The sequence below is a fragment of the Micromonospora trifolii genome (genome assembly GCF_022229005.1).
Classification (GTDB): domain Bacteria; phylum Actinomycetota; class Actinomycetes; order Mycobacteriales; family Micromonosporaceae; genus Micromonospora; species Micromonospora trifolii.
In genome coordinates this window covers 229,756-275,705 of record NZ_JAKKFD010000034.1, presented here as the reverse complement: position 1 = coordinate 275,705, position 45,950 = coordinate 229,756, and the positions used below count along the sequence as shown (strand labels likewise).

Annotated in this window: 38 protein-coding genes and 1 pseudogene (1 of these 39 running past the window's edge); 15 read left to right on the top strand and 24 right to left on the bottom strand. The window is 71.9% G+C overall.

What is annotated here, in order from left to right; translation table 11 throughout:
* Window positions 1-1,255: 1,255 nt before the first annotated feature.
* The 4 genes from uvrC to rsgA form a co-directional block, all read right to left on the bottom strand.
* Window positions 1,256-3,244, bottom strand: a complete 1,989-nt coding sequence (gene uvrC / locus NIE79_RS21515) for an excinuclease ABC subunit UvrC (protein WP_238680263.1) — start codon at window positions 3,242-3,244, stop codon at window positions 1,256-1,258.
* Window positions 3,245-3,425: 181 nt separating this feature from the next.
* Window positions 3,426-3,911 (bottom strand): Rieske (2Fe-2S) protein, encoded by a 486-nt coding sequence (locus NIE79_RS21510; RefSeq protein ID WP_238680262.1) that lies wholly within the window; start codon window positions 3,909-3,911, stop codon window positions 3,426-3,428.
* 163 nt (window positions 3,912-4,074) lie between these two features.
* Window positions 4,075-7,020, bottom strand: coding sequence for an excinuclease ABC subunit UvrA (gene uvrA / locus NIE79_RS21505; RefSeq protein ID WP_238680261.1), 2,946 nt, complete (start codon window positions 7,018-7,020; stop codon window positions 4,075-4,077).
* Window positions 7,021-7,225: 205 nt separating this feature from the next.
* Window positions 7,226-8,296, bottom strand: coding sequence for a ribosome small subunit-dependent GTPase A (gene rsgA, locus NIE79_RS21500; RefSeq protein WP_238680260.1), 1,071 nt, complete (start codon window positions 8,294-8,296; stop codon window positions 7,226-7,228).
* 178 nt (window positions 8,297-8,474) lie between these two features.
* Here rsgA and NIE79_RS21495 point away from each other — a divergent pair, with 178 nt between their 5' ends.
* Both NIE79_RS21495 and NIE79_RS21490 read left to right on the top strand, forming a co-directional pair.
* Window positions 8,475-9,191, top strand: a complete 717-nt coding sequence (locus NIE79_RS21495; RefSeq protein ID WP_238680259.1) for a maleylpyruvate isomerase family mycothiol-dependent enzyme — start codon at window positions 8,475-8,477, stop codon at window positions 9,189-9,191.
* A gap of 7 nt (window positions 9,192-9,198) precedes the next feature.
* Window positions 9,199-9,852 carry an MBL fold metallo-hydrolase gene (locus NIE79_RS21490; RefSeq protein WP_238680258.1) on the top strand — a complete coding sequence of 218 codons (654 nt, stop codon included), beginning with the start codon at window positions 9,199-9,201 and terminating at the stop codon, window positions 9,850-9,852.
* Window positions 9,853-10,072: 220 nt separating this feature from the next.
* Here the strand turns inward: NIE79_RS21490 and NIE79_RS21485 are convergent, their stop codons facing one another.
* On the bottom strand, window positions 10,073-10,681 hold the full coding sequence (locus NIE79_RS21485) for a DedA family protein (RefSeq protein WP_238680257.1): 609 nt from the start codon (window positions 10,679-10,681) through the stop codon (window positions 10,073-10,075).
* A gap of 100 nt (window positions 10,682-10,781) precedes the next feature.
* On the bottom strand, window positions 10,782-11,465 hold the full coding sequence (locus NIE79_RS21480; RefSeq protein WP_308193201.1) for a class I SAM-dependent methyltransferase: 684 nt from the start codon (window positions 11,463-11,465) through the stop codon (window positions 10,782-10,784).
* Window positions 11,466-11,658: 193 nt separating this feature from the next.
* Between NIE79_RS21480 and NIE79_RS21475 the strand changes: the two genes are divergently transcribed.
* Window positions 11,659-11,862: a cold-shock protein gene (locus tag NIE79_RS21475; protein ID WP_007462771.1), complete on the top strand. Its 204-nt coding sequence runs from the start codon at window positions 11,659-11,661 to the stop codon at window positions 11,860-11,862.
* A gap of 48 nt (window positions 11,863-11,910) precedes the next feature.
* Here NIE79_RS21475 and NIE79_RS21470 read toward each other — a convergent pair whose 3' ends face one another.
* The 5 genes from NIE79_RS21470 to NIE79_RS21450 form a co-directional block, all read right to left on the bottom strand.
* Window positions 11,911-13,191, bottom strand: coding sequence for an MFS transporter (locus NIE79_RS21470; protein WP_238680255.1), 1,281 nt, complete (start codon window positions 13,189-13,191; stop codon window positions 11,911-11,913).
* Window positions 13,188-13,763: an ArsR/SmtB family transcription factor gene (locus NIE79_RS21465; RefSeq protein ID WP_238680254.1), complete on the bottom strand. Its 576-nt coding sequence runs from the start codon at window positions 13,761-13,763 to the stop codon at window positions 13,188-13,190. Before NIE79_RS21465 ends, NIE79_RS21470 begins: the two co-directional genes overlap by 4 nt.
* 106 nt (window positions 13,764-13,869) lie before the next feature.
* A complete protein-coding gene (locus NIE79_RS21460) occupies window positions 13,870-14,745 on the bottom strand; it encodes a hypothetical protein (protein ID WP_238680253.1) in 876 nt (291 codons plus the stop codon).
* A 158-nt stretch (window positions 14,746-14,903) separates the two neighbouring features.
* Window positions 14,904-16,583, bottom strand: a complete 1,680-nt coding sequence (locus tag NIE79_RS21455; protein WP_238680252.1) for a CocE/NonD family hydrolase — start codon at window positions 16,581-16,583, stop codon at window positions 14,904-14,906.
* A gap of 3 nt (window positions 16,584-16,586) precedes the next feature.
* The gene (locus tag NIE79_RS21450; RefSeq protein ID WP_238680251.1) at window positions 16,587-17,102 is read right to left on the bottom strand and encodes a MarR family winged helix-turn-helix transcriptional regulator; all 516 of its coding nucleotides are present in this window, start codon (window positions 17,100-17,102) and stop codon (window positions 16,587-16,589) included.
* A 123-nt stretch (window positions 17,103-17,225) separates the two neighbouring features.
* On the opposite strand from NIE79_RS21450, the gene NIE79_RS21445 reads away from it, so the two are divergent.
* On the top strand, window positions 17,226-19,352 hold the full coding sequence (locus tag NIE79_RS21445; RefSeq protein ID WP_238680250.1) for an MMPL family transporter: 2,127 nt from the start codon (window positions 17,226-17,228) through the stop codon (window positions 19,350-19,352).
* A gap of 45 nt (window positions 19,353-19,397) precedes the next feature.
* Here the strand turns inward: NIE79_RS21445 and NIE79_RS21440 are convergent, their stop codons facing one another.
* Window positions 19,398-20,273, bottom strand: a complete 876-nt coding sequence (locus tag NIE79_RS21440; protein ID WP_238680249.1) for a lytic transglycosylase domain-containing protein — start codon at window positions 20,271-20,273, stop codon at window positions 19,398-19,400.
* Between the two features lie 34 nt (window positions 20,274-20,307).
* Window positions 20,308-21,729 carry a DedA family protein gene (locus tag NIE79_RS21435; RefSeq protein WP_238680248.1) on the bottom strand — a complete coding sequence of 474 codons (1,422 nt, stop codon included), beginning with the start codon at window positions 21,727-21,729 and terminating at the stop codon, window positions 20,308-20,310.
* Window positions 21,730-21,862: 133 nt separating this feature from the next.
* Between NIE79_RS21435 and typA the strand changes: the two genes are divergently transcribed.
* The 3 genes from typA to NIE79_RS21420 all read left to right on the top strand — a co-directional run bounded on the left by typA (window position 21,863) and on the right by NIE79_RS21420 (window position 25,459).
* Window positions 21,863-23,731 (top strand): translational GTPase TypA, encoded by a 1,869-nt coding sequence (gene typA, locus NIE79_RS21430; RefSeq protein WP_238680247.1) that lies wholly within the window; start codon window positions 21,863-21,865, stop codon window positions 23,729-23,731.
* Window positions 23,732-23,843: 112 nt separating this feature from the next.
* On the top strand, window positions 23,844-24,695 hold the full coding sequence (locus NIE79_RS21425; RefSeq protein WP_238680246.1) for a serine hydrolase: 852 nt from the start codon (window positions 23,844-23,846) through the stop codon (window positions 24,693-24,695).
* Between the two features lie 62 nt (window positions 24,696-24,757).
* A complete protein-coding gene (locus tag NIE79_RS21420) occupies window positions 24,758-25,459 on the top strand; it encodes a lysoplasmalogenase (RefSeq protein WP_238680245.1) in 702 nt (233 codons plus the stop codon).
* Here the strand turns inward: NIE79_RS21420 and NIE79_RS21415 are convergent.
* Window positions 25,428-26,225: a tyrosine-protein phosphatase gene (locus NIE79_RS21415; RefSeq protein WP_238680244.1), complete on the bottom strand. Its 798-nt coding sequence runs from the start codon at window positions 26,223-26,225 to the stop codon at window positions 25,428-25,430. The two genes, NIE79_RS21420 and NIE79_RS21415, sit on opposite strands and share 32 nt — an antisense overlap.
* Window positions 26,226-26,269: 44 nt before the next feature.
* Here NIE79_RS21415 and NIE79_RS21410 point away from each other — a divergent pair, with 44 nt between their 5' ends.
* On the top strand, window positions 26,270-27,367 hold the full coding sequence (locus NIE79_RS21410; protein ID WP_238680243.1) for a mandelate racemase/muconate lactonizing enzyme family protein: 1,098 nt from the start codon (window positions 26,270-26,272) through the stop codon (window positions 27,365-27,367).
* Complete coding sequence (locus tag NIE79_RS21405) at window positions 27,367-28,350, top strand: C40 family peptidase (RefSeq protein ID WP_238680242.1); 984 nt, start codon at window positions 27,367-27,369, stop codon at window positions 28,348-28,350. The genes NIE79_RS21410 and NIE79_RS21405 overlap by 1 nt, the downstream gene beginning before the upstream one ends.
* A 98-nt stretch (window positions 28,351-28,448) precedes the next feature.
* On the opposite strand, the gene NIE79_RS21400 is transcribed toward NIE79_RS21405, so the two are convergent.
* From NIE79_RS21400 to pnuC, 3 genes are all read right to left on the bottom strand, one after another.
* Window positions 28,449-29,447, bottom strand: coding sequence for a TerC family protein (locus NIE79_RS21400; protein WP_112622339.1), 999 nt, complete (start codon window positions 29,445-29,447; stop codon window positions 28,449-28,451).
* Window positions 29,448-29,758: 311 nt separating this feature from the next.
* Complete coding sequence (locus NIE79_RS21395) at window positions 29,759-30,883, bottom strand: AAA family ATPase (protein WP_238680241.1); 1,125 nt, start codon at window positions 30,881-30,883, stop codon at window positions 29,759-29,761.
* Complete coding sequence (gene pnuC / locus NIE79_RS21390; RefSeq protein ID WP_238680240.1) at window positions 30,880-31,536, bottom strand: nicotinamide riboside transporter PnuC; 657 nt, start codon at window positions 31,534-31,536, stop codon at window positions 30,880-30,882. Before pnuC ends, NIE79_RS21395 begins: the two co-directional genes overlap by 4 nt.
* A gap of 82 nt (window positions 31,537-31,618) precedes the next feature.
* Here pnuC and NIE79_RS21385 point away from each other — a divergent pair, with 82 nt between their 5' ends.
* A complete protein-coding gene (locus NIE79_RS21385) occupies window positions 31,619-31,912 on the top strand; it encodes an antibiotic biosynthesis monooxygenase family protein (protein ID WP_238680239.1) in 294 nt (97 codons plus the stop codon).
* Window positions 31,913-32,034: 122 nt separating this feature from the next.
* On the opposite strand, the gene NIE79_RS21380 is transcribed toward NIE79_RS21385, so the two are convergent.
* From NIE79_RS21380 to uvrB, 4 genes are all read right to left on the bottom strand, one after another.
* Window positions 32,035-32,892 (bottom strand): helix-turn-helix domain-containing protein, encoded by an 858-nt coding sequence (locus NIE79_RS21380; RefSeq protein ID WP_238680238.1) that lies wholly within the window; start codon window positions 32,890-32,892, stop codon window positions 32,035-32,037.
* Window positions 32,893-33,089: 197 nt separating this feature from the next.
* Window positions 33,090-33,458 carry a VOC family protein gene (locus tag NIE79_RS21375; RefSeq protein WP_238680237.1) on the bottom strand — a complete coding sequence of 123 codons (369 nt, stop codon included), beginning with the start codon at window positions 33,456-33,458 and terminating at the stop codon, window positions 33,090-33,092.
* Window positions 33,459-33,549: 91 nt separating this feature from the next.
* On the bottom strand, window positions 33,550-34,359 hold the full coding sequence (locus NIE79_RS21370) for a helix-turn-helix domain-containing protein (protein ID WP_238680277.1): 810 nt from the start codon (window positions 34,357-34,359) through the stop codon (window positions 33,550-33,552).
* 82 nt (window positions 34,360-34,441) lie between these two features.
* Window positions 34,442-36,550, bottom strand: a complete 2,109-nt coding sequence (gene uvrB / locus NIE79_RS21365) for an excinuclease ABC subunit UvrB (RefSeq protein WP_238680236.1) — start codon at window positions 36,548-36,550, stop codon at window positions 34,442-34,444.
* Between the two features lie 206 nt (window positions 36,551-36,756).
* Here uvrB and NIE79_RS21360 point away from each other — a divergent pair, with 206 nt between their 5' ends.
* A complete protein-coding gene (locus NIE79_RS21360) occupies window positions 36,757-38,610 on the top strand; it encodes a hypothetical protein (RefSeq protein ID WP_238680235.1) in 1,854 nt (617 codons plus the stop codon).
* Between the two features lie 9 nt (window positions 38,611-38,619).
* Here the strand turns inward: NIE79_RS21360 and coaE are convergent, their stop codons facing one another.
* Window positions 38,620-39,801, bottom strand: coding sequence for a dephospho-CoA kinase (coaE, locus tag NIE79_RS21355; RefSeq protein ID WP_238680234.1), 1,182 nt, complete (start codon window positions 39,799-39,801; stop codon window positions 38,620-38,622).
* A 432-nt stretch (window positions 39,802-40,233) separates the two neighbouring features.
* Entirely contained in the window at window positions 40,234-41,745 is a 1,512-nt protein-coding gene (rpsA, locus tag NIE79_RS21350; RefSeq protein WP_238680233.1) for a 30S ribosomal protein S1, read from the bottom strand.
* Window positions 41,746-42,128: 383 nt separating this feature from the next.
* Between rpsA and NIE79_RS21345 the strand changes: the two genes are divergently transcribed.
* The 4 genes and pseudogenes from NIE79_RS21345 to NIE79_RS21330 all read left to right on the top strand — a co-directional run.
* On the top strand, window positions 42,129-42,935 hold the full coding sequence (locus tag NIE79_RS21345) for a class I SAM-dependent methyltransferase (RefSeq protein WP_238680232.1): 807 nt from the start codon (window positions 42,129-42,131) through the stop codon (window positions 42,933-42,935).
* 54 nt (window positions 42,936-42,989) lie between these two features.
* Window positions 42,990-43,595, top strand: coding sequence for a Uma2 family endonuclease (locus NIE79_RS21340; protein ID WP_238680231.1), 606 nt, complete (start codon window positions 42,990-42,992; stop codon window positions 43,593-43,595).
* A 36-nt stretch (window positions 43,596-43,631) separates the two neighbouring features.
* Window positions 43,632-43,850, top strand: coding sequence for a hypervirulence associated TUDOR domain-containing protein (locus NIE79_RS21335; protein WP_238680230.1), 219 nt, complete (start codon window positions 43,632-43,634; stop codon window positions 43,848-43,850).
* A pseudogene (locus NIE79_RS21330) lies at window positions 43,837-44,181 on the top strand (DUF3140 domain-containing protein); the annotation flags it as partial. The gene NIE79_RS21335 and the pseudogene NIE79_RS21330, both read left to right, overlap by 14 nt.
* A gap of 261 nt (window positions 44,182-44,442) precedes the next feature.
* Here NIE79_RS21330 and polA read toward each other — a convergent pair.
* Window positions 44,443-45,950 carry the 3' portion of a DNA polymerase I gene (polA, locus tag NIE79_RS21325; protein ID WP_238680229.1) on the bottom strand. It continues 1,192 nt past the right edge of the window, so the window shows 1,508 of its 2,700 coding nt (coding positions 1,193-2,700); its start codon lies off the right edge, out of view; its stop codon occupies window positions 44,443-44,445.

Genomic DNA, 45,950 nt, shown 5'->3' with positions numbered 1-45,950 from the left:
CTGCATCGGGGGTGCCTGCCCACACAACCGCAGGGGGTTGTGGTTGTGCGGGGGAAGTTCGAGGGGTTCTGCCCGGTGACCCGCGCTGGGGGGTCGGCGTCGGGACAGGGTGCAACGGGTGCCGGTGGCGAGTCATTCCGCCTACCGCGGGGGCCGGCCTGTGGTGCTCGGCCGGGCGGGGGATGTAACCGGAGCGGCCTGCCGGATGTTCCCCGGCGGCTGCTTCCGGCGGGAGGGCCGGGCGGCTGTCCGGCGGGCCCGGCGGACCATGACCCGGGCTGTTGCGGTGGTCTGCCAGGTATAACGACCCGGCCCGGCCACCGATTCCGCCGTCGGGGTGGCCCCGACCACCCGACACCTGAGGCCAAAACCCGACAACCACCCACGCCGCCCATCTGGCGAACCCGACATGGCGTCCACGGCGTCGTGATCCACTCGGGTTCCTGAAAGTCGCGGTGTCCGAGCGCCGGGGACAACCCGACATCATGAAAGCCGAGTCGATCATGCGGGTCTGCGCCGTTTCGGGTGCCAGAGCGGTCTGGGCGGGGCGGTCCGGAGCGCGGGCGGGGCGGAGCGCGGGCGGGCGGGGCGCGGGCGGGCGGGGCGCGGGCGGGCGGGGCCCAAGATCTGGCGCGATTCGGCCCGACCTGAGGGCCACTGCGGGCTGCCGAGCGGCACGGAACTCGGGGCAGGGCCGGGATTGACCAGACGCCGGTCAGCGCCCACCCGCAAACCGTCATAGCGGACAAGCCGGCGTGATCGACTCGGGTTCACGGAAATCGCGGGGTCTGGGTGCCGGGGATACCCCGACATCATGAAAGCCGAGTCGATCATGCCGGTCTGCGCCATTCACGCGGCCTGACCGGGCCCACTCGGAGCCAGAGCGTGGGCGCGGATCAGGCCGACTCAGGGGCAGGGCATCGTGGTGGACTGGACCGACTCTTGGGGCAGAGATGTCCTGCGGACCGGCCCGGACCGGACCGGACCGGACCGGACCGGACCGGACCGGCCAGGGGGCAGTGCGTCCTGTGGCTGGCCAGGACAGCTGGCCGGGACAGGGGAAACCCGCCGTACGGAACCTCGCGCCTCGCATGATCGTGCTCAATCCAGGAAACAGGCCCCTCCCGACGCCTCGAGGCCACTACATCCAGGATCGAGCACGATCATGGGGGCACGACCGCCCATCAAGGGGCGAGCGAGGACAGCCAACGTGAGGTGGTCGGCCGCCTCCCGACCAGGCGAGCGAGGGCGGTGCTCAGGCGCTGGGCTTCGCCTCCGCGCCGTCGCCGGCCTTCGTGTCCTTGTCGAGGGCGGCCAGGATCGCCTCGGCGGTGCGCCGCCCCACCCCCGGCACCTCGGTGATCTCTTCGACAGTTGCGGCCGACAGCCGCTTGAGCGAGCCGAAGTGCCGCAGCAGCGCCTTGCGGCGCACCTCGCCCAGCCCGGGTACCTGGTCCAGCGCCGACTCGGTCATCCGCTTGGAGCGGCGCTGCCGATGGAAGGTGATAGCGAACCGGTGGGCCTCGTCGCGCACCCGTTGCAGCAGGTAGAGCCCCTCGGAGGTGCGCGGGAGGATGACCGGGAACTCGTCGTCCGGGAGCCATACCTCCTCCAGCCGCTTGGCCAGCCCGCACAGCGCCACATCGTCGATGCCCAGGTCGGCGAGGGCCTGCGCGGCGGCCGCGACCTGTGGGGCACCGCCGTCGACGACCACCAGCTGCGGCGGGTACGCGAATTTCCGGGGCCGGCCGGTGGTCGGATCGATCAGGACGCCGACCTGCGGCTCGACCGCGTCCTCGGGGGCGGCGGCGTCGTCGGCGGACTCCACGCCCACCTCGCCCGTCTCGGCCCGGGCGTCCAGGTAGCGGGCGAAGCGCCGACGGAGCACCTCGGACATCGCGGAGAGGTCGTCGGTGGCGCCCCGGACGATGAACCGCCGGTACTCGCTCTTGCGGGGCAACCCGTCCTCGAAGACCACCATGCTGGCGACCACGTCGGTGCCCTGGATCTGGGAGATGTCGAAACACTCGATGCGCAGCGGCGAGGTGCTCATGCCCAGCGCCTCGCTGATCTCGTCCAGTGCCTTGCCCCGGGTGGTCAGGTCACCGGAGCGCTTGAGCTTGTGCCGGGCCAGCGCGTCCTTGGCGTTGCGCTCCACCGTCTCCATCAATGAGCGTTTGTCGCCACGCTGCGGCACCCGCAGCGACACCCGACTGCCCCGGTGGTTGGAGAGCCATTCGGCCAGCGCGTCGGCGTCCGCGGGCAGCTCGGGGACCAGCAGTTCGCGAGGCACGTCGGCCTCGCCGTGCTCGCCGCCGTACACCTGGGTGCAGAAGTGGTGCACCAGGTCCCCGGTGGTCAGGTCCTCGGTCTTCTCCACCACCCAGCCGCGCTGGCCGCGGACCCGGCCGTCGCGGACGTGGAAGACCTGCACGGCCGCCTCGAGCGGGTCGTCGGCGAACGCGACGACGTCGGCGTCGGTGCCGTCGCCGAGCACCACTGTCTGCTTCTCCATGGCCCGGCGCAGCGCGGCCACGTCGTCGCGCAGCCGGGCGGCCCGCTCGAACTCCAGCTGCTCGCTCGCCTCGGTCATCTCGCGTTCGATCTTGCGGACCATGGTGTCGGTGCGCCCGGCCATGAAGTCGCAGAACCCGTCGACGATCGCCCGGTGTTCGTCGGCGGAGACGGTGCCCACGCATGGCGCCGAGCACTTGCCGATGTAGCCCAGCAGGCAGGGGCGACCGACCTGGCCGGCCCGCTTGAACACCCCGGCGGAGCACGTCCGCGCGGGGAACACCCGCAGCAGCAGGTCGAGGGTCTCCCGGATGGCCCAGGCATGCGAGTAGGGGCCGAAGTACCGCACGCCCTTGCGCTTGGCGCCGCGCATCACCTGGAGCCGCGGGTACTCCTCGTCGAGGGTGACGGCGAGATAGGGGTACGACTTGTCGTCGCGGTAGCGGACGTTGAACCGCGGATCGTACTGCTTGATCCAGGTGAACTCCTGCTGGAGCGCCTCGACCTCGGTGCCGACGGTGATCCAGTCCACCGACTCGGCGGTGGTGACCATCTGCCGGGTGCGCTCGTGCAGGTTCCAGACGTCGCCGAAGTAGGAGTTGAGTCGGCTGCGCAGATTTCGCGCCTTGCCGACGTAGATCACCCGGCCGGTGCCGTCGCGAAAGCGGTAGACCCCCGGTAGCTCCGGGATGGTGCCGGGTGCGGGGCGGTAGGTCGAGGGGTCAGCCACACCAACAAGCCTAGTCCGCAGCACCGACACCCCACCGCAGGCGTGATCCACTCGGCCTTACGGGAAGTCGGGGTGTCGGCACACCGCTGACACCCCGACTTCCCGAAACGCGAGTCGATCCTGCGACACCGGGCCGACCGGCCGGCGTGCGGCCGGGGCAGCCCGCCGGCCGCGCGTCGGATCAGGCCAGCGAGATCTGGTCGCCGGTGACCTTGATTTCCTTGGGCGGCAGCGGCTTGGTGGCCGGGCCCGCCTTCACCGAGCCGTCCTCGATCGAGAACTTGCTGCCGTGGCAGGTGCAGTTGATGGTGCCGCCGTCGACGTTCGTCACCGGGCAGTTCTGGTGCGTACAGATCGGGCTGAAGCCCTTGAACTGGCCCGCTGCGGGCTGGGTGATGACCACACCTTCGGCGGCGAGGACCTTGCCGCCTCCGACCGGGATGTCGGCGGTGGTGGCCAGCGACTGGGCATTCTGCCGGTCGCCGCCGCCGGCGTCACCGGTGCTGGGCACGGCGGGACCACCACTGGTGGGTGCGCCACTGCCGCTGCCGCCGTCGTCGCTGCCGCAGGCAGCCAGCACGACGGCCGCGCCGACCGCCCCGACGCCGGTGAGCAGGGTACGACGTGTCTGCGTACCCGGACCGGTCAGCGCCTGATCGTCACTCATGCCTCGCCTCTCTCTAGCCCGCTGCGCCGGTCGAAAGCCGGCCACACTTCTCCACACGGGCAACTGTGCCGGATGGTTCATCGCGGCACTCGTCCGACCCGGCAAATGCGGCGGGGCGGGTCGTCGACCGACCCGCCCCGCCCCTCGAACACGCACAGATTGGTCAGCGCGCGGCGGCCGGCACCTTACGGCTGGCCCGCGCCTTGGTCACGCCGTTGGCCTTGGCGGCCCGGGTGGTGGCGGCAGCCGCACCCTTGGCCTTGCCGTCGAGCTTGAGCACCTGGCGCAGGAACTCGCCGGTGTGGCTCTCGGCCACCTCGGCGACCTCCTCGGGGGTGCCGGTGGCGAGCACGGTGCCGCCCCGGTGGCCACCCTCGGGACCCATGTCGATCAGCCAGTCCGCGGTCTTGATCACGTCGAGGTTGTGCTCGATGGTGATCACCGTGTTGCCCTTGTCGACAAGCCCTTCCAGCACCATCAGCAGCTTGCGGATGTCCTCGAAGTGCAGACCGGTGGTCGGCTCGTCGAGCACGTAGACCGTCCGACCGGTGGAGCGCTTCTGCAGCTCGGAGGCGAGCTTGACCCGCTGCGCCTCACCACCGGAGAGGGTCGGCGCGGGCTGACCGAGGCGGACGTAGCCCAGGCCGACGTCGACAAGGGTCTTCAGGTGCCGGTGGATGGCCGGGATGGCGGAGAAGAACTCGGCGGCCTCCTCGATCGGCATCTCCAGGACGTCCGAGACGGTCTTGCCCTTGTAGTGCACCTCCAGGGTCTCCCGGTTGTACCGGGCGCCCTTGCAGACCTCGCAGGGGACGTACACGTCGGGCAGGAAGTTCATCTCGATCTTGATGGTGCCGTCACCCGAGCACGCCTCGCAGCGCCCGCCCTTGACGTTGAACGAGAACCGACCCGGGCCGTACCCGCGCACCTTCGCCTCGGTGGTCTCGGCGAAGAGCTTGCGGACGTGGTCCCAGACGCCGGTGTAGGTGGCCGGGTTAGAGCGCGGCGTCCGGCCGATCGGCGACTGGTCCACGCCGACGACCTTGTCCACGTGCTCCAGCCCGGAGACCCGGGTGTGCCGGCCGGGCACCAGCCGGGCGCCGTTGATCTGGTTGGCCAGCACCGCGTACAGGATGTCGTTGACCAGCGTGGACTTGCCCGAGCCACTGACGCCGGTGACCGCGATCAGCTGGCCCAGCGGGAACCCGACGGTCAGGTTGCGCAGGTTGTGCTCCCGCGCCCCGTGCACCACCAGCTCGCGGGCCGGGTCCTGCGGGCGGCGGCCCGTCGGCGTCGGGATCGACCGCCGACCGGACAGGTACGCCCCGGTGATCGACTCCTTGTTCTTCAGCAGGGCCGGCACCGAGCCGCTGTGCACGATCTTGCCGCCGTGCTCACCCGCGCCGGGCCCGATGTCGACGATCCAGTCGGCGGTGCGGATGGTGTCCTCGTCGTGCTCCACCACGATCAGCGTGTTGCCGAGCCCGCGCAGCCGGATCAGGGTCTCGATGAGCCGGTGGTTGTCGCGCTGGTGCAGCCCGATCGACGGCTCGTCGAGCACGTAGAGCACGCCCACCAGGCCGGAGCCGATCTGGGTGGCCAGCCGGATGCGCTGTGCCTCACCGCCGGAGAGCGTGCCGGCCGGGCGGTCCAGGGAGAGGTAGTCCAGGCCGACGTCGAGCAGGAACCGCAGCCGGGCGTTGATCTCCTTGAGGACCCGCTCGGCGATCATCTTCTGCCGGTCGGTCAGCTCGATGCCGGCGAGCAGGTCGGCGCACTCGCCCACCGACAGGTTGCAGACCTCGGCGATGCTCTTGCCGGCCAACGTGACCGCGAGCACCTCGGGCTTGAGCCGGGCACCACCGCATGCCGCGCACGGCACGTCGCGCATGTAGCCCTCGTACTTGTCGCGGGACCACTCGGACTCGGTGTCGGAGTGCCGGCGCTCGATCCACTGCACCACGCCCTCGAAGCCGGTGTAGTAGGAGCGCTCACGGCCGTACTTGTTGCGGTAACGCACGTGCACCTGATCGTCGGAGCCGTGCAGGATCGTCTTCTGCGCCCGCGCCGGCAACGCCCGCCACGGGGTGTCGATGTCGAAGTGCTGGGCCTCGCCGAGGGCCTCCAGCAGGCGCAGGAAGTATTCCAGGTTGTGCCCGGTGGACCAGGGCTGGATGGCGCCCTCACGCAGGCTGCGCTCCGGGTCGGGGACCAGCAGCTCCGGGTCGACCTCCTTCTTGGTGCCCAGGCCGGTGCACTCCGGGCAGGCGCCGTAGGGCGCGTTGAAGGAGAAGACCCGGGGCTCGAGATCCTCGATGGCGAGCGGGTGGTCATTGGGGCAGGCCAGGTGCTCGGAGTAGCGGCGCTCGCGGTCCGGGTCGTCCTCGGGAACGTCGACGAAGTCGAGCAGGACCAGGCCGCTGGACAGGCCCAGGGCGGCCTCGACCGAGTCGGTGAGGCGTTGCTTGGCGCTCGGCTTGACGGTGAGTCGGTCGATCACCACCTCGATGGTGTGCTTCTCCTGCTTCTTGAGCTTCGGCGGCTCGGTCAGCGGGTGCACCACGCCGTCGACCCGGGCCCGGGCGTAGCCCTTGGCCTGGAGCTCGGCGAAGAGGTCGACATATTCGCCCTTGCGGCCACGGATCACCGGGGCGAGCACCATGAACTTGGTGCCCTCGGCCATGGCGAGGACCCGGTCGACGATCTGCTGCGGGCTCTGCCGGGAGATGCGCTCACCGCAGACCGGGCAGTGCGGCTCACCGATGCGGGCGTAGAGCAGACGCAGGTAGTCGTAGACCTCGGTGATGGTGCCGACGGTCGAGCGCGGGTTGCGTGAGGTGGATTTCTGGTCGATCGAGACGGCCGGGCTCAGACCCTCGATGAAGTCGACGTCTGGCTTGTCCATCTGACCGAGGAACTGCCGGGCGTACGACGAGAGCGACTCGACGTAGCGGCGCTGCCCCTCAGCGAAGATCGTGTCGAAGGCCAGGCTCGACTTGCCCGACCCGGACAGCCCGGTGAACACGATGAGTGCGTCCCGGGGCAGGTCGAGACTGACGTCACGCAGGTTGTGCTCGCGCGCGCCACGGATGATCAGACGGTCGGCCACGGTGCGTGTACTCCCGGGAGAAGACGAAGCGAAGGATCTGTCCCGCTCTGGGTGGTCTTGAGCGGTCGTGCGGGCGCGGAAAACACGCCTCGGCAACTCTAGCCCCGAGGTATGACAGTTTCCCTCGCCCGCACATTCCCCCAGCTCAGCCCGGTCGGCCGCGCCGCCCGCAAGCCCGGGCGCCCGCGCGTCGACGGGCGCCCGGTCAGTAGCCGCCGGGCGTCGGCGGACGCGCGGCCCGACGCCGCGCCGAACGCCACCCGCCGCGCCGTTCCGCCGCCACCCGGGCCTCCCGGCGTCGGCTCTCGTGGGCCACCTCACCCTGCAGCCGCCGCCAGCTCTCCCATCGACGGGTGGAGAGCTCGCCGGCGTGCAGCGCCTCCCGGACCGCGCAGGCCGGCTCGCCGTCGTGGCCGCAGTCGGCGTACCGGCAGCCCTCGGCCAGCCCGGCGATGTCAGCGAACGCCCGGTCGAGGCCGGTTGCGCCGTCCAGCAGGCCGACCGCCCGGACACCGGGCGTGTCGATCACCGCACCGCCACCGGGGACGGGTACGAGGGCCCGCCAGGTGGTGGTGTGTCGACCCTTGCCGTCGACGCGCCGGATCGCCTGGGTGGGCATCATCACCGCCCCGACGAGGGCGTTGACCAGGCTCGACTTGCCCGCACCGGACGGGCCGAGCAGGCCGAGCGTGCGGCCGGGCGTCACCTCGGCGCGCAACGGCTCCAGCCCGAGGCCTCGTTCGGCGCTGACCGGCAGCACCGGCACCCCGGGGGCGATGTCGGCCAGCTGGCGGGCCAGCGCGGCCGGGTCGGCCGCGAGGTCCGCCTTGGTCAGTACGACGAGTGGCCGGGCGCCGGACTCGTGGGCCAGGGAGAGCAGCCGCTCGATCCGGCCCACGTCCGGCTCGGGGTGCACCGGCTCCACCACGGCGGCGGCGTCGAGGTTGGCGGCCAGCACCTGGCCGCTGGCGTCCTTGCCTGCGGTGCGCCGGATCAGCGCCCCTCGCCGGGGCAGCACCGCCTCGACGGTGAGGCGGCGGTCCGGCCAGTGAATGAGCAGCACCCAGTCCCCGGCGCAGGGCAGCGCGGACGGGTCCCGCGCGGCGGCGGTCAGCACCGCCCCACCCAGGCTGGCCCGGACCGGGCCGACTGCGGTCAGCACCGTGCAGACCCCCCGGTCCACCCGGGCCACCCGACCCGGCTGGTGCTCGCCGCGTCGCGCGGCGTACGCCGCCCGCTCGGCGTCCCAGCCGAGGGCGGTCAGATCGATCGTCATGGCATCCTCATCGGTGTCGAAGCTGGTGATGGCGGAACACGCGTGCCACGTCCGGCATGATCACCACCTCCGTCCGATGTCCCGGTGCCGCGTCTGCCGCTGACGGTAGGTCGCGCGCCGACGCGCCGAAAGCGATTTCCCCGGCGACGGCGCGACGGCGGACCGCTAGGGTCGACGGGTGACCACGGATCCGCTGCTGCTGATGGGCGAGGTGGACGCGGCCACCAGCCGACTACTGCGTACCGCCGCTTCTTTCGACGCCGCGGACCTGGCCGCCGCGTCGCTGCTGCCGGGCTGGACGCGCGGCCACGTGCTGGCGCATGTGGCGCGCAACGCCGACGGCTTCGTCAACCTGCTCACCGCGGCCCGCACCGGGGAGGCGCTGCCGATGTACGCCTCACTGGACGCCCGCACCGCGGACATCGAATCCGGTTCGGGCCGGCCAGCGGCCGCACACCTGGACGACCTGCGACGCACAGCGGACCTGTTCTCCGAGGCGGTCGCGGCGATGCCGGCCGATGCCTGGGCGGCGACGGTGCAGGCGCGTAAGGGCCCGTGGCCGGCGGCGCTGCTCGTCTGGGGCCGGCTGCGGGAGATCGAGGTGCACCACCTTGATCTGGCCGCCGACTACCGGGCCGCTGACTGGTCCGAGACGTTCGCCCACCGTCTGCTGCGGGAGGCGGCCAGTCATCACGCCACGGGGCCGACACCGCCGTCGATGGTGCTGCGTCTCGACGGCAGCGAGCACGAGGTGGTGATCGGGCATGGTGTGGACGCCCCGGTCGTCGCCGGTCCCGCGCCCGACCTCGCCGCCTGGCTGATCGGCCGCGCCGACGGCGCCCTGCTCTCCGTCACCCCTGACGGTCCCCTGCCTACTCCACCGGAATGGATATAGAAACGTCATGACATACAGCGGAGACGTCACGCACGGCGGCGCACCGGCGGTTCGGGAGCTGGACGGGCTGACCATCAGCAAGCTGTCGGTGGGTCCGATGGACAACAACGCCTACCTGCTGCGCTGCACGGGCACCGGTGACCAGGTGCTGATCGACGCCGCCAACGAGGCACCCCGGCTGCTCGAGCTGATCGGTGCCGGTGGGCTCACCGCCGTGGTGACGACCCACCAGCACATGGATCACTGGGTGGCGCTGGAGGAGGTCGTCGCCAAGACCGGCGCCCGGGCACTGGTGCACGCCGACGACGCGGCGGGGCTGCCGATCGAGGCGGAGCGGCTGGCCGACGGCGACACAGTGGCGGTCGGCGACTGCGCGCTGGAGGTCATCCACATCAAGGGGCACACCCCGGGTTCGATCGCGCTGCTCTACCGCGACCCGGCCGGCACCCCGCACCTCTTCACCGGCGACAGTCTCTTCCCGGGTGGGGTGGGCAACACCGACAAGGACCCGGAGCGCTTCGCGGCGCTGATCGGTGACGTCGAACACAAGCTGTTCGACAGGCTCCCGGACGACACCTGGTTCTACCCGGGCCACGGCAAGGACAGCACCCTGGGCACCGAGCGCCCCGCCCTCCCCCAGTGGAAAGCCAGAGGCTGGTAACCCACCACCAACCAAAAGACCCAACGTCGACCAAGAACCACCAAGATCAAAACCCACTGACGGTGGCGGCACCTCCGTGCGCGAGCCGAAACCACGACGGGGGCGGGGGCCCGCCGTGCCCGGCGCAGGGATCAAGCCTGACCGCCCGGAGCCGGGCACGGCGGGCCCCCGCCCCCACCCACCGCACCCGGCTCCAGAGCCCCCCAGAACAAAGACAAGCTCAGGCCACGACGGAGAACAACCGCCGCCGCGCCCCCAGCAACGCGACGGAAGCCAGCACCAGCCCGACCCCCATGGTGACCAGCAGTGGGCTGGGGTCGCCCGGCAGCAGCCCGGCCACCGACCGTGACGCGGTGCCCAGGGCGAGGTAGAGACCGGCCCAGGCGGCCGCGCCGAGCGTCGCGCAGCCGAGAAATCGACGGTACGACATCCGCAGCCCGCCGGCGGCCAGTGGCAGCAGCGCGTTGAAGACCGGCAGGAACGGCGCGACCACCATCATCCGGCCGCCGCCGCGGCGCAGGATTCCTTCGGCCGCTGTCCAACGGCTCTCGCCGATCCAGCCGCCGATGCGGCTGTCGCGCAGTCGGTCGGAGTAGTGACGGCCGACCAGGAAGCTCAGCGACCAGCCGGCCAGGCAACCGATCAGCACCGCGGTGAAGGTGGCCAGCCCGGTGCTCGGGCGGCCGACGCCGACGGCGGCGAGGATCGCCACGTCGCCGGGGACGAGGACACCCAGCAGCGGTACGGCGTCGAAGAGCATGACGAGCCCGAGCGCACCCATCAGCAGCAGAATCGGTAGTTCTCCGATCTGGGCCAGCCATTGCGTCATGCGTTGACGCTATGGCCGCGGCACCACTTCGGACATCGGGTCGTAGCCCCGAGTGACCCCTGGTATCCGCCTCGGGGTCGCCCCTGAGTCGGGGTCCGCCTCAGGCGGGGCGTAGCACCTGCACGTGGCGGAGCGACGAGTCGACTGACGGTTCGGTGGTGGGCACCGGGTAGTCGGCCAGCACGGTCAGGCGGTCCGCCGGTAGGTGTCCGCGGCCGGGGTCGCCGACCAGCACGTCGGCCCCTGCGGCGGCGGCCCGCTGAAGGAAGGGCAGCATCCGGTCGGCCATCGCGCGGTCGTAGAAGACGTCCCCGGCGACGACCAGATCGACCTTCGCTTCGGTGCTGTCGAGCAGGTCGTCCCCGGTGGCGTCGACGGTGACGTGGTTGGCCCGCGCGTTGAGGGTGACGGCGGCGACGGCGTACGGGTCGATGTCGTTGGCGATCACCTCCGCGGCGCCGGCCAGCGCGGCGGCGATGGCCACCAGCCCGGACCCGGCGGCGAGGTCGAGCACCCGGCGGCCGGCGGCCAGTTCCGGGTGGTCGAGGAGGTGGCGGGCGAGGGCCTGCCCGCCGGCCCAGGCGGACGCCCAGTACGGCGCCGGCAGCGTGTGTCCGGCGTTGGCCTCCATCCGGGCCCACCAGACGATCGCGTCCTCGGCCAGGTGAAGCCGCACCTCGGGGACGAACGGGGTGGGCATCAACCGGAGCCGGTCCAGACCGGCGCCGGGCGCGTGGATCTCGCGTTCCAGTTCGGTCAGCGCGTCGGCTGCGGCATCGCTCATCGGCGCAAGCATGCCCCAGCGGCGGTTGGTCGGGGCGGGTTTCACATGCCGCCGCGCAGAGTTCACCCGAGTTCAGTCAAATACCTACGGCACTTCGGCCAGCGGATCGGGGTTTTGCCCGTTACTGTCGAACAGGTACGGGCGATCATCGGCCAGAGGCCGAGGGTCAGCCGCTTTGAACAGGGAGAGATGCATGGCAACCGGCACGGTTAAGTGGTTCAACTCGGAAAAGGGCTTCGGCTTCATCGAGCAGGACGGTGGAGGGCCGGACGTGTTCGTCCACTACTCCGCCATCGCTTCGAGCGGCTACCGGGAGCTCAACGAGGGCCAGAAGGTCGAGTTCGAGGTGACCCAGGGGCAGAAGGGTCCGCAGGCGGACAACGTCCGCCCGATGTAGCTCCGTGCCGGTGACGGCGGCCGGTCTCCGGCCGCCGTCGCAGCGCACTCAAGACGCCGCCGGGGCGGCGGGCATGTCCCGCCGCCTCCGGATTGGCCCAACCAACAGAATCAACGGGGTGAGCGCCAGCCAGGCGGTCATCACGACAATTGCCGTCCCGACGCCGTAACGTGCGCCGATCGCGCCGGCCAGCACGGCCGCCAGCGGGATCGTGCCGTAGTTGAGCAGGTGCATGCTCACCGTCACCCTGCCCAGCAGGTGGTGCGGCGTGTAGGTCTGCCGGAAGGCGCCCTTGACCACGTTGCCGATGGCCACCCCGAGGCCGATCAGCAGACCGCCGACGGCTGGCCAGGCCAGCCCGACGCCGGGTGCGGCGAGCGGGATGAGCAGCGCGGGCGGGCCGGTGAGTGCCGCCGCGATCAGCAGTGCCCGCGCGGTGCCGCAGCGCCGGGCCAGCGTGGTGGCGAGCAGCGCGCCGATGATCCCGCCGGCGCTCATCACGCCGACGAGCCCTCCCACCAGCCCCGGCTGGAGACGTAGTTCGCGGATCAGGAACACCACCAGAACGGCCTGGTAGCCGGTCAGCCCGATGTTGCTGGCCGCGCCGAAGACCGTCAGCACCCGTAGGTACGGGTCCCGGATGACGAAACGCAGCCCCTCGGTGATGTCCCGGCGCAGCGATCGGGACCGTTGCGCAGGGCGTACGCGTGGTTCGCGGGTGCGGATGCGCAGCAGGAACACCGCGGAGAGCAGGAACGTGAGCGCGTCCAGCAGCAGTGCGGCGACGGCGCCGGTGAGCTGGGCGATCAGTCCGGCGAGGCCGGGTCCGATGACGTAGCTCACGGTCTGGGTCGCCTGGAGCTTGGCGTTGCCCTCCGGTAGTTGCCCGGGTCGCAGCAGCACCGGCAGGTAGACCTGGTCGGCGGTTTCGAAGAAGACCCGCGCGGCGCCGGCGCTGAGAGCGACCACCAGCAGCTGCACGACGGTGAGCCGGTCCAGCAGGGCGGCCAGCGGCACGCTGAGGAAGGCCACCGCGCAGAGCAGGTCACAGATCACCATCACCGGTCGACGGGGCAGCCGGTCGACCCACGCGCCGGCCGGCAGCCCGATCAGCAGCCAGGGCAGCCAGGCCGCGGCGGTGAGCACCGCCACCTGGAAGGTGCCGGCGTCGAGGACGGCGACCGCTACCAGGGGCAGCGCGACAGTGGTGACGTTGCTGCCGACGCTGCTGACCGCCTGGCCGGCCCAGAGAAGCCGGAAGTCGCGGTGCCGCAGCAGCCCTCCGGTCGGTCGGACGTCGGTGGTGTCGCCGCGGGTGGCGGTGGTCACGGTCGGGCCGGCACACCGTGGACGAACACGAAGACCGGCCTGCGGTCGGCGTCGTCGTCGGGTAGCTCCCGGTCGGCCCAGCGCGCGAGGACGTCGATCATCTCGCGGCTCAGCTCGGCCAGTTCCTCGGGTGTGAGGCGTAGCCAGTGGTCGGTGGAGAACGGCGCGTCGTTCCAGGTGGCCTGGGTGCTCTCGTCGGCGGCGTGCCAGGCCCGGGCCAGGGCGACGTGCCGGTCCAGGTTGAGCGAGGTGGCGGCGTCGGCGACCGCTCGGGCGGCCGGGTCGGCGTCGAAGTCGGCGTTGGACCAGCGCAGCTTCCGGGTGACCAGGCGCCACCACCGCTCGCGCCGGTCCCGGGCCAACTCGGGCGCCTCGGTGACCAGGTCGGCCGCGGCGAGGACCTTGAGGTGGTGGCTGACGTTCGCGGGTGCCTGGTCGGTGCGCTCGGCCAGCAGCCCGACGGTGGAGGGCCCGTGGACCTTGAACACGTCCATCAGCCGGCGGCGTAGCGGGTGGGACATGGCGGCCAGCACCCGGGAGTCGGTGACCTGGCGTACGTCGGAGCTGTCCATGACGACACAATGGCATCCGCAACAGCTCTTGCGCAATATTTGTTGCCCAAGAGCTGTTGCGGATGCGTCAAGAGGGGCGACCCGGCGGCCTCGGGCCGCCCCCCGCTCAGGCGACCAGCCGTCGGGCCAGCTCGTCGGCGACCTGCTTGGCCATGGTGGGCGGGATGGCTGCGGCGATCTTCTCCGGCGTCAGCGAGGCCAACACACCCTGGACGATCGCCGGCTCGTCGGTGAAGTCCTGGTTGGACAACGCGGTCAGCGCCGTCTGCAATGCGCTGATCTGGGCGCCGAGCGACTTCAACGTCGGGTGCGCCGAGACGAAGTTCGGGACTGTGACATCCTCACCCATCGACATCCGGGTGTAGATCTGCCCGATCGGGTTGCGGCCGTCCAGCACTGTGAGGTTCTTGTGGACGGTGGCCAGCCAGTTGTGTTCTTCGGGGGTCATGTCGTCGTCCTCCAGAAGTCCGATGGAGCTGAGGTAGCGGCGGAACAGGGGTCGCTGGTCGCGGCCCGCCTTGATGGCGTCGCGAAAGAAGCTGAAGTGGGTGTGCCAGCGGTGTGAGCTGTCGCCGCTGGTGCGCTTGCCCAGGCGATCCCACCGCTTCACAGTGGTGCCGTCGGGGCTGTAGATGATCTCCCGGATGTCCCGGGCGTCGGCCGCGTTCGCGGCGCACTGCGCGACGCACCAGACCGAGAAGCTGGGCAGGGTGTTCGTACGACCACCGGAGCGGACATTGAACTGGCCGACGTCCAGCGCCGCCGCGTCGAGGGTCAACCCGGCCCGGTCGCGGGGCGACTCGACCACCGAGTAGTCGTTCGTGACCACCCGGTCCGATCCGCAGTGGTAGCCACCCCGGTGAGCCGAGTCGCCGACGATGCCGACCTCGCCCGGGTCCAGGTCGTCTGGCCCAGGGGCGTTGTCGAGGTGAGTGAGGAGCAGGCTTCGGACGGCCAGAAGATTAGCCGGGGCCCGGGTCATGGGGTCCCCCTTTCCGAGAGGTGGGGACCGGGCACGACGTCACACCGCGTACGCGGTGCTGGGCTTCGGGCGAGCCCGGCCTACTGGTGCACGGCGCCGGGCGTTGACTCAACCATAGCCCGCGTTTTCGGCAAATGCCCAGCTCAGGACGGGTCTGTTCAGATTGGAGGTTGCGGCGGGGCAGAGTGGACGATCGGCAGCAGTAGCGCCGAGGGGTGCGCCGGGTCGTGCAGGACCTGCCGCCAACCAGCACGCAGCGTCACCGCCGTGCCGAGCGGCTCCCCGGTGCCGGGATTGCGGGCCCACCGTGGATGGGCGCCACCGGAGACCTGCACCCGCAGCCGGTGCCCGGCGGCGAACCGGTACGCGGTCGGCCAGAGCGGCACCGGAATCCGCAACGCCCCGCAGGGGTCGGCCGGGAAGCGCTCGGGTGTGACCCGCACCAGGCCGTCGCACACGTTCCACGAGCGACCCCGGCGGTCCACGTCGCACAGACGAACGAAGACGTCCAGGTACGGCAGGTCACTGCGGACGTGGATCTCGGCGCGGACCGGGCCGATCACCTCGACGGGCCCGGTCAGCGGGGCGCTGGTGTAGGTCAGCACGTCGGGGCGGACCTCGACGCGCCGGTTGTCCACCGGGCCGGCGCGTTGGGCGACGAGCAGTGGACCACCCAGCGACGGGGTGGGGTCGGCGGGGTCGTAGCGGAGCGCGTCCGGTGCCGACGCGACCGGTGGGCGTGCCGCCAGCTCGCCACCGGGTTGCAGGTGCCAGGCGGTCTCGGTCGCCGGGGGCGGCCAGTCCGGCAGGTCCCGCCAGCCGCCGCCGGCACCGCCGACGTGAATGCGCACGGGCGGCCGGGCCGGCCGCGCCGGACCGGGCGATCGCGGCACGGCCGGCAGGTGCTCGTCGAGCCAGGCCAGCCCCTCGCGCAGCGCGGCCACGAACAGTCCGGGACTGCCGTGCGTCCACGGGCCGATCACCAGGCGCGGCGGCGTGCCGGCGGCGCGCAGCACGGCGTGGTCGTCGAGCTGGGCGGGCAGGAAGATGTCGTGCCAACCGCTGACCATGACCACCGGCGCCCGCACCTTCGCGACCTGGTCGGCGAAGACCCGGGTCCGCCAGTACGCGGCCTGCGGGGTGTGGTGGCGCAGCCACTCCTGGAAGAACGGGATGGTCACGCCGGTGGCCACCCGGTCGGCGTCGGCGAGGGGGAGGTGATCCAGCGCGGCGGCCAGCCGGGGCTGCCCGCGCTTGAGTTCCCACTGCCGGGCCAGCCACGGCACGGTCTGCGCGTGCAGCAGCTCCGCCCAGGTCAGCACGGTGTCCAGGGCGAAGGACTCCCCCGCGTACGTCGAGTCGCGGGTGGCCGAGGCGGTCACCACGGCGACCATCGCGCGCAGCTCCTCGCCGGCGTCGGCGGCCAGGGCCCACTGGGCGAAGCCCTGATAGCTGACCCCGAACATGCCGAGCTGCCCGGACCACCAGGGTTGGCGACGCAGCCAGTCCAGGGTGTCGGCGCCGTCGTCGCGCTCGTGCACCAGCGGGGCGAACGTTCCACCGGAGCCGCCGGTGCCCCGGCACGACTGGATCACCGCGTGTCGACCCCGGGCGGCGAGCAGCCGACCGAGCAGCCGCAGCGGTCCACCCCGCCCGTAGGGGGTGCGGATCAGCACGGTCGGCGTGCCGCGGACGGCCGGAGCGTAGTGGTCGGTGCGCAGCACCACACCGTCGCGGGCCCGCACCGGGAGGTCGCGGCTGACCCGCACCGGGCCGGGGCGGGTCGGCGGCAGGCGCAGCGCGGCGCTGGCGAGGCGGGTGACGAGCCGGTCGGGCACCGGTCAGCCCGTCGGGCGGCGGGGTGACTCCGGCCGGGCGGCGCGCACCGCGTCGCGGTGCCCCCGCAGCGACTCGCTCATCTCCGCCATGAACCGGTGCACCACCTCCAGCTCGTCCTCGCTGAAGCGGGCCATCACCGTGTCGGTGCGGGCGCCCAGCGGCTGGAAGAACTGCATGGCCAGGGCGGCGCCCTGGTCGGCGTAGTGCAGCAGCACCTTGCGCCGGTCGACGGTGTCCCGGTCGCGGCGGATGTGCCCGGCCCGCTCCAGCCGGTCGATCAGGGCCGTGACCGAGCCGGAGGAGAGGTTCAGCTGCTCGCCGAGTCGGCCGGGGGTGATCGGGTCACCGAGCAGCTCGGCGTCCATCACCGCGATCAACGCTTGCAGGTCGGTCGGGTTGAGGCCGTGCAGGTTGGCGAAGGCGTGGCCGACCTGCTGGGCGTCCACCGCGTACCGCCGGAGGTTGTTGGTGATCTCCGCGACCAGCTGCTCACGGCGCGTGTCGCGCCGTCGGTACATGCCGTGAGTCGCCACCTCGCGCCGCTCTTCCCGTCGTCGGTCCCCCGGGTTGCAGCATAGAACAGCCCCGGATAATCTCGGCCATCAAGATACTCGACTTTCGAAGGACCTTGAGGTCACCTGATGTCTGTGTTCACCAGAGTCGCTCGGGGCCGGCTGGCCGCGTGGCTCACCGTGGCCGCCGCGATCGTCGTGGGCGCTGCCGTCTTCGGAACACCCCAGCCGGACAACCCGGCGCCGGTCTCCGCCACCGGCCTGTCCGTGCAGTGGCAGTCCACCCAGGTGCAACGTCTCCAGGATCAGCTGCCGTCGCGCGACGTGCAGCCGGCCATCGCGGTGATCAGTCGTGGTGACGGCGGGGCGCTGAGCGAGACCGACCGGACGACAGTCGGCGCTCGCGCCGACGACCTGCGCCGCTTCGCTGTGGGTGGGCAGGTCAGCCCCGCCCAGATCTCCCCGGACGGCGCGGTGGCCCTGGTCGCCGTGCCGCTGGACACCGCCGGCGGGCAGGAGGTCGTCACCGACACGGTGACCCAGCTGCGCGCCACCCTCGCGGACCTGCCCGACGGGCTGACCGCCGAGGTGACCGGCGCCCCGGCGTTCACCGCCGACCTCTCCTCGGTGTTCGACGGCGCCGACGTCACGCTGCTCGTGGTGACCGCCGCCGTGGTCGCGCTGCTCCTGCTGATCACCTACCGCAGCCCGTTCCTGTGGATCGTGCCGCTGGCAGTGGTCGCCGCGACCGAGCAGCTCACCCTGCGCGCGGTGGACGTCATCGTGCCGGGCGTCGGCATCAACCTCCAGCAGGGTCAGGTCACCGGCATCGCCAGCGTGCTGGTCTTCGGCGCCGCCACCGACTACGCGCTGCTGCTCATCGCCCGCTACCGGGAGGAACTGCGCCGCGAGGAGGACCGGTTCGCGGCGATGCGGGCCGCGCTGCGCCGCACCGCGGAGCCCATCCTCGCCAGTGGCGGCACCGTCGTGCTCGGCGTGCTCACCCTGCTGCTCAGTGAGCAGGAGACCAACCGGGCACTCGCCGTGGCGTGCGCCACCGGTGTGGTCTTCGCCATGCTCTCGGCCCTGTTCGTGCTCCCCGCCGTGCTGGTGCTCTTCGGCCGCGGCCTGTTCTGGCCGTTCGTACCCCGGGTCGGCGGCCCGGTCCGCGAGGGCCGGCTCTGGGGTCGACTCGGCGCCGCCGTGCAGCGCCGCCCGGTGGTGGTCGCGACGCTGGCCACAGTGCTGCTCGGCGGCCTGGCACTGGGTGGGCTCGGCATCCGCACCGGCCTGTCCGAGACCGAACAGTTCCGGGCCGAGCCCGAGGCGGTGACCGGGGCGCAGACCCTGGCCCGCGCCTTCCCCGCCGGCAGCACCCAACCCGTCGCCGTGATCACCACCCCGGCGGCGGTGAAGGCGGTCACCGACGCCGCCACCGCCGTACCCGGTGTCGCCTCGGCTCGCCCCGGCGACGCCGGTGCGGCCGTCGCCCAGGTCGACGTGGTCCTCGACGCCGAACCCGGCACGACCGCCTCGGACCGCGCGATCGAGGCGCTGCGGGCGGCGGTCGCCGCCGTTCCCGACTCCGCGCCGCCGGCCGCCGCCGGCGCCGACGCCCCGTCCGGGGCGATCGTCGGTGGCTCCGTGGCCGCCACGTACGACTCTGACGAGGCCAACGACCGGGATCTGCGCCTCATCCTGCCGATCATCCTGCTGCTCGTCGGCGCCGTGCTCGTGCTGCTGCTCCGCGGCCTGCTCGCGCCGCTGCTGTTGGTGCTCACCGTGATCGCGTCGTACTTCGCCAGCCTCGGCGCGGCCTGGCTGCTCTTCGACCACGTGCTGGGCTTCCCGGCCCTGGACAGCGGAGTGCTGCTGCTCGCCTTCGTGTTCCTGGTGGCGCTCGGGGTGGACTACAACATCTTCCTGGTCACCCGGGCCCGGGAGGACGCCCGCAGCGCCGGCACCCGCGCCGGGATGCTCTCCGCCCTGCGGGTCACCGGCGGTGTGATCACCAGCGCCGGCGTGCTGCTCGCCGCTGTCTTCGCCGTGCTCGGCGTGCTGCCGCTGATCACCCTGACCCAGATCGGCATCATCGTCTGCATCGGTGTCCTGCTGGACACCCTGCTGGTCCGCACGGTCCTGGTGCCGGCGCTGACGTTCCTGCTCGGCGACCGCTTCTGGTGGCCCGGCCGCATCACGCGCGACCCGGTGCGGGAAACCCCGCGCTCGCCCGAGCCGGTCGCCGCACACGACTGACCGACACGTCGGGGCCGTGGCGAATCCGCCACGGCCCCGACGGGGTCAGTACGACAGGCAGACGCACTCGCTCATCAGCGCCCGCACGTTGCGCACGTACGACGGGTTGGGGATGGCAAGCGGCTTCCCCTCCTGCGCCACCGCACCGTGCCCGAAGTTGTACGCGGCGATGACCGCGTTGAGCAGGCAGGAATTCAGCTCACTGGTGCACAGTGCCGGGTCGAGTCGGAAGTCGGACTCGAAGTACATGTCGCCGATGTACTTCGTCGCCCAGGCCAGGTAGGTGGCGCCGAGGTAGGCGTTGTCCTGGTAGGTGTCGATCTTGTAGCTCTGCTCGAACCGCTGGTTCATCCAGGTCGCGGTGGCCGGCATCACCTGCAACAGCCCGACCCCGCCGTCGCAGGCGTAGATGTTGGACTGCCAGCCGCTCTCCTGCCACGCGGTGGCCTTGAGCAGGGTGAGTGGGATCTTGATGTCCGGCGCCGAGACCGGCCAGTAGGTGCGGCCGGCCGCATCGGTCAGCGCCGCCTTCACCTCGGCCCGGGTCGCCTGGCTGCCCTTGTAGGTCGGCTTGCAGGAGCTCGGCGCGGGCTTCGGGGGCGCCGGCGGAACCTCGGTCTCGGTGGGCGGCTTCGGCACCGGGCGCGGCTTCGGTGCCGCCCGGGTCGGCTTCTTCGTCGGCTTCGGCTTCGGGGTCGCGCTACGACTCGGCGCGGAACCCATCGATTCGACGGCGCTCACCGACGGGCTCGGCTCCCCACTGGCCTCGTCGGACGGGGCGTCGGTCGGCCCGTCGGTGACGGCGGCCGGCGCGGCCAGGCCCGAGGGGCTCTCCCCCTTGGCGGCGCAGCCGGTCAGTGCGCTCGCCAGCAGGAGCCCGGCGAGCACCACGGCGCCCAGCCGATCGGTGCGTCGCACCATGGCGTTGCCTCCCCCGTGTGATTGTCGCCGCACCCTAACAAGGTTCGACTGGGCGGCGGTGCCCCTGCGACGGCCGTCGGGGGGTCTGGTCCACCGGGGGCTGACCGTTGCCCACCGCCCGGTCCCGGGTCGCCCAGGCGACCATGAACACCACAGTCCAGAGCACCCCGAGCAGCACCGCCGCGGCCGTTCCGCTCGCCGTCTCCAGCCCGAGGTAGAGCCGCGCGCCGCCGATCCCGAGCACCCCCGCCGCCGCGGCGGTCCAGGCGGCCACCGCCACCGGCCAGTGGGCGCTGCGCGACACCAGCCACGCCAGGGTGCAGAAGCTCGCCGCGACCACGGCGTTCTGGGTCGAGAGCGGGGCCACCTCGCCGCCGCCCGGGGCGGTCCCGTTCGGGCCGGTCAGCTCGGCCACCACGGCCAGGACCACCAGCGGCACGAACGCGCCGACTGTTCCGACCACGCTGAGCAGGTCCGTCCGCCAGGGTCGGTTGCGCCACGCCAGCACCGCCGCCACCAGCGCCACCAACAGGATCAGCACCGACCCGCGTACCACCGACACCACGACCAGCGTGACGTCGGCGGCGTCCGGGGTACGCCGAGCGGCGAACCACCCCGCGATGGCGCCGTCCAGCGCGGCCAGCCCACTGTTGCGGACCGCCACCGCCAGCAGACCGGCGATGGCGAGCCCGGCGGCGAACAGCAGCAGCAGCCCGGCGGCCAGATTGAGCAGCAGTGTCCAGGCCGGGCCGATCCGCATGGCCACCAGGAAGAACAGCACCCCGTAGCGGGCGGTGAGCCAGCGCACCGGGGGCAGCGCGCCGGCCCGGGACAGCAGCGCGCGCACCGGGTCGGGGTTACGACCCAGCCACCGACCCACGAGCACCACGCCCACCAGGCCGGCCAGCAGCAGGAGCGCCACCCCGGTGGCCCGGCCGAGCAGCCCGGAGACCGTGTCGTACGACTCACCGGCGAGGTGACCGAGCAGCACCGAACCGCTCACCCAGGTCACCACCCCGGCCAGGTTCCAGAGGGCGAACCGCCGGTACGGCATGCCGGCCGCACCGGCCAACCGGGGCACCAGGGTCCGGGCGAAAGCCACCCATCGGGCGGCGAACACCCCCCGCCCACCGAGGCGGGCCAGCATGGCGTCGGCCCGGGCCCACCGCTGCGGCCCGACCCGGTGCCCCAGCCCCGCGCGCAACCGGGAGCCATACCGCCGTCCGGCGCGAAAGGCCAGCCCATCGCCGAGGACCGCCGCGACGATCATCGCGAGCAACGCCGGCCCGAGCCGCAAGGTACCGTTGTAGGTGAGGAAGCCGACGAGCAGCAGGGTAGCCTCACCCGGCACGAGCAGGCCGAAGATCACCGCGGTCTCGCCCGCCACGATCAGCGCGGCGACCAGGTAGATCCACAGGGTGGGCAGACCCTGCACCCAGGTCAGCAGGTCGTGCACTCAGGCCCCCGGGACACGGGTGCCAGCATGCCAGCCGGGAGAACCACCGGCACAGCGGTTTCACCATAGATCAGGGGCACCTGGGGGTGACCCCGACGCAGCCTGCGCGAGCGCAGGCGGAAGGATAGAGGGTATGCAGCTTCGCACCGACCTCCGCAACGTCGCCATTATCGCTCACGTCGACCACGGCAAGACCACCCTGGTCGACGCCATGTTGCGGCAGGCCGGCGCGTACGGCGCACGCGGCGAGAACACCGAGCGGGTGATGGACTCCGGTGACCTGGAGCGGGAAAAGGGCATCACGATCCTGGCCAAGAACACCGGCGTGCGGTACCTGCCGGCGGACGGCTCCGACCCGGTCACCATCAACATCATCGACACCCCTGGCCACGCCGACTTCGGTGGCGAGGTGGAGCGCGGCCTGACCATGGTCGACGGAGTGGTGCTGCTCGTCGACGCCAGCGAGGGCCCGCTGCCGCAGACCCGCTTCGTGCTGCGTAAGGCGCTGCGGGCCCGGATGCCGATCATCCTGGTGATCAACAAGGTGGACCGTCCGGACGCCCGGATCAAGGAGGTCGTGGACGACACCTACGAACTCTTCCTCGACCTGGACGCCGACGAGGAGCAGATCGACTTCCCGATCGTCTACGCCTGCGCCCGCGACGGCATCGCCTCGCTGACCCAGCCCGCCGACGGCTCGGTGCCCGACGACAGCACCTCCCTGGAGCCGCTGTTCCGCACCCTGCTGGACACCATCCCGGCACCCTCGTACGAGGACGGCGCGCCGTTGCAGGCGCACGTCACCAACCTGGACGCCTCGCCGTTCCTCGGCCGGCTGGCGCTGTGCCGGGTCCGCCAGGGCACCATCAACAAGGGTCAGACGGTGGCCTGGTGCCGCACCGACGGCAGCACCCAGCGGGTCCGCATCTCCGAGATGCTGATGACCGAGGGCCTGGAGCGCACGTCGGCCGAGACCGCCGGCCCGGGCGACATCATCGCCGTCGCCGGCATCCCGGAGATCATGATCGGTGAGACCCTCGCCGACGTCGAGAACCCTGTCGCGCTTCCGCTGATCACCGTCGACGAGCCGGCCATCTCGATGACCATCGGCACCAACACCTCGCCGCTGGTCGGCCGGGTCAAGGGCGCCAAGGTCACCGCGCGGATGGTCAAGGACCGGCTCGACAAGGAGCTGATCGGCAACGTCTCGCTGCGGGTCCTGCCGACCGAGCGGCCGGACGCCTGGGAGGTGCAGGGCCGCGGCGAGCTGGCGCTGGCCATCCTGGTCGAGCAGATGCGTCGGGAAAGCTACGAGCTGACCGTCGGCAAGCCGCAGGTGGTCACCCGGGTGATCGACGGCAAGACCTGCGAGCCGGTCGAGCGGCTGACCATCGACGCCCCGGAGGAATACCTGGGCGCTATCACCCAGCTCCTCGCCACCCGCAAGGGCCGGATGGAGCAGCTGGTCAACCACGGCACCGGCTGGATCCGGATGGAGTGGCTGGTGCCGGCGCGCGGCCTGATCGGCTTCCGCACCGAGTTCCTCACCGACACCCGGGGCACCGGCATCCTGCACCACGTCTTCGAGTCGTACGAGCCGTGGTTCGGTGAGCTGCGCACCCGTAACAACGGCTCGCTGGTCGCCGACCGGGCCGGCGCGGTCACCGCCTTCGCGATGACCAACCTGCAGGAGCGCGGTCAGCTCTTCGTCGAGCCGACCACCGAGGTGTACGAGGGCATGATCGTCGGGGAGAACTCCCGCTCCGACGACATGGACGTCAACATCACCAAGGAGAAGAAGCTCACCAACATGCGGCAGTCGACCTCCGACGAGACCGAGAAGCTGGTCCCGCCGCGCAAGCTCACCCTGGAGCAGGCGCTGGAGTTCTGCCGCGAGGACGAGTGCGTCGAGGTCACCCCGGCCACGGTGCGCATCCGCAAGGTGGTGCTCGACCAGCAGCTGCGGGGCCGGGCCACCGCCCGCCGCAAGCACGCCGGCTGACCCACCAGCACCCGACACCGGGCGCGCCGGCCGCTTGCGGCCGGCGCGCCCGTCGTCTTTCCCCCGACGGGTACGCGGACCCGCCCACACCTGATCCGCTACGGTCACCGACATGACCTGGGATGATCTCGACGCCCACCTGGACCGGGTGCCCGGCACCGTCTCCGCGTACGTGGGACGACTCGACGCCCCGCCGACCTGGACCCGCCACGCGGACGCCGGCCACTACGCCGCGAGCACCATGAAGGTGGCGGTGCTCGCCGCGCTGCACCGCGCCGCCGAGGCCGGCACCCTGGACCTGGACGCCCCGGTCCCGGTCGTCAACGACTTCGACTCCGCCCAACCCGGCGCACCCCGCTTCGCCAACGCGCAGCCCTACGACAACGACGACGCGGTCTGGGACCGCGTCGGCGGCACCGCGTCGCTGCGCTGGCTGGCCGACCGGATGATCGTGCGCTCCAGCAACCTCGCCACCAACCTCGTCCTCGGCCACGTCGGGCTGCCAGCGGTCGCCGAAATCTGGGCGCTCGCCGGTGCCCGCAACAGCGTCACCGGCCGCGGCATCGAGGACTTCGCCGCCCGCGAGGCCGGCATCACCAACACGGTCACCGCCGCCGACCTGGCCGCGCTGCTCGGCGCCCTGGCCACCGGGGCCGAGACCCCCGGCCCACTCGCCTCACCGGCCGCCTGCACCACCATGCTGGACGTCCTGCTCGCCCAGGAACACCGCGAGGACCTCGCCGCCGGCCTGCCCGCGGGCACCCGCATCGCGCACAAGAACGGTTGGGTCCGCGGCGTCCGCCACGGCGCCGGCGTGGTGCTGCCCGACGACGCCCCGCCCTACCTGATCGCCGTCTGCACCACCACCGACCTGGCCGACAGCGAAGACCAGGTGGAGGACGACGCCTGCCTGCTGATCGCGCACATCTCGGCGCAGGTCTGGGCGGCCCGCCACCAGCTCTGACCCGACCGACTCCAGCGGTACGTGCGGGCTAGGCTGCTCGCACCCCCACCCCGGAGCCGCAGATGCCCCGCAGTCGCACCGTGCTGATCGCCTTCCTCGTCGTGACGGCGGCGAACCTGCTGGCCAACGCCACCGGCGGCGGCCTGGCCTTCCTGCTCACCAAGCCGCTGCTGATGCCGCTGCTGGCCGCGTACCTGTGGCAGGTCAGCGCCGAACGCGCCACCCGACCCGACCGGCTGCTACTGGCCGCGCTGGCCTTCGCCACCGGCGGCGACGTCGCCCTCATGATCGACGGCACCGGCTGGTTCCTCGCCGGCATGGCCTGCTTCCTCGGCACGCACCTCTGCTACCTCGCGGCCTTCACCCGGCACGGCGCCGCGACCGCGCTGCGCCGTGCGCCGCTGGTCGCCGTCCCCCTGGGGTACGCGGTGCTGACCGTCGTCGCCCTGACCTGGATGTGGGCCGGGCTCAGCGACGCCGGGCTGGCCGTGCCGGTGGCCGGCTACGCGCTCGCGTTGGCCGCCATGGCCAGCACCGCCGCCACCCAGGGTTGGCGCGTCGGTCTCGGCGCCGCGCTGTTCCTCGGCTCCGACCTGCTGATCGCCGCCGGGGTGGCCGAGGTGGCCCGACCACCCGGCGCGCCGGTGCTGGTCATGGCGACCTACGCCGCCGGCCAGGCACTGATCGTCACCGGCCGCGCCGCCCGCACCGGCACACCCACCGACGCGCCGGTCACTCCAGCAACTGCGCCCGCAACGCCCTGAGGTCGGAGTCGGTGAGCCCCAGCCCGTCGCGCAGGTACGCCTCGAACGAGCCGTGCACCCGACGCACCTCGGCGTAAGCGGCGTCGAGATACTCGGCGCGGACCTCCAGCACCGGCACCACCGCGTCGACGTCCAGCTCGGGGTTGCGCCGGCGCATCGCCTCGACGATCACCGCCCGCAGACTGCCGGTCAGCTCGTTGTTGCGCAGGTAGTCGGCGCGAATGGCCGCCTCGTCCACCCCGAGCGCCGTCAACAGGATGACTGTCAGCCAACCGGTGCGGTCCTTGCCGGCGGAGCAGTGGTAGAGCAGCGGCAGGTTCTCCGGCCGGGTCGCCAGCCGCACCGCCTCGGCGAAACCCACCCGGGCCGACTCCCCGGTGACGAACCAGCGGTAGATCGCCGCCATCGCCCCCGCCGTGCCCTGCCGGGCCAGCTCCGCGTACGCGTCCAGGTCGTGACCGAGCAGCACCGCCGAGACGTACGTGAAGACCGGGTGCTCCGCGTCGTGCACGGGCAGGCGCACCACCCGTGGCTCACCGCCGAACCGGTCCTCCGGGGCGACAGCGATCTCCGAGGCGTCGCGCAGATCCACCACGCACGCCGGCCCCAGCTTCGCCAGCACCGGTAGGTCCTCGTCGGTCAGCCGACCCAGCGCCGGAGTGCGAATCAACTGCCCGACGCGGACCCGCCGCCCGTCCGCGCCGACGAGCCCACCCAGGTCACGCGCGTTCGGTGCACCCACCAGCTCCCAGCCCTGCCCGGTCATCCGGTCTCCCCTCCCACCGTGAACCTCCGTATAGGGTGCCCTACATGACGATCTCGGCGGTACGCACCCACCGGGTTTCCGCCCCCTTACACACCCCATTCGTCACCGCGTTGCGCCGTACCACCACTGTGGACACCCTGATCGTCGAACTCGTCGACAGCGACGGCCGGTCCGGCTTCGGCGAGGCGCCGCAGGTCTGGCAGGTCACCGGCGCGTCGGTCGCCGGTGCGCAGGCGTGCGTGCGCGAGATGCTCGGCCCACAGCTGATCGGCCGTGACCCGGACGACCTGGTGACCCGTTGCGCCGAGGTGCAGCGCGCGGTGGTCGGCAACGAGGCCGCGAAGGCGGCGGTGGACGTCGCCCTGCACGACCTCGCCGCGCGGCGGCTCGGCGTACCCCTGGTGCGGTTGCTCGGGGGCACCACGCTGCGGGTCCCGACGGACGTCACCCTCGCCGCGGGCGACGCGGTGGACCTGGCGGCCGCGGCACGGCAGCGGCAGGCCGACGGCTTCGACGTGCTCAAGTTGAAGGTCGGCACCGACGCGGCCAGCGACCTGGACCGGGTACGCGCGGTACGGGCGGCCGTGGGCCCGGGCACCCGGATCCGGCTGGACGCCAACCAGGGCTGGACGCCCCGGGAGGCGGTCCGGGTGATCCGCGGCATCGAGGACGCCGGGCTCGACGTGGAGTTGGTCGAGCAGCCGGTGGCCCGCTGGGACCTGGACGGGCTGGCCTGGGTCAGCGACCGGGTGTCAGTGCCGATCCTGGCCGACGAGGCGGTGTTCGGGGTCCGTGACCTGGTGGAGGTGATCCGCCGCCGGGCCGCCGACCTGGTAAACGTCAAGCTGGCCAAGTGCGGTGGGCTGCATCCGGCCCGTACCCTCCTCGACCTGGCCACCGCGCACGGGCTCGGCACCGTTGTCGGCTCGATGATGGAGAGCCAGGTCGGCATCGGGGCTGCCGCGAGCCTGGTCGCCGCGTACGGCACCACAGCGGTCCCCGACCTGGACGCCGCCTGGTGGCTGGCGTGGTCACCGGTGCAGGGGGGCATCCGCTACGAAGGGGCGAGCGTGGTGCTGCCGGACGCACCTGGCCTGGGCATTTCCGGCCTCGCTGAAGCAAAAGTGCAGGCTCGTGGTTGATGACCGTCGGTTTCTTTCATAGGGTTCCCCTGGACAGCCGACACGATCTGGGGGTTGACGTGGAGCTGCAACCGGGCCGCGAGGCCGTCGTCCGGGTCGCCGTGGCGACGCTGTGGACCTCCCCCGAGGCAGTCCGCCCGGTCGACCGTCCGGCGCTGACCGCCGGCGCCGACATCCCGACCTGGGTCTCCGGAATGGACACCGACCAGCAGGTCGGCGACTGCGTGCTGAGCCAACTTCTGCTCGGCGAGCGGGTCCTCGTCAGCGAGCTGCGCCCGGACGGCTGGGCCCGGGTCGTCGCCGTCGAACAACCAGCCGCCAAGCTGGACCCCCGCGGCTACCCGGGCTGGCTCCCCGCCGAGCAGTTGGCCGTTCTCGACCCGGCCCACACCAGCACCGACCACCCACTGGTGGTGGACGCCACTGTCACCGGGCTGCACGCCGCCCCCAACGGGCCAGTGGTGCTCCCCGGTGTCGTCGTCGGCACCCGGCTCGTCCCGGCCGGCCCCTCGCTCGACGACTGGCAGCCGGTGCACGTCCCCGGCCGGGCCACCCCGCTCTGGTTGCCCGAGCGCCACCTGGTCGCGTCCTCGGCCGCGTCGCCGACCGCCGCGCAGGCGCTCGCTGTGGCACAGCGCCTGCTGGACGTGGTCTACATCTGGGGCGGTCTCTCCGCGCACGGCATCGACTGCTCGGGCCTGGTGCATCTGGCCTGGCGGAGGTTCGGGGTGCTGCTGCCCCGCGACGCCGACGACCAGGCCGTGGCCACCACCCCGCTGCCGTTGGGCGCGGAACGCCCTGGCGATCTCTACTTCTTCGCCCGACCCGGCCGCAAGATCCACCACATCGGCATCGTCACCGTCACCCCCGGCGACGGCGGCCAACGCCGGATGCTGCACGCCTGCTACCGGCGGCGGCGGGTCATCGAGGAGGAACTGCCGGCCGACCGCACCGCCACACTGGTGGGCGCGCACCGGGTCTAGGGCGCGTTTCGGACGTGTCGGTCGGCGCAGGCCGGCCAGCAGGTGCAGGACAAGCCCTTCACCGGCCGGGCGCGTGTCCGCACCCGGCCGGCGACCGGTCAGTGTCGGGCGTCGGCCAACTCGCGGCGCCGGTCCCGGGAGGACTTGATCAGGCTGGCGGCGGTGGCGATGCCCAGGGTGCCGATGATGACCAGCAACGACAGCCAGATCGGGATGTGCGGCGCCCAGCCGACGTGCTCGCCGCCGTTGATGAACGGCAGGTTGTTGTCGGCCAGTGCCTCCAGCACCAGCTTGACCCCGATGAAGCCGAGCACGACGGCCAGGCCGTAGCTCAGGTAGATCAGCCGGTCGAGCAGGCCACCGAGCAGGAAGTAGAGCTGCCGAAGGCCCATCAGCGCGAAGACGTTGGCGGTGAAGACCAGGTACGGCTCCTGGGTGATGCCGAAGATCGCCGGGATCGAGTCCAACGCGAAGATCAGGTCAGTGGTGCCGATCGCGATCATCACGATCAGCATCGGCGTGAACAGCCGCTTGCCGGCCACGTGGGTGGTCAGCTTCGCGCCGTCGTAGTCCTTCGAGATCGGCAGCGCCTTGCGGCTCCACCGGATCAGCACGTTCTCGGAGAACTCGTCCTCGTCCGGCTCACCCTGCCGGGCCAGGTTCACCGCGGTGTAGATCAGGAACGCGCCGAAGATGTAGAAGACCCAGGAGAACTGCGTGATCAGCGCCGCACCGGCCGCGATGAACCCGCCGCGCATCACCAGCGCCAGCACGATGCCGACGAGCAGCACCTTCTGCTGGTACTGCCGAGGCACCCCGAAGCGGGCCATGATGATCACGAAGACGAAGAGGTTGTCCACCGAGAGGCTGTACTCGGTGAGCCAGCCGGTGTAGAACTGGCCGGCCGCGCTGGCCCCGGAGGTCAGCCAGACACCCGCACCGAAGAGCAGGGCGAGGCCGACGTAGAAGCCGACCCAGAGGCTCGACTCCCGCACACTCGGCTCGTGCGGGCGCCGACCGATGATCAACAGGTCGACGAGCAGGACCGCAGTCAGTGCGACAAGCGTTCCCGCCCACACCAATCCGGACACGTCCAACGTTCATTCCTCCGGCAGACACGCGGCGTCGGGCACACCGTACGCCCCTGCGGGAGCCGGCGTGCCGCTGACGCTCACTCTGGTGACTGTCGGAGGTCTCTTCCGCCGTCGCCCCAAGGGGCGGCGACCTACGGGGCCGGGTCGGGACGCCGTGGTTCCGGCGATCGACCGTGCTGACGACTCCGTTGCGGGGGAATACTCCCCTCCTCGGTGACCATTGTTGCCCACCACGCCCCGTGATCACACCCCGGGCACCCGGTGGCGCCGGACACCCGCTCGACGCGTCACACCGGCTACGGCTTCCTAGGAGGCTAGTGCACGTCTGGTGCGGCGATCGGGTCGGCGAGCAACCAGCCGGCGGAAAGCAGGTCGTCGCAGGCCCGCACCGCCCGGGCCAACCGATCGGCGTGCGACCCGGTCAACTCCACCACCGGCACCCCGCACCCGGCCAGCTCGGCCCGGAACCGTTCGGTCATCCAGGCCCGCAGGTGCTCACCGTCGCGCAGCCCGTCATCGGTGAACGGCACCCCCCGGTGATCCGTCAGCAGATACAGCGCCGGCCGACGCGCCGCCGCCCGCACCTCCTCCGACGCGCTGCCCAGGTAGCGCTCCTCCCACACCGCCGTCGCCCGCGCGTCGGTGTCGCAGACCAGCAGCGGCCCGCTCGTCCGGGCCGCCGCGTCCTCGGCCGCCTGCTGCTCGCGGACCACAGCGCGGAAGTCGTCACGGTCCCAGACGACGTCGAACACTGTCGCCTCCGGCGTTCGTTCCCGCAACCGGGCCAGCTTGCGAGCCGTCAACTCCCGGCCGTACTCCGGCACCCAGGACGTGCCGTAGTGCTCGGCGAGCGCCGCCGCCATCGTCGTGGTCCCGGTCGACTCGGCCCCGACCACCACCACCCGCCGGACGAACCACGCCCGCACCGGCGGGCTGAGCCACCGCCAGTGACCCGCGGGGTCCGCGCGCACCGCCGTCCCGGACACCGGCACGGTCCGCCGATCCGGATCCACCGACACGGGTACGGCGTGGAAGCGGCGCGCCAGCTCGGCGCCGTACGCCTCGGAGGAGAAGACCGCGTCCACCGAATCCGACCCGACCGCCTCCCGGAACACTGCGCAGTGCGCGTCCCAGACGGCCGGATCGGCGTAGTCCACCGGGTGGTCGTCGTACCGGCCGACGACACGGACCCACGGCGTGTCCGCGTGCGCCTCCCGCAGCCAGTCGAGGCGCAGCGCAAGCGCAATGGACTCCCGACGCGAGGGTGCCACGACGACTGTCACCTCGGCGCAGCGGGCGGCGGCGGCCCGGATCAGCGCGTGGTGCCCGGCGTGCGGTGGATAGAACTTGCCCACCACCATTCCGTGCCCGAACTCCGCGGCGGCCGAGTGCGCCGGCACGCGTGGCGCCGGCGTACGGCCGGATGTCTCGGCGTTCACGCGGTGGCCGGGGCCGGGCCCTGCGGGACCGCGCTCGGCCGGTCGGCCCGACGCAGGTCGGCCCGCCAGGCGCGCAACCCGAGCACGCACAGGGCGAGGAAGACCAGATAGAGGACGGCCGTCAGGTGCAGCCCCTTGTACGCGTACAACGGGATGTAGATCAGGTCGGCGGCGATCCAGAGCCACCAACTCTCCACCCGCTTGCGGGTCTGCCCGTACGTGGCCAGCAGCGACAGCGCCGTGGTCAACGCGTCCGGCAGCGGCACTGTCGAGTCGGTGCCCCGGTCCAGCAGCACCCAGAGCGCCCCGGTGAGCAGCACCCCGGCGGCGGCCAGCGCCAGCCACTCCCGCCGCCCCGTCCGGCTCACAGTGAGCCGGGTGCGCCGCTCGCCCCCGAACAGCCAGTGCCACCAGCCGTAGCAGCCGAGCGCCACGTAGACGACCTGGAGGCCGGCGTCGGCGTACAGCCCGGCGGTCCAGAACAGCACCATGAGCAGCAGCACGTTGGCGATGCCGATCGGCCAGTTGGCGATCTTCTGCCGGGCCACCAACCACACGTTGAGCACACCGGTCGCGAACCCCAGCAGCTCCGCCCAGGTGGTGCCCGTACCGGCCACCCGAAACGCGGTGCCGGTGAGCCAATCGATGATCACGAGGCCACCCTAGGGGCGTCGGCCACGTCGGAACAGACCCCGCGACACCGACCGCCCCGAACGCCGTGGGAGGCTGTCCGACATGGTGCTTGAGGTCGCGTTGATCGACGTACTACCCGGACACGAGGACGCGTTCGCCGCCGCGTACGCCGAGGGTCACCCGGTGCTCGCCGGGGCGACCGGTTGCCGGTCCGTGCGGATGACCCGAGGGATCGAGTCACCGACCCGCTTCGTGCTGCTCGTCGAATGGGACTCGGTCGAGGCGCACGAGAAGAACTTCCGGGCCACCGAACGGTTCGACACGTGGCGGGCGCTGATCGGGCCGCACTTCGCGGGACCGCCAGTCGTCGAACACTTCCTCGACGTACCGGCCTGAGCCGGGCTGTCGTACCCCACGGTTATCGTGCCGGGCGCACGCGCCGGCCGCCGGTCCCGACGGACTCGGGGGCGCCGGGCCCGGTGGCCGCGCGGCGCGTCACCGTCGACACCCCTGAGCCGTTACTCGCCGACGCGGCGGGCCAGCGCTGTGACCGTCTCCTCCGGTGACAGCGCCGCGGCCAGCAGCGCCGCGGTCATCCGCTCGTAGCGGTCGACGTCGAGCACGGTGGCCAACCGGACGTCGGTGGTCAACGCCTCGAGCATCACAGTGCGCGGGTCCGCCGGGTCGGGAAAGGCGTAGCAGGAATACGGTGTGAGCGGATGCAGCCCGCCACCGGCCGCCCCGCGCGGCAACAGCCGCACAGTGACGTGGGACAGGCCGGTCACGGCGACCAGATGACGTAGCTGTTCACGCCAGACCGCCACCGGCAGGTCACCCGGGTCGCAGACGGCCTCGGCGAGCACCGCCGTGTAGCGCGGCGGGTAGGCCCGCCGCAGCACCTCCTGCCGCAGGGCCCGGGCGCGCACCTCGGCCTCCACATCGACCTCCGGCGTGAGCTGGACGCCGGCCGTGACCAACACCCGGGCGTACGCGGGCGTCTGGAGCAGCCCCGGCACCACCGACGGCTGGTACTCGACGATGTCGGCGGCGCCCGCCTCCAACTCGGCGTAGGTGCGCTGCCGTTCGCTCATCTCGCCCAGCGTCTTCCACCAGCCCCGGCTGGTGGCCGCGTCCCGGGCGATGACGATCAGCGCCTCCCGGGCGGGCGTCGGCACCTTGTAGACATCCAGCAGATCGAGCACGTCGGCGAGGTCCGGACGGCTCTGACCCAGCTCGATGCGGGACAGCTTCGACGTCGAGGCCCAGCCCAGCCGGTCGCAGACCTGCTCCAGGGTCAGCGACTCGCGCCGACGGAGTTGGCGCAGCTCTGCGCCGAGACGTGCACGTCGAATGACAGGACTTGTTGGCAGCGGCATCCCGGCCTCCCCACCGAGGGAGACTACGCAGGACGATCACCCAGTGCAATAGCTCGCTCGCGCACCGCAATCAGGGCATTCAGCGCCGCAGACCGACCCGGCCGGCCCGCACACACCGTTTCCGCAGCTCAGGAGCGGTTGAAGGCGGCGAAGGCTGGTTCCGGCGGGCCGCGAGTCCCCGCTCGGCGCGGCTGGGCTCAGGGTCGGTAGGTGCCGAAGGACCAGACGTTGCCGGCCAGATCGCGGGCGGCGTAGTCACGGGAGCCGTAGTCGGTGTCGAACGGCTCGCGGACGATCTCGGCGCCGGCCGCGCGGGCCTGGGCGCAGTGCGCGTCGACGTCCGGTACGGCCACGTAGACCGACCAGGCGTCGTCGGCCGGCCGAGGCGCCGCGTCGGCCCGACCACCCAACATGATCATGCCGGTGTCGAGGACCAGCTCGGCGTGCGCGACGGTGCCGTCCGGCGCCTCGTGCACGGCATGCGCCCGGAAACCGAAGGCGACGCCGAGCCAGTCGATCGCGGCCCGGGGATCGGGATAACGGAAGATCGGATAGATGGTTCGCATGAACCGATTCTGCGGCCGGCGACACTAATCCGGATTGGACGAATGTGACCTCGGCGGAGCCCCGACCCGCCCGCGGGTCAGCCGGCCGTCGTCACCGGCCGGCGAGCAGCGCGGCCGGCGTGGCGCCCGCGAACTGGTGGAAGTCCCGGATCAGGTGGGACTGGTCGTAGTAGCCGCAGCCCGCCGCGACGGCGGCCCAGTCGACTGCTCGCCCGTCCACCCCGACCTGGGTCGACGCGGCGGAAGCCCGCTGAAAACGCAGCAGCCGGGCGGCCATCTTGGGCGGCAGCCCGACCTCCTGCCGGAACCGGGACGCGAGGTGCCGTCGGCTCCAGCCCAGCTCGTCGCCGAGCGCACCGACGCTCCCCCGCCCGCCGCCGGCGGCCAGCCACCGCCACGCCCAGTCCAGCCGCGGGTCCACCGGCGGGGACGCCGCCAGCCGGGCGGTGAGCACCCGGTCGAGCAGGGCGAACCGCTCCGGCCAGCCGGGGGCCTCGGCGAGCCGGCCGCGCAGCCGATCCAGCCAACGGCCCGGGAGTTGCCCGACGCCGACGGCCCGATTGGTCAGCTCGCTCAGCGGCAGACCGAGCAGCCGGCGGGCGGTCAGGGGGGCGAGCAGCAACTCGACGCCCTCCCCCACACCCACAGTGCGCGTGGTGCACCAACTGTCGAAGGTGCCGGCCACGAACGAGTCGACAGCGGTGACGCCGCGCTGCGCGCTGCGCGGGTCGGTCACGTCCAGCGGAGCGCCCCAGCCCAGGATCAGCACCACGAAGACGCCCGCCGACTCCCGGCGGACCAGTGGCACGTCCGCCCGTTCCCGGTAGCCCACGTACCTGTCGACGAACTGACGCAGGCCGGCGTCGGGCAGCCCGAGGACCATCTCGCCGATCGGCGCCACCGCCGTCAACAGTGCCCGCCCTTCGCGTGCCCCGGTCGGCCGGGCCCGAGCGGGGCTCTGGGCGGGGCCGACCGGGTGGCCGTCACTTCACGCCGGCGGCGTCCATGCCGCGCAGCTCCTTCTTCAGGTCGGAGACCTCGTCGCGGATCCGGGCCGCCAACTCGAACTGAAGCTCGCGGGCGGCGGCCAACATCTGGTCGTTGAGCTCCTGGATGAGCTGGGCGAGGTCGGCGCGGGCCATCCCCTCCCGTGAGGTGGTGGTCGCGGCGGACCGGCTCCGGCTACGGGTCTCCTTGACCGGCGCCTTGCCTCGGGACAGCTGACGCACCGCACCGCCGACCCGGGAGTTCTCGGTGTCCTCCGCCTCGCGGTAGATGTCGTCCAGGATGTCGTGGATCTTCTTACGCAGCGGCTCCGGGCTGATGCCGTGCGCCTCGTTGTGCGCGATCTGCTTGGCCCGACGCCGATCGGTCTCGTCGATCGCCGCCGCCATCGACGGGGTGATCTTGTCGGCGTACATGTGCACCTGACCGGAGACGTTACGGGCGGCCCGCCCGATGGTCTGGATCAGCGATCGGCCGCTGCGCAGGAAGCCCTCCTTGTCGGCGTCGAGAATCGCCACCAGCGACACCTCGGGCAGGTCCAGACCCTCGCGGAGCAGGTTGATGCCGACGAGCACGTCGTAGTCGCCCTTGCGCAGCTCGCGCAGCAGCTCCACCCGGCGCAACGTGTCGACCTCCGAGTGCAGGTAGCGCACCCGGATGCCGTTCTCCAGGAGGTAGTCGGACAGGTCCTCGGCCATCTTCTTGGTCAGCGTGGTGACCAGCACCCGCTCGTCCCGGTCGGTCCGCAGCTTGATCTCGTGCATCAGGTCGTCGATCTGACCCTTGGTCGGCTTGATCACGACCTCCGGGTCGACCAGACCGGTGGGTCGGATCACCTGCTCGACGAACTCGCCCTGGGCCTGCTCCATCTCCCAGGTGCCGGGGGTCGCGGAGAGGTAGACCAGCTGGCCGACCCGCTCCAGGAACTCGTCGAAGCGCAGCGGCCGGTTGTCGGCCGCGCTGGGCAGCCGGAAGCCGTGGTCGATGAGCATCCGCTTGCGGGACGCGTCGCCCTCGTACATGCCGCCGATCTGCGGGATGGTCACGTGCGACTCGTCGACCACAGTGAGGAAGTCGTCGGGGAAGTAGTCGAGCAGGGCGTGCGGCGGGCTGCCGGGCAACCGCCCGTCCATGTGCATCGAGTAGTTCTCGATGCCGGAGCAGAAGCCCACCTGCCGCATCATCTCGATGTCGTAGGTGGTGCGCATCCGCAGCCGCTGCGCCTCCAGCAGCTTGCCCTGCCGCTCCAGCTCGGCGAGGCGCTCGGCCAGCTCCACCTCGATGTCGCGGATCGCCCGTTCCATCCGCTCCGGACCGGCCGCGTAGTGGGTGGCCGGGAAGATCACCAGCTGGTCGACCTCGCGGACCACGTCACCGGTCAGCGGGTTGAGGTAGTAGAGCTTCTCCACCTCGTCACCGAACAGCTCGATGCGGATCGCCAGCTCCTCGTACGCCGGGATGATCTCCAGCGTGTCGCCGCGGACCCGGAAGGTGCCCCGCTGGAAGGCCATGTCGTTGCGGGTGTACTGAATGTCGACCAGCCGGCGCAGCAACTGGTCGCGGTCGAGCTCCTGCCCGATCTGCACCTTCACCGCCCGGTTGAGGTACTCCTCCGGGGTGCCCAGGCCGTAGATCGCCGAGACGGTCGCCACCACGATCACGTCGCGGCGGGTGAGCAGCGACATCGTCGCCGAGTGCCGCAGCCGCTCCACCTCCTCGTTGATCGAGGAATCCTTCTCGATGTAGGTGTCGGTCTGCGGGATGTAGGCCTCGGGCTGGTAGTAGTCGTAGTACGAGACGAAGTATTCGACAGCGTTGTGCGGCAGCAGCTCGCTGAACTCCTTGGCCAGCTGCGCGCAGAGCGTCTTGTTCGGGGCGAGCACCAGGGTGGGGCGTTGCAGCCGCTCGATCAGCCACGCCGTGGTGGCGCTCTTGCCGGTGCCGGTCGCGCCGAGCAGAACGGTGTTGCGGTCGCCGCGCCGAACCCGACGCTCAAGGTCATCGATGGCCGCCGGTTGGTCGCCGGCCGGCTGGAAGTCACTGACGACCTGGAAGCGGCTGTCCAGCCGGGGAATGTCGAGCGCCATGCCATCAACGGTACGCCGGAGGTCCGACAGGAACGGCCGTCACGCCAGGTACGTGATCGGCTTCAATATTCCCATTGTGTGGCCCATGTCACCGGGACTACCCTCTTCATGTAGGCCGCTCGCGGCGGCCGACCGGGCCGGTGGCCAGGCCAACATCACGGCCGGTCGCCCCCGGCACTGCGGTCGCAGCACCCGGCTCGTCCGGCGTGCGCACCCGTGTGGTCGCGCTCGAGGCGCAGACCGGCCGCCGCGAGCGCCCCTGCTCGTCACCCCGGTGCCTCCCCGCCCGTTTCATCTCCGTGGACACCTCCCCGACCCCGGCGCCCGACACCGCCCGCACCGCCACCCCCCGGCCGGACGACCCGAGCACCGGGCGGCACCGCACCGGCCCAGCCGGCAGCGCCTCGGCGGCCAGCCGGACCCCCGGCGACACCGGAGGTAGGCCCACGGCCAACCGGTCCGGCGGCGGCTCGCGCCGGGCCACCGCCGGCCGCACGACCGACGACACACGCCGGGCCGCCGCCGAGCGGAACCGCGAGACCGCCCGCCGCGACGACACCCCGGACACCGCCGACACCGCCGAGGCCGCCGACACCGCCGGCCCGCCCTCGGCCGGGCGACGTCGGCGTACGGTGCTGCTGCTCGGCCTGACGGCGGTGACGTCCGCGACGGCCCTGGTGCTCGGGCTGTTGAGCTGGGCGCCCGACCCGCCCGAGCCGGCCCGGCCGCTGACACTGGCGGAGGGCAAGCGGCTGGCCGCCACGCGGGTCACCAACCTGCGGGACCTGCGCGCCGGCGTACGGGTCACAGCCGGCGCCGGCGCCGCCCGCATCGAACTGGTGGGCTGGGTGGACTGGTCCCGGTCGCTGCTCTACCTCGACGTGGGCGGGCCGGGCGCGGGTGCCGAACGCGGACTGTTGCAGAGAAGCGGTCCGGTGCTGGTGATCCGGCCCGATCCGGCGGCGGTGCCCACCCCCGCGGCCCCACCGCTGATGCCCCCGGCGGATCGGTGGCGGCTGCACCGACTGGCGCCCGGGGCGCACCTGGCACCGGTGCTCGACCTGCTCCTCGACCTCGCCGCTGACCGCCCGGACACCACGACCCGGACGACACCCTCCGACGGGGCGCGCTGGATCGCCCGGGAGACCGTGCCGGCCGGCCCCCTGGACGTCATACAGGCACCACTGCCCAGCGGCGCGCCAACCGCCAGCACGGCCATCGGCACCCCCGGCGCCGCGACGCCCGCCCCGGACGGACCGACCCGGTACTGGCTCGACCAGGACGCCCGGCTGCACAAACTGGTGACCCGACTGCCCGGCGCCGGCCCGGTCACGATGATCTTCAACCGGGCGGACCGACCGACACTACGACCGGTGGACGCACTCGGCGGTCGCCCCGGTCTGCCCCGCGCGCTGACCGACGCCGAGCAGCGTCGGCTCGACCGGCTGCCGGCCCGGCTCCGCAACCAGGGCGGCGCCACTGTGACGCTGACCGCGCCGACGGGGACCGACACGAACCTGCGGGGCGCCGGCTGGTTGAGCTGGACCGCGCGTACCGCGTACCTCGCGGTCGCCGACCTGGGCGTACCGGATCGCCGGACCCTGCTGCGACGCGACGCCGCCGGTCTGGCCCGGGCGGACCTGCCGGCGGTCGATGCCGGCGGCGGGACCGCGGAAGCGCCGGCCCGGCCGCCGCTGCCGCCCCCGGCCGGCGGCTGGCGGGTTTCCCGGCCCGGCCTGGACGACCTGAGCATGCTGGTCGACGCCGCAATCGCCGCCGGGTCGATCGGGCAGCGCGGCGCGGCCGTGCGGGTACGCGAGGACTTCACCGCCGGACGGACCGTGGACGTGATCGAGTCGGGTCCGGCCGACGCCCGGCTGCGGTACTGGCTCGACCGGGACGGGTCGCTCCGCCGGCTCGAAATGCGGACCGACGCCGGGGCGTGGGCGCACCTGGATCTCCAGCCCGCCGTCGTGCCCCGACTGGCCGCCAACCCTCGGCCCGCCGCCCCTCGACCGTCGACCCGTCGGTCTTCAGCCCCTCGGCCCGGTCCCCGCTGACCGGCACCCTCAGGGGCGCCAGCCGGTCTGCCCGGCCCACTGCTCGGCGCGCAGGTACTCCTCGTCGAACCACGGGTTCCGGGCCGTGCCCGAATCGCCGGCCTCCGGCGCCGCGTCGACCAGGTCCCGCTTGAGCACCAGGTAAGCGGCCCGCTGATCCGGGTCGGCACGCAGGTGGTCGCGCATCAGCAACGCGTACCGCCAGCCCGGCGAATCCGTCAGCCGCACGTGCAGACGAACCGGCCGGGCCGGGTCCGCACTGCCGTGCAGGCGCTTCTCCCACCGGCCCCGGCCGGCCGGGCGCGGGTCGTCCCACCACTGCCCCGGCACCCGCGGGAACCCGGCGCTCGCCAGCCGATCGGCCAACGGCCCGTCGGCGTCGGCGAGGCTGGCGACCGCCACCTGCACGTCGATGACGTTCTGGGCGGCCAGGCCGGGCACCGCGGTGGACCCGATGTGATCGATCCGTAGGGCATCCGAGCCGAGCGCGTGCTGGATCCGGGCGGCCAGCCGCGCGTACTGCTCCGGCCAACTCGCGTCGGCCCCGGCCAACTCGGCCGCATCCGGCGCAACCACCCGCCGCTGGCGCAGATTGTCCTCGTAGGGCACCAACCGCTGCTTCCAGAGCCGGTCGACGGCGTCGTGCAGCGCCGCCAGACTCCCGTCGTTGGTCAGCACCACGTCCGCCGCCGCCCGGCGGCGGGCGTCGTCGGCCTGGGCGGCGATCCTCCGCTCAGCCTCCGCGCGACCCATCCCCCGGTCGCGCGCCAGCCGCTCCAGTCGGGTCGACACTGCCGTCTGCACCACGACCACCAGGTGGTACGTCGGAGCGAGACCCACCTCGACCAGCAGCGGCACGTCGTTGACGACTAACGCGTCGGGTGCCGCCGCAGCGGCCAACTCCGCGGTGCGGGCCCGGACCCGGGGGTGGGTGATCGCCTCCAGTCGACGGCGGGCGGTCTCGTCGGCGAACACCACAGCTCCCAGTGCGGCACGGTCCAGGGCGCCGTCGGCGTCCAGCACCGCGTCGGAGAAGGCGGCGACGATCTCGGCCAGCCCGTCCGTACCCGGGGCCACCACCTCCCGGGCCACCCGGTCGGCGTCAATGAGCACCGCGCCCCGCTCGACGAACCGCGCTGCCACCGCGCTCTTGCCTGACCCGATTCCGCCGGTCAACCCCACCCTCAGCACCCGAACAGTCAACCGGATCGACAAGCCCGCCGCCAAACCCACCCACGGCCCGGTGACCTCCCAACCCACCCCGGCCGCGACCACTCCCGTCCCGGCGCCTGGCACCCGGCGCCGGCCCCGCTCACGGTCCCGCCCCGCGCCCGCGCCCGTTTCCCGCGCCCGTGCCCGTTTCCCGCGCCCCGCGCCCCGCGCCCCGCGCCCCGCAAGATCGTGCTCGATCCGGGATGTAGTGGTGTGCGGTGCCCGGGAGGCCCCTACATCATGGATCGAGCGCGATCTTGGCGGTCCGCACCAGCCGCGCATGCCGCGCCGGCCACAGCACCCAGCCGCCGGCACACCCAGCCGCCGGCGCACCCTGCCCGGGGCAAGGCGAGGGCCCCGCCCCCAGCGATCCGGAGATCGCGGGGACGGGGCCCGTCGTCGTTCAGCGGGTCACTTACCGCCGGCGAGCTTCTCCCGCAGTGCGGCGAGCGCCTCGTCGGTGGCCAGCGTGCCGGCCGGCTCCTCGGCCTGCCGGCTCGGGGCCGGGCTGGACGAGGAGGTGGTGCCACCGCCACCGCCACCGGCTGCGGCCGGAACGACCGGAGTCGGGTTGGCAGCAGCCTCGGCGTCGGCAGCCCGAGAGGTCTGCACCTGCTTGGTGTGGGCCTCCCAGCGCACACGAGCCTCGGCGTACTGGTTCTCCCAGGTCTCGCGCTGCTTGTCGTACCCCTCGAGCCACTCGCCCGTCTCGGGGTCGAAGCCCTCCGGGTAGATGTAGTTGCCCTCGGTGTCGTACGTCGCGGCCATGCCGTAGAGGGTCGGGTCGAAGTGCTCCTCGCCCTCGACGAAGCCCTCGTTGGCCTGCTTGAGCGACAGCGAGATCCGGCGACGCTCCAGGTCGATGTCGATGACCTTGACCATGACCTCGGAGCCAACCTGGACGACCTGCTCCGGGATCTCCACGTGGCGCTCGGCCAGCTCGGAGATGTGGACCAGGCCCTCGATGCCGTCGTCCACGCGGACGAACGCACCGAACGGAACCAGCTTGGTGACCTTACCCGGCACGATCTGCTGGATCGCGTGGGTGCGGGCGAACTGCCGCCACGGGTCTTCCTGGGTCGCCTTCAGCGACAGCGAGACCCGCTCGCGGTCCAGGTCGACGTCCAGGACCTCGACCTCGACCTCCTGGCCCACCTCGACGACCTCGGACGGGTGGTCGATGTGCTTCCAGGACAGCTCGGAGACGTGCACCAGACCGTCGACGCCGCCGAGGTCCACGAAGGCGCCGAAGTTGACGATCGAGGACACGACGCCCTTGCGGACCTGGCCCTTCTGCAGCTTGTTGAGGAACTCGGTGCGCACCTCGGACTGCGTCTGCTCCAGCCAGGCCCGGCGGGACAGGACCACGTTGTTGCGGTTCTTGTCCAGCTCGATGATCTTGGCCTCGAGCTCCCGCCCGACGTACGGCTGCAGGTCGCGCACACGACGCATCTCGACCAGGGACGCGGGCAGGAAGCCGCGCAGCCCGATGTCGAGGATGAGGCCGCCCTTGACCACCTCGATGACCGAACCGCGGACGACGCCGTCCTCGTCCTTGATCTTCTCGATCGTGCCCCAGGCCCGCTCGTACTGTGCCCGCTTCTTGGAGAGGATCAGACGACCCTCCTTGTCCTCCTTCTGGAGGACCAGGGCCTCGATGTGGTCGCCAACCGTCACAACCTCGGCGGGGTCCACGTCGTGCTTGATCGACAACTCCCGAGAGGGGATGACACCCTCGGTCTTGTAGCCGATGTCGAGCAGGACCTCGTCCCGATCGACCTTGACGACGGTGCCTTCGACAATGTCGCCGTCGTTGAAGTACTTGATGGTCTCGTCGATCGCGGCGAGGAATGCCTCCTCGGAACCGAGATCGTCGTGGGTGACCCGGGTGGCGCTCGAGGGGGCCTCGATGCTGCTCGTCATGTGGGCGGTTGCTCCGGTCGGTGGGTTGTCACAGCAGGCTGGTGTGTCGCAGTGACCTGTTCGCGCCAGCGGATCCGTCGCCGGGCACACCGAACGATCGCCTAGTGAGATCATGATGTGGCTCCGTCGACCGCGCACCTGCTCCCTGCCGAGGCAACGCGATCCGCGAGCGCATCGTCTAGCCTACCGTGCGCATTACCACAGCGTGCAAGCCCTCCCGGGTTCTCTTCGTGCGATGACCTGCGAAAGCCGAACAATCGCCCGGAAAACACCCCTGCTGTCTCCTGCGTCACAGCAGCCCCTCCGGCCGCTCGGCGAGCGGCCGCGCAGATCCTGGACGCGCCGCCGCACCCAATGGGGTGGGTGGGGCCTAGCGTGAGCGCGTGGATGACGACAGCCGGGTTACCCGGCGCCGGGTCGGTGACGCCGAGGCCCGGCGCGCCAACCGCGGCTGGTGGGACACCGACGCCGACGACTACCAGGCCGAACACGGCGCGTTCCTCGGCGACGTGGACTTCGTGTGGTGCCCGGAGGGCCTGCGCGAGGCCGACGCCCGGCTGCTCGGCGACGTGGCGGGACGGCGGGTGCTGGAGGTCGGCGCCGGCGCCGCGGCCGCCGCCCGCTGGCTCGCCACCCAGGGCGCCCGGCCGGTCGCCTTCGACCTGTCCGCCGGCATGTTGCGGCACGCCGCCGAGGCCGCCGAGCGCACCGGGGTACGCGTACCGCTGGTGCAGGCCGACGCGCTCGCGCTGCCGTTCGCCGACCGGTCGTTCGACGTCGCCTGCACCGCGTTCGGCGCGATCCCGTTCGTGGACGACTCGGCGGCGCTGCTCGCCGAGGTGCACCGGGTGCTGCGCCCGGGCGGCCGGTGGGTGTTCTCGGTGACCCACCCGATGCGGTGGATCTTCCTCGACGACCCCGGCGAGGGCGGCCTGACGGCCGTGCACTCGTACTTCGACCGTTCCCCCTACGTGGAGCAGGACGAGACCGGCGTGGCCACCTACGTCGAGCAGCACCGCACCCTCGGCGACCGGATCCGCGAGCTGGTCGGCGCCGGGTTCCGGCTGCTGGACCTGGTGGAGCCGGAGTGGCCGGAGGGGCACGAGGGGATCTGGGGGCAGTGGAGCCCGCTGCGCGGACGGCTCTTTCCCGGCACCGCCATCTTCGTCACCGAGAAGCCCACCGCCTGAGCGCCGCACGCTCAGTGCGACGGCCCCGCACGCCACGGACGCTACGGTCCGCTGGTGAGCGCATGGCCGAACCCGACACCGCCGGACCGCTGGCGTCCGGACCCGGCACGACAACAGCGCGCCGACTATCAGGTCGCGGACCTGCAGAACCTGCCGGACGACGACTGCCCGCGTGTCGAAATGGTCGACGGAGCCGTCCGGGTGATGCCCTTCCCGACCCTCGGTCACCAGGACATCTCAGGCCTGCTCTGGAGGTGGTGGCGAAGCCACGCGCCGGCGGAGATCCGGGCCACCCAGGCCGTCGCAGTCGAGCTCGATCACCACACCAGCCGACGCCCGGATGTCCTGTTGTGCCGCGCCGACGTGCCGTCCGACCGGTCCTGGCTACGGCCGCACGAAGTCGTGCTCGCCGTGGAGATCGTTTCGCCCGGAACGCGACGGGTCGACCGTTTCGCGAAACCCTGTGAGTACGCCGCCGCCGGCATCCCGTTCTACTGGCGGATCGAGCAGGACCCGGTGCACGTGTACGCGTACCGGATCGGCGACCGGGTGGGGCCGGGCGGTGAGCGGCAGTACGAGCTGGTCGCCGACGGTGCCGACGTGATCGAGCTGACCGAGCCGTTCGAGATCAAGCTGCCGGTCGCCGAGATCACCCCGTAGTCGTTTCGCAGTGGCCGCCACGGGTAGCCGAGGACCATGGCCGAACAGCGATTCCACAAGGGCGACCATGTCTCCTGGTCGGCCCACGGCAGCCGCGCGTACGGCGTGGTGCGGGGGACGATCACCGAGCGGACGCGGATCCGCGGGCGGGCCGTGAACGCCGCCCCCGACGACCCGCAGTACCGGGTCCGCAGTGACGGCACGGGCCGCGAGGTGGCCCACCGCCCCGAGGCGCTGCGTCATGAGCAGAGGTGACGACGGCCGGGACACCTACCGGGAGTTCACCGAAGCGGTGAACATGAAGCCCGGTGAGCTGTCCACGTGGCTGGAGACCGACGAGTCGAAGCAGGTCGGCTGGCACAAGGGCGGTCGTGCTGGTGGTGGGGAGTCCGTCGGGCACGAATCCGGACGGAAGATCATCAACCTGCTCCGCCGCAAGCGCGGTGACCTGTCCGAGGGCGACTACAAGCACATGCGCAAGGTCGTCGGCTACGTACGCCGGCACATGGCGCAGCGCCCCTCCGGCAGCGTCCGCGACACCAAGTGGCGCTGGTCCCTCATGAACTGGGGCCACGACCCCATGAAGTAGCCGGCCATCCGGCCGCAAGATCCGCGCAACGTCGGTGAAGGTGGTCCCTCGAGGTGCCACGACCCAGCACTTTCCCCGGTGTTGCGCAGATCTTGGAACGACGCGCGCCGGCAGGGGCCCGCTTGACCTGGCCGACACCCACCACGCCAACGGGCGCGACCCGGTCAGGGGTTCCGGGGCAGCCCGACCCACGCAGGGATCAAGCCTGACCGCCCGGAGTGGGTCGGGCTGCCCCGGAACCCCCACACCGCAGCCACATCAGTGATCGGCGCTGTTCCAGTCGCGGCCCAGACCGACGGACACCTCCAGCGGCACTGACAACGGGTGAGCCCCGCCCATCTCCCGCCGGACGAGGGCCTCCAGGGCCTCCCGCTCACCGGGGGCGACCTCGAAGACCAACTCGTCGTGCACCTGCAACAGCATCCGCGAGCGCAGCCCGGCCTCGCCCAGCGCGGTGTCGACGTGCAGCATCGCCACCTTGATGATGTCGGCGGCGGAGCCCTGAATGGGGGCGTTGAGCGCCATCCGTTCGGCGATGTCGCGGCGCTGCCGGTTGTCGCTGACCAGGTCGGGCAGGTAGCGGCGGCGACCGAGGATGGTGGAGGTGTAGCCGTCCTGGCGGGCCCGGGCGACCACCTGCTGCAGGTAGTCGCGCACCCCACCGAAGCCGGCGAAGTAGTTCTCCATCAGACCGCGCGCCTCTTCGGTGCTGATGTTGAGCTGCTGGGACAGGCCGAAGGCGCTGAGCCCGTACGCCAGGCCGTAGTTCATGGCCTTGATCTTGCGGCGCTGGTCGGGGGTGACCTCGTCGAGCGGCACCCCGAAGACCGACGAGGCGGTGGCGGCGTGGAAGTCGGCGCCGGAGTTGAACGCTTCGATCAGCGCGTCGTCCGAGCTGAGGTGCGCCATGATGCGCATCTCGATCTGGCTGTAGTCGGCGGTGAGCAGGGACTCGTAGCCGTCTCCCACCACGAAGGCCCGCCGGATCCGCCGGCCCTCCTCCGTGCGGATCGGGATGTTCTGCAGGTTGGGCTCGGTGGAGGAGAGTCGACCGGTGGCCGCCACGGTCTGGTTGAAGGTGGTGTGGATCCGACCGTCGTCGGAAACCGACTTGAGCAGCCCGTCGACTGTCGACTTGAGCTTGGCCACGTCCCGGTGACGCAGCAGGTGGGCCAGCACCGGGTGCGGCTGCTGCGCGTAGAGCCACTGGAGGGCGTCGGCGTCGGTGGTGTAGCCCGTCTTGATCTTCTTGGTCTTCGGCAGACCCAGCTCGGTGAAGAGGATCTCCTGCAACTGCTTGGGCGAGCCGAGGTTGAACTCCCGACCCACCGCTTCGTACGCGCCCTGAGCGGCGGCCTTCACCTCGGCGGCGAAGTGGGCCTCCAACTCGGACAGATAGTCGGTGTCGGCGGCGATGCCGGTGCTCTCCATGGTGGCCAGCACCCGCATCAACGGCAGCTCCACGCCGGCCATCAGCCGGGCGGACTGCTCGCCGTCGCGGGACAGCTCGGCGTCGATCGCGTCGGCCAGGTCGAGGGTGGCCCGGGCCTGGAGCATGAGGTTCTGCTCGACCACCCCTTCGTCACCGAGGCCGTCGAGGGTGAGCTGGCCGGACTCGGGGACGTCCACCCGCAGCTCCCGGTGCAGGTAGCGCAGCGCCAGGTCGGTCAGGTCGTAGGACCGCTGGTCGGGGCGGGCCAGGTACGCGGCGATCTGGGTGTCCCGGACGATGCCGGCGAGGTGCCAGCCGTGCGCGGCGCAGGCCA

What these genes read in the sequence shown, in the direction of transcription:
- NIE79_RS21475 (WP_007462771.1), top strand. Translation starts at nt 11,659, where the DNA reads ATGGCAACCGGCACGGTTAAGTGGTTCAACTCGGAAAAGGGCTTCGGC.
- NIE79_RS21465 (WP_238680254.1), bottom strand. Translation starts at nt 13,763, where the DNA reads ATGGACAGCTCCGACGTACGCCAGGTCACCGACTCCCGGGTGCTGGCC.
- rpsA (WP_238680233.1), bottom strand. Translation starts at nt 41,745, where the DNA reads ATGACGAGCAGCATCGAGGCCCCCTCGAGCGCCACCCGGGTCACCCAC.
- NIE79_RS21480 (WP_308193201.1), bottom strand. Translation starts at nt 11,465, where the DNA reads ATGAGCGATGCCGCAGCCGACGCGCTGACCGAACTGGAACGCGAGATC.
- NIE79_RS21375 (WP_238680237.1), bottom strand. Translation starts at nt 33,458, where the DNA reads ATGCGAACCATCTATCCGATCTTCCGTTATCCCGATCCCCGGGCCGCG.
- uvrB (WP_238680236.1), bottom strand. Translation starts at nt 36,550, where the DNA reads ATGGCGCTCGACATTCCCCGGCTGGACAGCCGCTTCCAGGTCGTCAGT.
- NIE79_RS21380 (WP_238680238.1), bottom strand. Translation starts at nt 32,892, where the DNA reads ATGCCGCTGCCAACAAGTCCTGTCATTCGACGTGCACGTCTCGGCGCA.
- NIE79_RS21445 (WP_238680250.1), top strand. Translation starts at nt 17,226, where the DNA reads ATGTCTGTGTTCACCAGAGTCGCTCGGGGCCGGCTGGCCGCGTGGCTC.
- NIE79_RS21460 (WP_238680253.1), bottom strand. Translation starts at nt 14,745, where the DNA reads ATGACCCGGGCCCCGGCTAATCTTCTGGCCGTCCGAAGCCTGCTCCTC.
- NIE79_RS21410 (WP_238680243.1), top strand. Translation starts at nt 26,270, where the DNA reads ATGACGATCTCGGCGGTACGCACCCACCGGGTTTCCGCCCCCTTACAC.
- NIE79_RS21485 (WP_238680257.1), bottom strand. Translation starts at nt 10,681, where the DNA reads ATGACGCAATGGCTGGCCCAGATCGGAGAACTACCGATTCTGCTGCTG.
- NIE79_RS21405 (WP_238680242.1), top strand. Translation starts at nt 27,367, where the DNA reads ATGACCGTCGGTTTCTTTCATAGGGTTCCCCTGGACAGCCGACACGAT.
- NIE79_RS21425 (WP_238680246.1), top strand. Translation starts at nt 23,844, where the DNA reads ATGACCTGGGATGATCTCGACGCCCACCTGGACCGGGTGCCCGGCACC.
- NIE79_RS21335 (WP_238680230.1), top strand. Translation starts at nt 43,632, where the DNA reads ATGGCCGAACAGCGATTCCACAAGGGCGACCATGTCTCCTGGTCGGCC.
- rsgA (WP_238680260.1), bottom strand. Translation starts at nt 8,296, where the DNA reads ATGACGATCGATCTGACCGCCCTCGGCTGGGACGCCGAGCGGGCGGCG.
- NIE79_RS21385 (WP_238680239.1), top strand. Translation starts at nt 31,619, where the DNA reads ATGGTGCTTGAGGTCGCGTTGATCGACGTACTACCCGGACACGAGGAC.
- NIE79_RS21490 (WP_238680258.1), top strand. Translation starts at nt 9,199, where the DNA reads ATGACATACAGCGGAGACGTCACGCACGGCGGCGCACCGGCGGTTCGG.
- NIE79_RS21510 (WP_238680262.1), bottom strand. Translation starts at nt 3,911, where the DNA reads ATGAGTGACGATCAGGCGCTGACCGGTCCGGGTACGCAGACACGTCGT.
- NIE79_RS21440 (WP_238680249.1), bottom strand. Translation starts at nt 20,273, where the DNA reads ATGGTGCGACGCACCGATCGGCTGGGCGCCGTGGTGCTCGCCGGGCTC.
- NIE79_RS21450 (WP_238680251.1), bottom strand. Translation starts at nt 17,102, where the DNA reads ATGTACCGACGGCGCGACACGCGCCGTGAGCAGCTGGTCGCGGAGATC.
- NIE79_RS21415 (WP_238680244.1), bottom strand. Translation starts at nt 26,225, where the DNA reads ATGACCGGGCAGGGCTGGGAGCTGGTGGGTGCACCGAACGCGCGTGAC.
- typA (WP_238680247.1), top strand. Translation starts at nt 21,863, where the DNA reads ATGCAGCTTCGCACCGACCTCCGCAACGTCGCCATTATCGCTCACGTC.
- NIE79_RS21420 (WP_238680245.1), top strand. Translation starts at nt 24,758, where the DNA reads ATGCCCCGCAGTCGCACCGTGCTGATCGCCTTCCTCGTCGTGACGGCG.